We start from the raw sequence: 54,825 nt of genomic DNA on the forward strand, positions 1-54,825 counted from the left end.
GGAAGAGAGGTCTCGGGGGCGCGGAAATGTGTAAAAGAGACGGCCCGCCCCCCCCCCCCCGCACCTCCCCGCCCCACCCCCCTTTTGCGACCGCAGCGAGACCGAGCATTGTCTGTTCGCGGCCCGGCTCGCGTCCGAGCGGCCGCCGCGTCCGCGACGCAGTCGCCAGTGGCGCTCGCTCAGTCGCGAGCCATAAGGGGGCCGCGAACACGCAGTGCCGCAGGCACTGCAAATTAGACACAGCTCACCCCGTGAAAACGTTGCGGCGCTTGGTGAGCAGCTTGTAGAGCGTCTGCTGGATGGTCTCGCGCACCTGGTCGGTGATCTCGAACATGGTCATCGGGTCGTCGGCCGCCTCCGGCTCGTAGGCCGTGGTCGGGATGGGAGTGCCGAACTCGATGTACCACTTCGACGGCAGCGGCACCGCGCCGAGCACGCCGAGGTGCGGGAACAGCGGCGTCACCGGGAAGTAGGGCAGCCCGAGCAGCCGGGCCAGCGGCTTGACATCGGCCAGCTTCGGGTAGATCTCCTCGGAACCGACGATGGAGCACGGGATGATCGGCGCGCCGGTACGCACCGCCGCGGCGACGAAACCGCCGCGGCCGAAGCGCTGTAGCTTGTAGCGGTCGGTGTACTGCTTGCCGACGCCTTTGAAGCCTTCCGGGAACACGCCGGTCAGGTCGCCGGAGCGCAGCAGGCGCTCGGCGTCCTCGCGGCAGGCGAGCGTGTGCCCGGCCTTGCGGGCCAGGACGCCGAGGACCGGCAGCTCGAAGATCAGGTCGGCGGCGAGCAGGCGCAGCGCACGCTGCTTGGGGTGCCGGTCGTGCACGGCCAGCTGCAGCATCAGGCCGTCCAGCGGCACGGTGCCCGCGTGGTTGGCCACGATCAGCGCGCCACCGGCTTCCGGGATGTTCTCCATCCCGCTGACCTCCACCCGGAACCACAGCTCCGACAGCGGGCGCAGCGCGGGCAGGATGACCGACTCGAGCAGGTGCTCGTCGAGGCCGAACTCGTCGACCTGGTAATCGCCGGTGAGCCTGCGGCGCGCGAAATCGGCGGTCTTGCTGACCTGCCTGCCGAGTGCGCCGCGCACCATTTCCGACACCGACCGCGGCGCGGGCGGCGCCACCGCGGCGCGCCGCTCGATCAGCGACGTCACCGGGCTGGGAGCCGACAGCCGTCGCGGCCCTGGCCGCTGGCGCGCCTCTATCTGGAGGTCGTGGAGTTGGATGACCTTCGCTACGTCACTCATTGGTGTGCTCCCGTACCGGCCCCGAGCAGGCCGAGCAGTTTGTGTTCTGCGGCGTCGATCCATGCTGGATCGACCACGGGCCGCAACGCTGCGCCCCCGATGAAGTCGTCGAACGCCTGTACCGTCGTCCAGCGCGGCTCGAACCCGAGTTCGGTGCGCATCCGCGTGGTGTCCAGGCCACAACCGAAGTGGAAATAGTCGAGCTGTTCAGTGGTGAACTCCCGCATTACCGGGCCCATCAGCAGGCGCCCCGCGGTGCGGAACACCGTGAAGGGCACCGGCAACTCGATCCGGCCCGCCCGCCGAACCGCTTGCGACAGCGACAGCGCGCCGTCGCCCGCGATGTTGTACGTGCCGCTCGCCGCGGTGCGCGCCGCGAGAGTCAACGCGGCCACCGCGTCCTCCTCGTGCAACAGCTGCATCCTGGCGTCCCGGCCGAATACGGTGGGGGTCACCGGCGAACGCAGATATTGCACGCCGCGGGCGGCCAGCCGGGGGCCGACGATCGGGGCGAATCGCAGAATTGACGTGGCGATATCGGGGCGCCGCCGGGCCAGCCCGCGAACATAACCTTCGATATCGATAAGGTCGCGCGCGAACCCACCCCGTGGCGGTGTGCGCGCGCTCATTTCCTCGCTGAATTTCGCCGGGTCCTTCGCGCTGCACCCGTACACCGCCGACGAGGACCGCAACACCACCCGGCGCACGGATGACGCCTTCTGGCACACCGCGAACAGCTGCATCGCGCCGAGGACGTTCAGATCCTTCATTACCGCGCGACCGCCGCCCGCCGGTGGACGAGCCAGCACCGCGGTGTGCACCACGGTGTCCACTTCGCCACCATCGATCACCTTACGGATCAACGGGTTCCGAATGTCGGCGCGCACGAATTCGGCGCGGCCCATGCGCCGCTGCAACTCTCGACCGGGTGTCATCGTGTCGACGGCGAGAATGCGCTCGATGCGGGGATCCTGGGCGAGCCGTGCGACAACCGTGCCGCCGAAGAACCGGCTGGCCCCGGTGACCAGCACGACCTTCGGTGTGTGTCCTTCCCGACCCTCAGAACCCACCGGCACCCGCTTCCCATCGGCCAGCCGTCTTGTGTTTATTCCCGGTCCTAGCGTAGCGGGTGCCTACCCGCTCACCGAGAGTATTAACCAGGATCTAACGATGACTTCAGTCACGTGATACAAATGGCGATTCCAAAATTTCAACTTTCAAACGAAAGGCCCGTCACCTATTGGTGACGGGCCTTCGCAGCTACCGCGCAGCGACGCTTACTTGCCGAGTTTGCGCCGCTGAACACGCGTGCGGCGAAGCAGCTTGCGGTGCTTCTTCTTCGACATGCGCTTGCGGCGCTTCTTGATCACAGAACCCATAGGGTTGTCCTCGCGTTCTCTCTACTCGGCGCGCACGCTCGCCGTGCGCGATTGCCGGACGCCTGTCCGCCGAGGCCCCGGCCGACGAGCCGGGTCGCTCGGCAAGCTCACGCCCCGTGTCCGCGCCGCCGGAGACCACGAGGCAATCGACAGCGATGCCACCGGCGGGCGAACACGAACCGAAGAGCTATCGTACCGGCCCGCCCCCGTGGTCCCGAAACCGCCTCATCCAGCGTCGAAATAAGAGGTTTCCAGATAGTCGTGCACCGCCTTGGCGTGCACGCGGAACGATCGACCGACGCGCACGGCGGGCAACTCGCCCGAGTGCACCAGCCGGTACACCGTCATCTTGGACACCCGCATCAGATTCGCCACTTCGGCGACGGTGAGAAATTGAGTGCCGCCGCCGAGCACGGATTGCCCCTGCGACGCGGTCTCACGTTGTGCCCGGGAATTCCCCCGACCGCCTGAAGGACCGGAGCCGCCGGACGCTCCGGAACTTGCAGACATCTTATTTGAAGACATCATTGCACCATTGACCTCCGGCACGTCCGCGCCGCCGGCTTCCCCACCGGCGGAACAGACACGCACGTGCTCCTTGAAGCTTAGCGGGACCAGTGGTGTTACTGCGACGGGAGTGAGAAATCGGGTTTTCCGATCGGAAACAGACCGGTCATTCCGCTGACGCGCCCTGTTCGGCTGACCGTTGCTTGGCCGCGAACAGCGCCTCCAGGAAGGACGAGCGCAGTCCGCCGCGCTCCAACTCGCGCATCGCGGCCGCGGTGGTGCCCGCGGGCGAGGTGACCGCGGCGCGCAGTTCCGCGGCGGTCTGGCCGGATTCATCCAGCAGCGCGGCCGAGCCGACCATGGTCTGCACCACGAGCCGGGTGGCGACATCCCGGGTCAGTCCGAGCCCGACGCCCGCGTCCACCATGGCCTCGACGACCAGGAAGAAATACGCGGGCCCCGATCCGGACACGGCGGTGACCGCGTCCATCTGGCTCTCCGCGACGGTCACCACCTTGCCGACCGCGGCGAGCATCTCGGTCACCAGCTCCAGATGGCCCTCGCGCGCGTAGCGACCGGGGGCGATCACGCTCATGCCCTGACCCACCAGCATCGGTGTATTCGGCATCACCCGGACCACCGGGAATCCGGCGGGCAACTTGCCTTCCAACCGGGTGGTCGGCACACCGGCAGCCAACGAGACCAGCACCTGATCCCGGTCGCCCACTTCGGCCTTCCCCAGCGAGGCGAGCACCGCGTCCACGTCGCCCGGCTTCACCGCGATCACCAGCAGATCCGCGCCGACGGCCGCATCGGCCACGTCGTCGGTGACCCGGACGCCGAGACGATCGGCGATCAGATCGGCCCGTTCCCGATGCGTCTCCACGACGACCAGTTCCTTGGTCAGTCGCCCGGACTCCAGCAACCCGGCGACCAACGCCTCACCGATGCGGCCGCCGCCGATCACCGCAATTCTCGTCATGGGTGTCAAGGCTAGACGGCGAGCCCGCGCACTCAGCGCTGGGGAACGAGCGCCAGCTGCCGACTCTGCGCGACGACGGCCCCGGTCGAGTCGAGCACCAACTGGTCCTCGTCGAACATCCGCTCGCCGACCTCGTGCGTGGTCGCGATGATCCGCAGCCAGCCGGGCGCGGGCCTGCGACGCAGGTAGGTGGTCATCTGCACGGTGGGCGCCCAGCCGAAGTGACCGAGGTTCACCGGCACCGGCGGGCTCATGTCGGCGGTCATCATCGCGAAGAACATGGCGACGTCGGGATCCTGCTCGTCACCCGGCCGCGGACGCATCCACAACCGCAGGCGCGGTTCGCCCTGCTCGCCCTCCAGGAAGCGGGCCCACTCCCGGTCCAGGTAGATGTCGGCACCCTGGCCGACGTGCACCACCTCGCCCATCGGGGAGCCGGGCTCGTAGCCGATCGCGTCGGCAGGCGGCCGCACCGGCATGTCGGCGTGCTGCGGCGCGTAGATCGAGTCGGCGTCGTCCAATCGGCTGAAGGTCAGGGCCGTGCGCACCAGGACGCGGCCGTCCTGGATCAGCTCGGTGTCGGCCAGGCAGATCTGGCGGCCGATCTTGCGGATACGAACCTCGTACTCCACCTCGCCGGGGTTGGGCGCGCCGAGAAAGTCGGAGCTCGCGGCGATCGGAGCCATGCCGACCAGGGCCGGATCGGTGGCACGCAGCCAGTTGGTCGCCGCCGCCGCGCTGGCCGCGACCATCGTCCCGCCGTGCACCTTCGGTCCGATAGTCCAGATCTCGTCGATGACGCCGAGGTAGCGGGCGGTGTCCGAGGCGGAAGGCGCCAGTTCGGTCAGCGCGCACACCCGGCTGAACGGCGCGTCGGTCGTGGCAGCCGGGCCGAGATCGGCCGTCAGCTCCGTCGTCATCCTCACTCCTGTCGTCCTTCGATGCCGCCGAGCGGCGTTCGTACAGCGTACAACGCAGTGTCCGGACGGGAATTTCTCCGTGTCGGGGGTTGGGACGATCGTCACATCGGCGGCTCGGCCGAGGCTCGGTTGGCCCCGGTAGGCGCGGAGGCGGCGGACACGTCCAGGTGCCTGCGCGCGAACGCCAGCGTGCGGTGCAGCATGGCGGCCCGGTCCTGGGTGGTGCGGGCGTTCTGCGTGTTGATCTCCGCCACCACTTGGCCGGTGAAGCCGGTGCGGACCAGACTCGCGCAGAGCTCGACACACGGCTGGGTGCCCTCGCCGGGAACCAAGTGCTCGTCGTGGGCGGCGCCGCGGCCGTCGGCCAAGTGCAGGTGGGCCAGGCCGGGACCCATGCGGGCGGCCAGGGCCAGCGGATCGGTGCCCGCGGTCGCGGTGTGCGACAGGTCCAGGGTGTAGTGCCGGAAACCGGTGTCGGTCGGGTCGTAGGACGGGCTGAACGCGGTGAGCGCCGGACCGGGCCCGCCGCGCCGGGTCAACCGTTTTACCGCGCCTTCGCGCCTGCCGAACAGCGTGTCCGCCCGCATCGGGAACATGTTCTCCACCGCGACGATGACCGGGCTGTTCTCCTCCAGCTCGGCCACCTGCGCGGCGAACCCTGCCGCGTAGCGACGCTGCCAGCGGAACGGCGGGTGCACCACTACGGTGCGCGCGCCGAGCGCCTCCGCGGTGTACACACTGCGCTCGAGCTTCGCGATCGGATCCGAGCCCCACACCCGCTGCGAGATCAGCAGGCAGGGCGCGTGCAGCGCCAGCACCGGGACACCGTATCGGCGGGAGTAGGTCTGCACGGTGGCGATGCTCTGGCTGGCCGGTTCGGCCCAGACCATCAGTTCGACGCCGTCGTAGCCCAGTTCGGCCGCGTAGCGGAACGCGGCCTCGGCATTCTGCGGGTACACCGACGCCGTGGACAGGCCCACCTGGATCGGCGTGGGCCGAGGCGCGGCGCCGGGCTCATCCGACGAGCCCGCCCCGGTCCACGAGTCCGCCTCGGGCGCCTGCCGCGTCCCGTTCTCGCCCGCCTGCCCGATATTCCCCACGGCCGCTCCCTACTCAGTTCGTGCTGAGGAGAAAGGCTAGTGGCCCCAACGTGACGAAGATGCCCACGACGACGGCGATCACAGTGCTGAGGATGTCGTCGGTCCTGCGCAGAATCCGCACGAGAGCCACCAAGCCGAGAATCACGATCATCGCCAGGGCCAGTGCCACCCAGGGCAGCATCTCCCACATGCGCTCGAAACCCTTGAACAGCAGCATTCCCGCGACTGCCGCGCCGGTGCTCTGGCCGCCCAGGATCATCCACTGGCGCCGGTTGTCGTCGTACTCCGCCTTATCAGCCGCCCGCGATCGGCGCGGCGACGTGGCGCGTTCGCGGAGTGCCGTCCGTCCGCGGAGCGCCGTCCGAGGCCGCTCGGCGGCTTCGGCCTCGTCGTCCTCGGTGTCCAGGTCTATCGGCTCGTAGACATCGGTGGCGCCGTCCAGCTCCCCGACGTCGACGGCGGAGCGAGCGGCACCGCGCGCGCCGCGCCTGCCCCGGTCCGTTCCGGCGCGCTCTGCCCGCTCCATGCCGTCACGCAGCAGGTCACCCGCGACCGTCTGCCCGGAGACCAATTGCTGGTCCTGGCTGGCCAGCGACCACGCGGCGGCCGGGATGCCGCCGGACTCCGGCGCCGCGTCGCGGGCCGGGTCCTGAGCCTTGTGGCGGCGGGCGGACCAGGCCGGAACGCCGTTCTCTGCCACGGCGTTGCTCCGCGACCCTCTTCGGTGCGCCTCCGGCTGCGGGTCGGGGGGAAGCGGCCGCCCCGGCTTCGGTCGCGCGTCGGGCAGTGGCAGCGGCTCCGACTCGGGTGCGAAGCCGCCCGTGGCCGGGGACCAGGCCGCGGTGGCGGGCCCGAGTTCCTCGGCCGCCTCCGCCGCTCTGCGCCTGGCCGCGCGGCCGCCCTGGACACCGTTGTGCTCGGGAAACCCGTGCGACCGGCCGAAGCCGGGCTCGTCGAAGTCCGTGTGGCGGCTGCGGCCGAATTCGGCGGCCCCATGGTCGGGCAGCACGTCCCGGCCGGACGGCTCGGGCCGCATGTCGTGCCAGCCGCGTACCTCGGTGGCTTCCTCCTCCGGCTCCTCCCGTCTGCGCCTGCGCCCGGAGCGCGGCGGCGCCTCCGGCACGGCACCGCTGGACAGCGGGTCCGGCGTGTACGGACCGGGCGCGGCCGAAAACAGTTCGGACACCGGAGTATCCGACGAGAGTGGATCGAAAGGCGTGCTGTGCCGCGTGGCGGAGGGCATCTCGCGGCCGGGCATCACCCTGCTCGACCAACCGGGGCTCGGATAGTCCGCCCGGGACGGCTCGTCGGCCCGCGGCGCATCCGGCTGGGCATAGCCGGCCAGCGGGTCGTACATCGAAATCGGGCCCGAGATGGGCGAGTACGCCGACGGATCGGGCTCGGGTTCCGGGGCGTAGGAAACCGGCTCGGGCGCGGGCGGGTCGAACGAGGGCGGCGCGTACGCGGGCTCCTCCGCGACGGAATCGGGCGCGGCATGCGCGGAATGGCCGCCCCCCTCCCGGATGACCGGCAGGTCACCGGTCAGCTCGGCGACGGAGATGCCGCGGCCGTTACGGCGGCGCCTGCCTCCGCCGGACGACGCTCCCCCCTGCTGGCCGTTGCGTGCCAGCAGCTCCGCGACCGACAGCTGTTTGGAATCCTCACTCATGACGACACCGTCCCGATCGGGCCCGACAGCGGCGCACCACCGCCGGGCGCCGGCTTACCATCCGCGGCCGCCGGGCCCGCCGAGTAGATTGCTTCGGGTCCACCATTCATATCGGTATCCAGTTTGCGCAGGATGAGTCCTTCGCGCAGCGCCCACGGACAAATCTCCAACGTATCCAGCGACAGTGCCCGCATACTCGCCTCCGCGACCAGTGCGCCAGCCACCAATTGCTGTGACCGATCGGAACTTACGCCTTCCAATTCTGCACGGTCCGACGCCGTCATCCGCGAGATGAACGCAATCAGTTGGCGCAGACCTGAGCTGGTCAGTGTACGGCGCGCCCGTGGGCCCGCGGCGGAAGGAGCCGCCCCGGTCAGTCTGGCCAGTGATCGAAACGTCTTCGACGTGCCGACGGCGAGGTCGGGTTTACCCTGGTCGAGCAGCTTTTTCGCCGGAACCACCAGCTCGGCGTCGAGCCAGTCGCGCAGCACGGCCACCCGGCGCTTGCCCGGCGGATCCTCGCGCAGCCATTCCCTCGTCAAGCGGCCTGCGCCCAGTTGCAGCGACAACGCGACGTCCGGTTCCTCGTCGCCGCCGTTGGTCATCTCCAGCGACCCGCCACCGATGTCCAGATTCAGAATGCGTCCGGCGCTCCAGCCGTACCACCGGCGCACCGCGAGAAAAGTCAACCGCGCCTCGTCGACACCGGAGAGCACCTGCAGGTCGACGCCGGTCGACGCGCGCACCTCGGCGAGAACCTCGTCGGAGTTGGTCGCCTCGCGCAGCGCCGAGGTGGCGAACGGCATCAGCTCCACGCATCGGGACGTCTCGGCGATGCTGGCGAATTCGGCGACGGTGTCGATCAGCCGCCGCGCGCCCGCCTCGGTGATGCGGCCCGCTTCGTCGATGTTCTCCGACAGCCGCAAGGTTGCTTTCGTCGAGCTCATGGGCAGAGGGTGACCGCCACGATGCGCGTCCACCACCAGCAGGTGAACGGTATTGCTTCCGACGTCGAGTACCCCAAGCCGCACATGAACACGGTACTGGGTGCCGCGGCACTTCAGCCCAGGCGATCGAACTGTTAGCGTCCTAATTCGTGACGGTAGGCGCATCCGCGAGCAGCCCGACCCGGTCCCGACCAGCGAGGAAGATCGACCCGGCTCCCGAAGTCGATCTCGACTTTCCCCGGGAATGGATCGAGTTCGTCGATCCGGCAAACGACGAGCACCTGATCGTCGCCGATTTGACGTGGCTGCTGTCGAAGTGGACGTGCGTGTTCGGCACACCCGCCTGTCAGGGCATTCTGGCCGACCGGCCGGATGACGGTTGCTGCTCGCACGGCGCCTTCCTCTCCGATGAGGACGACCGCAAGCGACTGCAGCGCGCTGTGAAAATGCTCACACCGCAGGATTGGCAGCTGCGGGACGAGGCCACCAACGCCGAAGGCAAGGTCACCAAGAACGGCTATCTGGAGCTCGACGAACTGGACGACGAGCCCGCGCTGCGCACCCGCCGGTTCGACGGCGCGTGCATCTTCCTGAACCGTCCCGGCTTCGCGGGCGGCGTCGGCTGCGCACTGCACACCATGGCGCTGCGCCGCGGCATCGAACCGCTCGAGGTGAAGCCGGATGTGTGCTGGCAGCTGCCCATCCGGCGCACCCAGGACTGGGTGGACCGCCCGGACGGCGTGCAGATCCTGCGCACCGTGATCACCGAGTACGACCGCCGCGGCTGGGGTCCGGGCGGAGCCGACCTGGACTGGTACTGCTCCGGCTCCCCCGACGCCCACGTCGGCAGCAGGCCGGTCTGGCAGACCTACGCGCCGGAGCTGACCGAGCTGATCGGCGCGCCCGCCTACGAGGAGCTGGCCAGACACTGCAAGCGCCGGGAAGGCCTCGGCCTGATCGCCGTGCACCCGGCCACCGTGCATGCCGAGCGAATGTGCGATTCCACCCGTCCGCCCGCCTGATCGTTTGCTGACCGAGCGCCTGCTCGGTGCGCCGGTACGCGCGACGGATTCACTCCCTCGCCATGCGAGCTTCACCCGAATGGGGTTTGATGTGCCGCTATGTCGAAGAAAGTTCTCACCATGGCGACCATCGCGCTGGGCGCCGCCCTCTCGCTGACCGGAGTAGCCCACGCGGAGCCGAACGGCGACCCGCACAAGTTCTACGACTTCACCTCGGAGTTCGTGGCAGCCACCGATCCGGCCGCGGTCAACGCCAAGGCCGCGGGCAAGCTCCTGATCGCGAGCCCGTACGGCACCTCGCACACCATCGCCTGCCGCGGCACCAACACCGCCGACCTCTACGACTGCATGCAGGAAGACGATCTGGGCTGGATCACCCTGCGGAAGACAGAGACCCCGCTCGGCACCACTTGGATCTACTTCCCGTAACCGCCTCTCCGCGTCTTTAGGCCGTACTAGTCAGGTGGCGCGGGATTTGCGTTCAGGTCCTGCGTTGAGTGCCACTCGGGTTCTGGGCGTGCCCGACGAGTTACCCATGTGCTCACGAAATCAGTTGTTGCGTTTCGTGAGCACATGGGGCGTCGCCGATGGTGTGAGACCGGAAGGGCCTCGGCTTTGTGCTTACGCCTCCGTGCTTACGCCTCGAGTTTGTAGCCGAGGCCGCGGACGGTGACCAGGTGCTCCGGCTTGGCCGGGTCGGCCTCGATCTTCGAGCGCAACCGCTTGACGTGCACGTCCAGGGTCTTGGTGTCGCCGACATAGTCGGCGCCCCATACGCGGTCGATCAGCTGACCGCGGGTGAGCACCCGGCCGGAATTGCGCAGCAGGTATTCGAGCAGGTCGAATTCCTTCAGCGGCAATGTGACCGGCTTGCCGTTCACCATGACGGTGTGCCGGTCGACATCCATCCGGACCGGACCGGCCTCCAGCACGCCGCTCTCACTGGAACCGTCCAGCTCGTCACCCGCGCCGCGGCGCAGCACCGCGCGGATGCGCGCGATGAGTTCACGCGCGGAATACGGCTTGGTGACGTAGTCGTCGGCGCCGAGTTCCAGGCCGACCACCTTATCGATTTCGCTGTCGCGCGCGGTGACCATGATCACCGGGACGCCACTGCGGGTGCGCAGCTGCTTGCACACGTCCGTGCCGCTCATGCCGGGCAGCATGAGATCGAGCAGGACGATGTCCGCCCCGGACCGGTCGAATTCGGCGAGCGCGGATGGCCCGTCACCGACCACGGTGACCTCGAAACCCTCCTTGCGCAGCAGGAACGCGAGCGGATCGGCCAGCGACTCCTCATCCTCGACGATTAGAACACTCGTCATCTGCGTGCCTCCACACCATTCGGTCGGCCCGGACCCGAGGGACGCGGGCTTGTTTCTATCGTGCTCACCACAGTGCCGTCGTGATCATCGTCGGCGCCTGCTTCGTGGTGGGCGGGTATCCGCAAGGTGAACGTCGATCCGGTGCCCAACTTGCTCCACAGGGTGATTTCCCCGTTGTGGTTGGCGGCCACGTGTTTGACGATAGCCAGGCCGAGCCCGGTTCCGCCGGTGGCGCGGGAACGCGCCTTGTCGGACCGGAAGAATCGTTCGAACACCCGCTCTTGGTCTTCCTTGGCGATGCCGATGCCGCGGTCGGTGACCGCCATCGCGACGTGATCGCCGCGCAGCGAGCGGCTCACCGACACGTGCGAGCCGGGCGGCGAGTACGCGATGGCGTTCTCCACCAGATTGGACAGGGCGGTGACCAGCAGGGTTTCATCGCCGAGCACCTCGAGACCGCTCGGCCGGTCGGTGCTGACCGTGATGCCGGCGGCCTCGGCGGCGGTGCGCGAGCGGTCGACCGCCTGCATCACCACGGTGTCCACGTCCACCACTTCCAGCTCGGGCAGTTTCTCCGCGCCTTGGAGGCGCGAGAGCGCGATGAGTTCGGTCACCATCTTGCCGAGCCTGCGCGATTCGCCGAGCACGCGCTGACCGAAGTGGCGCACGGCCTCCGGGTCCTCCGCCGATTCCAGCAGGGCCTCGGCCAGCAGGCTCATCGCGCCGACCGGAGTCTTGAGCTCATGGCTGACGTTGGCGACGAAGTCGCGCCGGGTGGCCTCCATGCGTGCCTGCTCGGAATCGTCGTCGGCGAACAGCACGGTGAACGTGGTCTCTTCGCGCGACAGTTGCCTGGCGACGCCGCGCACGGCGATGCGCCCACGGCCGGGAACCGGGTTCTTGGCGGTCAGGTCGAACTCGGTGGACTCCCCGGTGGCGAGCACTTTCTCCACCGCGGCCCAGGCACGCTCGTCGAGCAGACGGTTGCGGACCAGGCCGAGTTCCTCCGCACGCGGGTTGACCAGCACTACGTCGCGGTATTCGTCGACTACGGCGATGCCGCTTTCGGAGGCGAGCACGATCAGGTCGAGGACCTGCGACATGGTGAGACCGGACTCGGCCTGCCTGCGGGCGGCCTGCCTGGCATTCACATACGGGATCAGTAGCCCGCCGACTGCCAGGCCGACGACAGCCGCGACGACTGCCAAGAGCACGGCCTGGGGAACACTCACACTTGAATCGTACGGTCGCCGACCGTTCGGCCAACTCCGGGTACATGATGTTTCGCGCAGGTCATAGCACCTTACAACCCCGTTAGCCGCGCGTTTACGCGCTGTTCTCCCCCGCCTCTCCGGGTCTTCAGGCCGTACTAGTCGGGTGACGGGGGACTTGCGTTCAGGTCCTGCCTTGGGTGCCGCTCGGGTCTTGGGCGTACCCGGGGAGTTACCCATGTGCTCACGAAATCAGTCGTCACGTTGCGTCGCAGTCAGTTGGAGGATCGCAGTCAGTCGCGGCGTCACCAAGTTCGGCACAATCAGTCGTCTTCGGTGGCTTCGGCCAGTGCCTCGTTCACCGCTCGGCCGTGTTTGTCCACCCAGTCGCCGAGGGCGTAGATCGGGGTCAGCAGGTCTTCGCCGGCCTCGGTCAGTTCGTATTCGACTCGCGGCGGGGCCTCGGCGTAGCGGTGGCGGCGCACCAGCGTCATCTGTTCCATGCGGCGCAGGGTCTGGGTCAGCATCTTCTGGCTGATCCCGCCGATGGCCGCGCGCAGGTCGCCGGGGCGCATCGGACCCTCGCGCAGCATGTACACGATCACCGGCAACCAGGAGTTGCCGAAGATGTCCACACCCATCCGGGCCGGGCAGTCGGATTCGAAATCGCCGTAGGGCGCGAATTCCACCCGCTCGGCGGTGATCGGTTCGGTCGGGGCTGCGCTCACCGCTCCAGCTTGCCACCGACGTTGCGCACCCTGAGGTGCCTATCGGAATTCGTAGCGTCGGTGCCGAACGCTTTTTCGAGTGAGGAGTTCCAGATGCGAATCGGAATCATCGGCGCGGGTGCGATGGCAAAGGCACTTGGCGGCGGTTGGGCCGAGGCCGGTCACCAAGTGCTCATCGGCGCCCGGTCCGCCGACGCCGCGGCGGAGCTCGCCGCCGTGCTCGGCGCCCAAGCCGGAACCATCGTCGAGGCCGCCGGGTTCGGCGATGTCGTCGTGCTGGCACTACCGGTCTCCGCTTTGACGGAAGTGCTGCACGCCACCCGGGAACTGCTTGTCGGCCGGACGGTGGTCGACTGCACCAACGCCTTCGCTCCGGACGCGGCGGCACCGGAGGGGTCGACCGCCTTCGTGCTCGCGGAAGACGCTGTGGCCGAACGGATCGCGGCGCAGGCGCCGGGAGCGCATGTGGTGAAGGCCTTCAACCTGTGTGCCGCGGAAGTGTGGCAGTCGCAGGAGCGGACGTTCGACGGGCGCCGCCTGGCCGTACCGATCTGCGGCGACGACGAGACCGCGGTGGGACTGGTCGCGACGCTTGCGGAAGACCTCGAGCTGCATGCGATCCCGGCGGGTGGGCTGCACCGCGCCAGGTATCTGGAGGCGATGTCGGTGTTCACCGTTGGCCTTTGGTTCGCCGGACACGATGCCCGCGCGATGTTCCCGCCGCTGGAGGCGGCGTTCGCCGTCGCCGACTGACCTGATCCGCTGCCACAGCGTGGTCGGCGGGCCTATCGGAGCGTGCACCCTCGCCCATACTCCGGGAGTGGAGATGCGCGACGGGTGCACGCCCAGCGACCGGATCTACCAGCCCGGATTTCCGCGGAGCGGGATGTTGACGAAGCTCGGCCGATCGGGATCCAGTTGCACATGCTGTGGCCGTAAGCCGGTGTCGATGAGCATCGGCAGGATCGGCAGGCCCTTGGGGAAGTTGCCCGCGTATACGTCGACCCGCAGGCGGTGGCCCGGCTGGAGGATCGCCTCGGTGGCGGGCAGCGCGATGTCCAGCGTGGTCGCCTCGCCGGGGATCGTCAGCTGCCGCTGGTCCAGGGAGGTGAACGGCCGCGGGTCGGTGTAGTCGCCGTTGGCCGACTTGGTGCTGTTCGCGTCGTCGATCGCGCGCAGCGAGGCCATGAGCTGCCCCGACGACAGCACGCTCGACTGGCCGTCCGGCGCCACGTCGTTCACCGTGACCACCCAGTAGCCGTCGGCGGCGTCCTGAACAGTATTCAGCCGCACCGCGATCCGGCCGGAGACCGAGGTCGGCTCGGCGACCGGGGCGCTGGTGAAGGTCAGCCCGTTCAGCTCCTGGATCCTGGAGTCCTTCGCGCAGCCGTCGATCACCGACAGCGCGCCCGCGCTGCCCTGCGCGGCGTCGTTGGAGCACATGCTGGTCAAGCCGGGCGCGACGGTCAGCCGCGCGGTCTCGCCGGTCGCCTCCGGGGTCAGCGAGCCGTCGTAGAGGCTGTTCGCCGTGCCGCTGGGCGCGGCGGACAAGTACATCCTGCGGTGCACTGCCTGCCCCGAAGCCGCTTCATCGGCCGGCGCGGCGAACGAGTCGGTGGTGATCCAGCCGCCGCCCTGCTGGCGCAACGTGACCGGACCGTACTGCTCGATGCCGTTGTCGACGTCCTTGAGCCACCGGTCGAACCACGCGCGTTGCAGCACGTCCAGCCGCGGCGGCAAGCCCGGCTTGCCGTACTCGTTGCCCGAGTTGATGTGGTAGGTGTTGCCCATCAGGAGCTGTTTCTGCCCGGGCGGCAGCGGAATCTCGTTGTAGATCTTGGCTTGCGAGTAGGTGAACAGGTCGTGCCAGCCGCCGGTGACGAAGGTCGGCGTCTGGATCCGGCTCGGGTCGCCCAGCCAGTCCTGGCGCGGCTGGGAGCCGTCGGTGAGCAGTTCCCTGGCGCGCGGGTCGAGATCCTCCATCCGCGCGGTGGTGTAGACGTTGAGCAGGACGTCCATGAAGGTCAACGGGTCTCGGGCGCGGTCGGCCAGCCAGGTGGTGTCGAGCTGCCCGGTGAGCACGGACGCGAGGTCGGGAATCAGCTTGAGTCCGTTGATCGCGGTGAGCCACAGCGGGATGAAGTTGAAGCCGAAGCCGCCGCCCGGCGCGAGCACATCGTTGACCAGGTCGCTGCCCGGCACGATCGGGAAGATCGCCTGGAGGGCCTGCGGGCGCTTCTCGGCGGCCTGCACCTGGTTGATCCCGGAGTAGGAGATGCCGTTCATGCCGATGCGCCCGTTGGACCACGGCTGCCGCGCCGCCCAGTCGATCACCTCGACGGTGTCCTGCTGCTCGCGCCCGCGCAGCATGTCCCAGACGCCCTGGGAGAAGCCGGTCCCGCGCACGTCGACGACCACCTGGGAGTAGCCGCTCTTGATCAGCTGGCGGTCGACGGTGAAGCTGCGCAGTTCGCCGCCGCCGAACGCCTTGGTGAGGTCGGTGACGCCGGACAGCGGGGTGCCGCTCATATCGATCTGCCGGAACAGCTGGATCAGCGCGTCGGACAGGCCGGGAATGGACTGTGCGTGATCGGCCAGGTTCGACACCAGCTTGGTGTAGGGCGTCAGGTTGACCACCGTCGGCGTCGGGGTGTCGATCGGGCGTCCGGCGGCGTCCGCGGGCCGGTAGACATTGCCCTTCAGGACCGTGCCGTCACTCATCGTGATGGGGACGTCCCACTGGATGTGGATGTTCGGGTACTGCTGCGAGGCGTCCTGGGTCGCCACCCAAGCGGCTCCCGCCAGGCCGCCGTCGGGTCCGGTCGGCGGCACGGCGGCGGCGCCACTGGTGAGGAAGGGGGCGAGCACGGCGACGGCGAGTGCCGCCACTGTGGCCCGCAACGCGTGCTTCATTGGACGTGATCCACCTCTCGGCTGGTCGAACGGACGAGAGTGTACCGACCTACTTGTCGGTAAGAACAGCGGGTAACACCAACTTTGTTCGGAATAACAATTCACATAACCCGCCACGATGCCGAAGATCCCGCCTTTTGCACTGGTCACACCGATCGCGGCCCGCACTCGTCGCCGGAATTGTGCCTCACCGCAGGAACCGTAGACGGCGCCGCCTCCGACTGGCGTTCACCCATCCGGCGTGTCGCATAACACACCTTTTCGGAGTGGTCGGCGAGGGAGCCGAAAAGACAACGCGCTGCCACCCGAATGGGTGGCAGCGCGTTGGGTTCGCGTTTCGGAGGTTACTTACCCCCCTGGCCCGCGACGGCGGCGGCGCCGGCGGCCGCGGCTTCCGGGTCCAGGTACTCGTGCGGACGCACCGGGCGCAAGTTCTCGTCGAGTTCGTAGCGCAGCGGGATGCCGGTGGGGATGTTCAGGCCCGCGATGTCCTCGTCGGAGATCCGGTCGAGGTGCTTGACCAGCGCGCGCAGCGAGTTGCCGTGCGCGGCGACCAGCACGGTCTTACCGGAGAGCAGGTCCTTGGAGATGGTCGACTCCCAGTACGGGACCATCCGGTTCACCACGTCGAGCAGGCACTCGGTCTTCGGGACATCGATGCCCGCGTAGCGCGGGTCACCTTCCTGGCTGTACTCGTTGGCCGGATCGATCGGCGGCGGCGGGGTGTCGTAGCTGCGGCGCCACAGCATGAACTGCTCGTCGCCGTACTTCTCCCGGACCTGCGCCTTGTTCTTGCCCTGCAGTTCGCCGTAGTGACGCTCATTGAGCCGCCAGTCGCGGACCACCGGAACCCAGTGCCGGTCGGCGGCGTCCAGCGCGATGTTCGCGGTGGAGATCGCGCGGCGCAGCAGCGAGGTGTAGACGACGTCGGGCAGGATGCCGTGCTCGGCCATCAGCTCCCCGGCCCGCTTGCCCTCGGCGATGCCCTTGTCGGTCAGGTGCACGTCCACCCAGCCGGTGAACAGGTTCAGGGCGTTCCATTCGCTTTCGCCGTGGCGCAGCAGCACGAGGGTGTACGTCATGCCGTCATCCTCCCATGCGCGCTCGGCCGGGTCGCATCGGTTCCCCGCCACCGGCCCGCCGGGACGGGCGGGAGAAGCGCGAAATCAGACCGTTTGGTCCGTGGCGAGCACGCCCGCACCCACCAGCGTGGCGCCATGGGTGATGCGGGACGGCTCCACGCGTAGTTTCCGCAGGAAGTTCAGCCGGGCGTGCTTCTCCACCGCGGCGCGCAGTGGATCCCACAGCGGCGCACCGGATTGCGCGAAGCCACCGCCGATCACCACCCGGTCGATGTCGAGCAGGGCGGCGGCGGAGGCGATGGCCGTGCCGAGCGCGGTACCCGCCCGGTGCAGCGCGGCGATGGCGATCCGGTCGCCCGCGTGCGCGTCCTCGGCCAACCGCGCCCCGGTGTCGCCCGGCCACCCCTGCGCGCGCGCCCATCGCACCGACGACATGCCGCTGGCGACCGCCTCGACGCACCCGACCCCGCCGCAGCCGCACGGCGTGTCCCAGCCCGGCACCACGATGTGCCCGACATGCCCGGCATTGCCGGTGCGCCCGAGCAGCACCTTGCCGCCCGCGATCAGCCCGCCGCCGATCCCCGACGACACGGTCATCGCCAGAGCATCGGGCACTCCGCGCAGCGCGCCGACGCGGTGCTCGGCCAACGCCAGGCAGGCGCCGTCCATGGCGAATCGAATCGCGGCCGAAGGGAACAGCTCCTGCACGGCGGCGACTATCCGAAACCCCGCTTTCCACTCGGGGATGTTCAACGGCCCGGTCACACCGGTTCGCACGTCTACCGGCCCGGCGGAACCGATCCCCACGGCGACGACCCGCTCCGCGCCCGCCACCTCGAGCAGCAGTCCGCGACAGGCCTCCCACACGCCCGTCGGCGGCACGTCAACCCGCCGCACGTCGCGCACCTCGCAGCCGGGGTGTACCACCCCGGCCGCGAATTTCGTCGCGCCGATATCCAGAGCGAGAACCGCCAACGCCGTGCCCCTTCGCCGATCCGAGCCACCAGAGATTGTCACCCAGGGCACGGGCCGGCGCGCCGGTTCCGGTGACCGACGTGCTCATGACCGCGCCTCGCTGGCGCGGCTCCGTCATGACCACGAACGTGGCTGTGCTGATTGTTCGCTCGCTACGCTCACTCAGGGCTTGTCGGCGGAGTCCACCAGATGCTCGAAGGCGCGCAGATTCTGCAACGACTCGCCCCGGGAGACGCGCCACTTCCATTCCCGCCGAATGGATTCGGCGAAACCGAGTTCCAGCAGCACGTTGAAATCGGCGTCCACGGCCTCGACGATCTGGCCGAATACCCGATCCAGCTCGTCGGGGGTGACGGCGTGCGCGGCCATCCGGCCGACCAGGTAGATGTCGCCGATCCGGTCCAGCGTGTAGGCGACGGCGTAGAGCCTGCGGTTGCGGCGCAGCAGGAATTTGTAGACGCCCTCGAAGTTCTCGTCCGGCTTGCGGCAGACGAACGATTCGATGCGGATCCCGTGCTTGCCCACCGTGAGCATCACCGTGGTCTTCAGCTTGCGCTCGCCGGGCAAGACGACGACGAAGGTCTCGTCGCCGGGGCGGGTGTACTCGATCTCCCTTTCGCGCAGCGTCTCATCGATGAGCCGCGCGGTCGCCTGTACCTCGTTCACCGGCGTACTCCCATCCGGCGCCGCCACAGCGCCCGCGTCCTGGCCTGGCTGCTCTCCCCGAGGAGAGCGGCCGTCCGTTCGCCGGCCAGGCTAGTGCGTTCGCCGGAGACGCGGTCGTAGGCGTCGTCGCGCAACACGCTGTGCGCAAGGCCACGACCGCCGAGCACCGCGCGGTCGTCGCGGAAACCGGCCAGCGCGGCGGCGTAGCTGGCGAGCAAACCGTCGGCGGTGTGCGCCCAGGAGAAGTTCGCGGCGTGCGCGACGGCTCGCTCACTCATCCGGTGCAGCCGATCCGGGTCGTCCAGCAGATGGCGCAGCGCGTTCGCCCAGTCCGAGGTGCGGTGCCCCGGGACGAGCAGGCCGGAGACGTCGTGCCGCACGGCCGTGCCGAGACCGCCGACGTCGGCTGCGAGCACCGGGGTGCCGCTGGCCTGCGCCTCGATCGCGACCAAACCGAAGGACTCGTTGTAGCTGGGCACCGCGACCAAGTCGGCGGCGCGGTAGACCAGCACCAGGCGATCCGGCGGCTGCGGCGGCAGGAAGCTGACCCGCTCGGCGATACCCAGTTCGGCGGCCAGCTCGATCAGCGCGTCGGGTCGCTCGAGGCCGCTGCCGGACGGCCCGCCGACGATGAGCACGCGCAGCGCCCGCTCCGGATCACCGCGCAGCACCTCGGCCGCGGCACGTACCAACACGTCGGGCGCCTTCAGCGGCTGGATCCGACCGACGAACGCGACGATCTGCTCGTCGGCGGCCAACCCGAGCGCTGCGCGCGCTTCGGTCCGGTCGCCGGGGCGGTAGCAGGTCAGATCCGCTCCGGGAGGTACGACATCGATCCGCTCGGCGTCGGCGCCGTAGAGCTCGACCAGCTGGCGGGCCTCCTCGGCGGTGTTGGCGACCAGCCGATCGGACTCCGCGATCACCTGCTTCTCGCCGATCTCGCGGGTCGCCGGTTCGGGGCAGTCGCCTTCGGCCAGTGCGGCGTTCTTCACCGCCGCGAGCGTGTGCGCGGTGTGCACCAGCGGCACCCGCCAGCGGTCCCTGGCCAGCCAGCCGACCTGACCGGACAACCAGTAGTGCGAGTGCACCAGGTCGTAGTAACCGGGCAAATGCCTGGCCTCCTGGCGCAGCACCTCCGCCGTGAACGGGCACAGCTGCGTGGGCAGATCGTGCTTGTCCAGCCCTTCGAACGGTCCGGCCACCACGTTGCGCACCAGCACGCCGGGCGCGGCCTCCTGGACGGGTGGAACGTTCGAGGCGGTGGCACGGGTGAAGATCTCCACCTCGGTGCCGCGTCGGGCCAGCTCAACGGCTGTTTGCAGGACATAGACGTTCATACCGCCCGCGTCGCCGGTCCCTGGCTGGGCGAGTGGTGAGGTGTGCACCGATAGCACGGCGATACGGTTCGGCCGTAGGTCCAGGCGCTGACTCACACTCTCCATAGTGCACGCCGCCGCGCCGGTCTCAGACGCCCTGACCGGACCGAGTGAGAGCTATCACACAGCAGATGCCCTGGATCACAGGTCAGCGGCGAACGCGCTCACCTCGGCGACGAACCGGGAGCGATCCTCGATGAACAGGCCGTGCTGGGCGCCTTCCCAGAACGACGCGCGCGCGTTCGCGACGGTGTCGACGATGTAGCGGCCGTTCTCGATCGGGACGATCCGATCGGAGGTCCCGTGCATGACGAGCACCGGAATATCCAGCGCACGTAGCGTTTCGGTGTTGTCGACGGTGCGGTAGAACAGCGCCTTGCGCACCGCGGGTGCAGTGGCGAGACTGGCCCCGAACAGGCGCTGGGCATCCGGCCCTTTGTCCGCTCCCGGCCCGGTATTGGCATTGCCGAACGCACCGAAGGCCCGCACCGCACGGCCCGCGCTCTCCTCGAAGACGCCCGGAATCGCCTCCCGCATGAGGTCCCCGGTCGCCGCACCTGGCACACCTGGGCCGATGTTCGCCATCGAGCCGCTGTAGACCACGCCTGCGACGGCATCCGTACCATAGGCGGTCAAGTAATCCGACAGCACGATCCCGCCGTAGGACCAGCCGAGCAACACCGCGCCCGACGCGATGCCCTCGGCGGCCAGCACCGCCGCGACGTCGGCGGCCCAGTTCTTCGGATCGTCGTAGCCCGCGGCGGGCGCGTCGGAGTAGCCGTGGCCGCGCAGGTCGACGGCGACCACCCGGAAGTGCGCGGCGAGGTCGTCAGCGGCCGCGCCCCAGCAGCGCAGATTCGCCGACCAGCCGTGCAGCAGCACCAGCGGGCGGGCGGCGTCCGGCCCGCTCACCCGGTAGACGATGGTCGTTCCGTCCGCGCTCACCACATCCCGAATAGGCATGGAACTCAGGCTAACCGTGATCCCGGCGACAGCTCGGCCCTGGCAAACATCGCGCATTTAGGATCACGGGCATGAGTACTCGCACCGCCGTAGTGACCGGAGCCAGCTCGGGAATCGGGGAAGCCACCGCCAGGAAGCTGGCCGAGCAGGGCTACCACGTCTACGTCGGCGCTCGCAGGCTCGACCGGCTGCGCCGCCTCGCCGACGAGATCGGCGGCACCGCACTGGAACTCGACGTCACCTCGGAGGAGTCGGTGCGGTCGTTCACCGACGCGGTCGAGCGCGTCGACGTGCTGATCAACAACGCCGGCGGCGCGAAGGGCCTGGCTTCGGTCGCCGAGGCCGACCTGGACGACTGGCGCTGGATGTGGGAGACCAACGTGCTCGGCACGCTGCGCGTCACGAAGGCCCTGCTGCCCAAGCTGATCGACTCCGGTGACGGATTGATCGTCACCGTCACGTCGGTGGCCGCGTTCACCGCCTACGACAACGGCTCCGGCTACACCTCGGCCAAGCACGCGCAGGCCGTACTGCACCGCACCTTGCGCGGCGAGCTGCTCGGACAGCCGGTGCGACTGACCGAAATCGCCCCTGGCGCAGTGGAAACCGAGTTCTCGCTGGTGCGCTTCGACGGCGACGCCGACCGCGCCGCGAAGGTGTACGAAGGCATCGAGCCGCTGGTCGCCCAGGACATCGCGGAGATCATCGGCTTCGTGGCGTCGCGGCCCCCGCACGTGAACCTGGACCAGATCATCGTGAAGCCGCGCGACCAGGCCGACCCGGGCCGATTCGCCCGTCGCCGTTAGGGGCGCCCGTCCCGACGCGAGCCGTTAGCATCCCAGGGACCGAACGCAGGACATCGGATGGGAGTGGTTCGGCGCATGTTCAAAGGCTTCAAAGAGTTCCTGATGCGCGGGAACGTCATCGACCTCGCGGTCGCCGTCGTCATGGGCACCGCGTTCACCGCCGTGGTGACCTCGGTGACGAAAGGGATCATCAATCCTTTGCTCGCCGTCTTCGGCAGCACCAATGAGCTGGGCCTCGGCGTGCAGCTGATTCCCTCCAAACCCGCCACCTTCATCGCCGCCGGGCCGATCATCACGGCGGTGATCGATTTCGTGATGGTCGCGGCCGTGCTGTATTTCGTGCTCATCCTGCCGATGAAGACGATCAAGAACCGCTTCGGCACCACCAAGGCGGCCGAGCCCACCGAAATCGAGCTGCTGATCGAGATCCGCGATCTGCTCGCCGAACGGCACGAGTCGGTCCGCGCCGAACGCGCCGCCGACCGCGACATCGAAGAAGAGCAGGAGCCCAGCCCGGTCGGTGTCACCAAAGACCGCGGCTGACCTGGCCGTGTGCTGCGGCTACGACCGTATGAGCGCGCACGCGGCCCATGGAAGCGCAGCCGATCAATGCCACGTTTGCTCCCCGACGCAACAGCATCGGCCCACCTCCCGGTTTCGAGCGCAGCGAGATCGAGCATTGCCCGTTCGCGCCCGCGCGGCCAAAAACACAGCTCAGCGGCCGCCGGCCGGCTGCGGCGGCACCGGCGTCGCCGACACCACCGCCGACGGTGCGCCCTGCAACGCCGACATGCTCTTCCAGGCACTCCAGTCGATGGTCCAGTCGTAGAGGTCGCCGTCGGCGGCGGAGAGCGGTATCGATGTCCCGGTCACCTCGACCGGATCGCCGTAGAGCGCGGTGGGAAAGTAGGCCTGCGCGTCGGCGGGCGAGAGATTGATACAGCCGTTGGTGACGTTCGCCGCACCCTGTGCCGAGAGCGATTCCGGATTGGCGTGGATGAATTCGCCGTTGTTGGAGATTCGGACCGCCCAGCGTTCACGGACATTGGTGTAATACGGCGGATTCGACATCATGAAGTCTTCGTATTTCTCGGTGACCACGTGAACGCCGGACCGGGTGACGTTGCGTGGCTCGTTGCCCTCGCCGTAGCTGACCGCGAAATCGAACATGGTTTGTCCGTCGCGGACCACCTGCATGCGGTGGCTCGGCGCATTCGCCTTGACGATCTGGCTGCGGCCGATGCGGAAGTCCGAGGTCAGATCGGAATAGCCGTAATTGCCGCCACCCAGGTCGAGTCCGTAGAGCCGCGCCGAGACGTGCACGGTGGTGCCGGGCGTCCAGTAGTTCTTCGGACGCCAGTGCACCCGCGAACCGCCGTCGTCCGGAAACCATGCCCACGCGCCCTCGGTGGGTGGGTCGGTGGCGACCGTGAGCGCCTTCTCCACCGCGGCCTTGTTCAGCACGGCGGACTTGAACTGCAGGACGATCGGTGCGGCGATACCGACCTCCTGGTTGTCGCCGATATTGACGGTCGCGGGGACCATGCTCTTCGGCGCGAGCGTGCGGAACGAGCCCTCGATCGGGATCGCCTTGCCATCGGTCCCCACCGCGGTGCCCGACCAGGTGTAGGTGGCGTCGTAGCCGAGCGGCTCGGTGATGCGGTAACCGCGCTTGTCCGGGGCGAGTTCGCCGCGGACCTGCTTGCCCGCGGCGTTGGTCAGCGCGATCTGGTCGATCGTGCCGTCGCTGATCGTCACCGAGACCGGCGCGGTCGGGTTGACGTTCGCGGCGTCGTCGGCGGGAATCAACGTCGCCTTGGCGATCGGACCGGCGTCGCGGCCGCCCGTTGCGCCGCGGTCGATCGTGCATCCGGCCACCAAGGCGACGAGTACCAGCAGCACGGCCGACACCGCGGCCCCTGAGCGGCGCATTATCGGTCGGTTGCTCACCTCATCGAATTTACGCGGACGCTCCCCCGCCTCTCCGCGTCTTTAGGCCGTACTAGTCGGGAGACACGGGATTTCCATTCAGGTCCTGCGTTGGGTGCTCCTCGAGTCTGGGCGTACCCGACGAGTTACCCATGTGCTCACGAAATCAGTCGTCGCGTCGGGTCGCGTCACATTCGGTCGATTCTCGGGACAAGGACGATCAGAGTGTGATGCCGACGGTGACGGGTTCCGGTTCCAAACGGATCCCGAAGCGGTCGGCTACGCCGTCGCGCACCGTTCTGGCCAGCGCCACCAGATCGGCCGCGCTGGCGCTGCCGCGATTGGTCAGCGCGAGTGTGTGTTTCGTCGACAGCCGGGCCGGCGCCTCGGCACCGGGGAATCCTTTCGAGAAACCCGCCCGCTCGATCAGCCAGCCCGCGGAGAACTTGACTCCGCCCGCCGCCGGGTAGGTCGGCACCGTCACATCGCCCACCTGGGCGGCGATCGCGGCCCGCACCTGTGCCACCCGGTCCGGGACGACCACCGGGTTGGTGAAGAACGATCCCGCGCTCCAGGTGTCGTGGTCGGCCGGGTCGAGCACCATGCCTTTGCCCGCGCGCAGCCGCAGCACCGCGTCCCTGACCTGCGCCGCGGGCCGGGACTCCCCCACCTCCGCGCCCAACGCGGTGGCCAGCTCGCCGTAGCGCAGCGCAGCGCTGGAACCGTCGGGGCGCAACGCGAAATCGACCGCGAGCACCACGGCGTCGTCGCGGTGCTTCAACACGCTGGTGCGATAGCCGAAGCCGAGTTCGTCGGGCGCCACCCAGCGGATCTCGCCGCTGGCGCGGTCCAGTAGACGCACTCGGCGCAGCAGGTCGGCCACCTCGGCGCCGTACGCGCCGACGTTCTGCACCGGCGTCGCACCCGCCGAACCGGGAATGCCGGACAGACATTCCAGCCCGCCGAATCCGGCGGCGACTGTGGCATGCACCACGTCATCCCAGTTTGCTCCGGCCTCCGCGATCACGCCGTCGGCACCGATCTCGACGCCTGTGGTGGCGACCCGGACCACCACGCCGTCGAAACCGTCATCGCCGACGAGCAGATTGGAGCCGCCCGCCAGCAGCAGCACCGGGACGCCCGCGGCGTCCAGCGCGCGCACCGTCGCGACCAGCGCTTCGGTGGTCGCGCACTCGGCGGCCAGGGCGGGTCCGCCCACCCGCAGCGTGGTCAGCTCCGCCAGCCGCACGTCCTCGCGCAGCCGCGCACCGGTGTCGGCGAGGAGGTCCGACAGCACCAAACGTGAAGTTCGCACGCCACACGGTAGCGTGGCGTGCACTACGCGAGCAGGTCCGATGGCACCACTCGTGTAGTTCGCGCGCCACACGGTAGCGTGTGGACTCATGGCTACACCGCTGGCGTACACGGCCCGCTACTCGCATTCCCCCGCCGCCGTGCGCGCGGCCTTCGCGAACGAGTTGTACTGGAAGGACCGCGTCACCGAGGTCGGCGGCACCAACGCCCGCCTGGAGTCGGTCACCACCAGCCGCGACCAGGTGCGCGTCGAGCTGGTGCAGGCCATCGCCGCCGAAAAGCTTCCGCCCGCGATCACCGCGGTACGCCCCGGTGACCTGGTCATTCCCCGCGTCGAGAACTGGAGCGGCGACACGGCCACCTTCGAAGCGCGCGTCGACGGCGCGCCCGCCCACGTGCGCGGCACCATCACGCTGTCCGCCGACGGCTCCGGCGCCACCGTCGCGGTCGAGGGCACCATCGAGGTGAAGATCCCGCTGTTCGGCGGCAAGATCGAGAAGGCGATCGACGAGCACCTCACCGAGCTGCTGAAGAACGAGGCCGAGTTCACCGAGACCTGGATCGCGTCGCACTGAGCCGCACCGGAAACCTCCGATGCCCGCGTTTGGTGTGACCTCCGCACACCACCCGCCCGCCGAAGTACCTGTTACCGGACCCAGTAACCTCTGAGCCCATGGCACGCCGACTGGACTACTCCGCCCGCTATCCGCTGCATACCACAAAAGAGCTGTACGCGGCGCTGTCGAACCGTGACTACTGGGAAGCACGGGTAGAAGAGATGCGGAAGTACACCCCCGGCAACGAGGTGGTCAAGCTGGAGGCGGGCGACGGCGGCATCGACGTCGAACTGCACCACATCCTGCCCCGCGAGATGCTGCCGGAGCTCGCGCAGACGGTGCTGCGCAAGGACATGGTGATCACCCGCAAGGAGAGCTACAGCGCCTACGCGCCGGACGAGATCACGGGCAAGTACTCGGCGTCGATTCCGGCCGGACCGGGCAGCCTCGGCGGCACCATCCGCCTCTTCCCCACCGAAACCGGATGCACCATGCGCTTCTCCTCGGAGGCGAAGGTCTTCATCCCCATGGTCGGACCGCGCCTGGAGCAGCTGATGCTGGTCAACTTGGTCGACCTGTTCCGCGGCGAGGCCGAGTTCACGGTTCAGTGGCTGGAAGAACACCACCCCACCCGCTGACCAAACCGGTCGGCACCATCACCCGTGGCACCACCGCCGTCAACCGACTCCGCCGCAGCGATCGCCGACTGATCAACGACGAGTTCGTCGCCGCCCGGCTGCGCGAGACGGCCGATCCGCTCGTGGTCGACCTCGGGTACGGCGCCAGCCCGTGGACCACGTTCGAGCTGGCCGCGCGGCTGCGCACAGTGCGCGCCGACGTGCGGGTGGTGGGGCTGGAGATCGATCCGCAGCGTGTGGTGCCCGGCCGCGACGGCGTGACCTTCGCCCGCGGCGGATTCGAACTCGCCGGGCTGCGACCGGTTCTGGTGCGCGCGTTCAACGTGTTGCGGCAGTATCCGGAATCGGCCGTGCCCGAGGCGTGGTCGACCATCCGGTCCGGGCTGGCGCCGGACGGTCTGCTGGTCGATGGCACCTGTGACGAAGTGGGCAGGCGCTGCGCATGGGTCCTGCTCGACCGCGATGGCCCGCGCTCACTCACGCTGGCCTGGGATCCGTTCACCGTGGAGCGGCCCTCCGATCTCGCCGAACGGCTGCCGAAGGCGTTGATCCACCGCAACATCCCCGGGGAGCCGATCCACGCGCTGCTCGCCGCCGCGGACCGCGCGTGGGCCCGCGCCGCGCCACTGGCTCCCTATGGTCCCCGGGTCCGCTGGCGCGCCGCCGCGCGGTCGCTGCGCGAGGAAGGTTTCCCGATCCGCCACTACCGTCGCCGCCTGCGCGACAACGTGCTGTCGGTGCCGTGGTCGGCCGTGGCGCCGGTCGGCTTCTGACAGCCGTTACGCGACGGCGAGCGCGCGATACACCCTTCTGGCCGCGCGGGGCGTCAGCCGCGCACCCGCGTCGGTGATCTCCTCGCCCGCACAGCGGTCGATCGCGACCGCGTCCGCGACCACCTCGTTCAAGGCGATCTGCCCGATCCCGGCCTCGGCCAGGTCGAGCACCGTGCGCACCGGTGTCGTCACCAGGAACGGACCGGCCGATTCCACGTCGGCACCGGTCAGCGAGCGCCGCAGGACCACCAACCGCGGCGGCGCAGGCCGGTTGCCCGCGCGCACCGACAGGTGCAGGAACCGGGGACGCAGCCTGCCGAGGCCGTGCAACTCGGCCGCGCTGTGATGGGAGACCACCGCGGCTCCGTCGAACCAGGCCGACCACATCGCGTATTCGTCGAGCGGACCCTCCGGCCATCCGGCCAAGCGCAGCAGGCCGTCCGCCCCGGCCCTGGTAACCGAACCGTCGCCGAGCCCATCCCGCACCCGCGCCGCACACCCGGTGCGCAGCACCTGCCGGATGGTGAAGAAACCGGCGTGCCGACCGGCCCATCGGCGCAGAACACGCCATCCTTGTTCCGCGGATCCGATCGCGCGGCTTGCCGCATCGCCAGCCATGCGCACCAGGCTACGCTCGGTGTTTGTGCTGCATGTCACATTCGAACCCCTCAATGCCTCCACAGAAACGGCACAGAAAGGTCGGGAAGAATCGCCACCATGAGTACGAACACGCCGTCCACCTCGACGATCAACCGGCGGACTCTGCTGATCGCCCTGACCGTGGTAGCGATTCTGCTCGCGACGGTCCTGGTCGGCGGGGAAGCATATGCCAGGCACTCGGTGTCGAGCTGTATCAGCACGCAATTCGAGAAGGAGATGGGGTCGAAGATCGACGTGAGCTTCGGCCCCAAGCCGATGCTGATCACCTGGATCGACGGCAAGGTGCCCACGGTGAAGGTGAACAGCGACGACACCAAATTCGGCCCCGCCGTCGGGATGGTGGTTCACGCCGTGTTCCGCGACGTCGACGTCGCCGATCACAGCGGGAACACGATCGGCAGCTCCTCCGCCGACGTCACCTGGAGCAACGAGGGCATCAAGGAGACGCTCGGCGGTCTGGTCACCGGAGTGAGCTCGTCCGAGAGTTCGGGCATGCTCACCCTGGCCGTGCTCGGCGGCTTGGCCGAACTTCAGCTGAAGCCGCAGATCCAGAACGGGACCGTCGAGGTGGAGACGATGTCGGCGCAGCTGCTCGGCATCGGAGTGCCCTCCGATCTGGCGCAGAGCATCGTCGATATCTTCACCCAGAGCCTGCAGAGCTACCCGTTCGGCATGTCGGCGACGGACCTGAAGGTCACCGATTCCGGTGTGGTCGTCAAGCTGGCCGGTGGACGCGCCCAGTTGGAGTCCGCGGGCGACAGTTCCGGGTCTCGCTGCTGAATTCCTAGTGCCGCAAAGTCTTCGGGCCGATCACCGGGCGCACCGCAGGGTGGGCCGAATACCGCCGCCACGAAACAGCTTTCGGTTGACAGTCAGGCCGGAAAGCCGTCGAGCACGTCGCGGGATTTCGACAGACCGAGCCTGGTCGCGCCCGCGGCGATCATCTCGGCCGCGGCCGCGGCGGTGCGGATTCCGCCGCTGGCCTTGACGCCTAGCCGCCCGCCCACCGTCTCCGCCATCAGCCGCACCGCGTGGGCGCTGGCGCCACCGGCGGGGTGAAATCCCGTCGAAGTCTTCACGAAATCGGCTCCTGCGCGCTCGGCGACCCGGCACACCTCCACGATCGCCTGATCCGACAGGGCGGCGGATTCGATGATCACTTTCAGCAGCGCCCGATCGCCGACTGCCTCGCGCACCGTGACGATGTCGGCGAGCACCGCCGTATAGTCCCCGGTACGCGCCGCGCCGACGTCGATCACCATGTCGACCTCGGCCGCTCCCTGGTCCACCGCGAGCCGCGCCTCGGCGCCCTTCACCAGCGAATGATGTTTCCCCGAGGGGAATCCGGCGACCGTCGCGACCACGAGCCCGGCCGCGCGCAGCGGCAGCATGGACGGCGACACACAGATCGCGAGCACGCCCAACCCACGCGCCTCCTCGACCAGCGCGGCGACTTCGGCGGGCGTCGCCTCCGGGGCCAGCAGCGTATGGTCGATCATGGCGGCCACTTCGGACCTGGTCAGCGACGCGGAATCTGCCATGGGGTGAGAGTCTGGCACACCGAACGCCAGACCTGTTCCGTGGGCGAATTCCGTTGCGTACCTGGCGGCGATTCACGCACACTCGTAGCTGATGGCGCATCGGAGAGCGTGCCGCCACGGTCGACTGACTAACGTGTGCGGATGGGCCCTACTTCGTTCGGGAGGAGACGACCGTGCTGATCCGTCGCGAACGCGCGGACGACGCCGCTGCGATCGCGGCGGTGCATCGCAGCGCATTCGCGCCGCGCTACGCCACCGCCATTGATCCCGATGGCACCGACACGCGCGGTGACCATGGCAGCGCGGATCCGCCCGAGGTCGGCCTCGTCGCCCGGCTGCGCAGCGACGAGGGCTGGATCCCGACGCTCTCGCTGGTGGCGATCGAGCACGACAGCGTGATCGGCCACTTGTGCCTGACCAGGGCCACGGTCGGCCCGTTCCCCGTGCTGGCGCTCGGCCCGATCGGCGTGCTCGCCGACCATCAAGGAGCGGGCGTCGGCTCGGCACTCATGCACGCGGCTCTCGGCGCCGCCGACGCCCTCGACGAACCGCTGGTCGGCCTGCTCGGCAGCCTGGAGTTCTACCCCCGCTTCGGCTTCGTCCCCGCCGCCCGCCTCGGCATCACCCCCGACGAGCCCGCCTGGGTCAGCCATTTCCAGGTCCGCTCCCTGACGGCCTACGACTCGCAAATCGCCGGCGAATTCCATTACGCCGAACCGTTTTACGACCTCTGACCCACTCCGCTAGGCCCACGGATCGATGACGGGCACGCCGGCAGCCTGGAATGGTGCGGTGTCTCGGGTGGCCACGGCCATGTTCGCGGCGCTCGCTGTCGCCGCGATGTAGCCGTCGGCGGCGCCGATCTCGGCTCCGGCGAGGCGAGCGCTGGTCATCAGTTCGGCGTAGGCGGCGGAGGCGGTCAGGTCGAAGGCGAGCACGCGAGAGCGCTCGCGGTATTCCTGAAGCCGCGGCAAATTCCCCGCAGCGCACCTGGGAGGATGTAGCCATGAGTTCCGCTCCACCCGTCCAGGTCGACCGCCGCTATGTATTGACGTTGGGGTGCCTGGACCGACCCGGCATCATCGCGCGGATCACCTCGTTCATCGCCGAGTTCGGCGGTTCGATCGTGGAGGCGGGCTACCACTCCGACCTCGACACCGGGTGGTTCTTCACGCGTCAGGCGATCAAGGCCGAGACGGTGCCGTTCTCGATCGCGGAACTGCGTGACCGGTTCGCCGGGGTGGCGGCCGACTTGGGTCCGGAAACCGAATGGCAACTGATGGATTCCCGCGAGCGCCGCCGCGCGGTCCTGCTGGTCAGCAAGGACGGTCACTGCCTGCACGACCTGCTCGGGCGCGCCGCCAGCGGCGAGCTGCCCGCCACCATCGAGGCGGTGATCGGCAATCATCCGGATCTGGCGGCGATGACCGAGGCGCACGGCGTGAAGTTCCATCACGTGCCGTTCCCCAAGGACCCGGCCGAGCGCGGCCCCGCGTTCGAGGAGGTCCGCGCCCTGGTGGACGCGCACGACCCGCACGCGGTGGTGCTCGCGCGGTTCATGCAGGTGCTGCCCGCCGAGCTGTGCGAGCACTGGGCGGGCAAGGCGATCAACATCCACCACAGCTTCTTGCCCTCGTTCGTCGGCGCTCGCCCCTATCACCAGGCGTTCGCCCGCGGCGTGAAGCTGATCGGGGCCACCTGCCACTACGTGACCGCGGAACTGGACGCCGGTCCGATCATCGAGCAGGACGTCATCCGCATCGACCACGCCGACGAGGTGCGCGACATGGTCCGCCAGGGCCGCGACATCGAGCGGGTGGTGCTGGCGCGCGGCCTGCGCTGGCATCTGGAAGGACGCGTCCTGGTGCACGGCCGCCGCACGGTCGTCTTTTCCTGACCGCTGGCGCAACCACCCCGGGAATTTCAGCCCACGAGGTCGGCGCGGCGGCGCGGGCGCACCGCGGCGAGCACGCGCGCGAGTTCCTCGTTGAACCGCTCGTAGGCTTCGACGTTCCCCAGATGGCCGGTGGGCAACACGCCGTAGCGCATCAAACTGCCGGTCTGCCGGAGCATCTCGACGATCCGCTCGGAGTGGACCGGCGGGGTCATGTCGTCGAATTGGCCCGCCAGAACCGTGGTGGGCACCACCAGATTGCGTGCCGACTCCCCGACATCCATCGTGGCGAGCAGGACACCGAACCTGGAGCGCACCCACGCCGGACACGAGCGGACGATGGCCATACTGAACGCCAGCACGTCGCCTTTCGCCGCGGTGCTGAGGATCTGCCGTGCGAACAGCCAGCGCACCGGCGCGATGGGCGGGAAGACGAGCGGAGTGCCGAGTCCGAGCCGGCCGAACAGGAACGGCAGCGGCACCTTCAGTTGCAGCAGCCGCAGCGGCCGGTTCAGCAGCGGCACCAGGGTGGTCTCCAGGATCAGCCGGTCGGCCGCGGTATTGAGCAGTAGCGCCGCCAGCGCCTGCTTCGCGACCCGCTGGGGGTACCGGCCGGCCCAGGCCTGCATGGTCATGCCGCCGAGGCTGTGGCCGACCAGCACGGCCCGCTGTCCGGGCGCGAGCGCGGCGTCGAGCACCGCGGCCAGATCGTCGGCCAGCAGGTCCATATTCAGCTTGCTGGACCCGTACTCGCTCTCGCCGTGGCCGCGCTGGTCGTAGGCGATCACGCGGTACTCGCCGGCGAAGGCGTTGATCTGCGGGTTCCAGTACTCCAGGCAGCAAGTCCAGCCGTGGATCAGCACGATGACCGGCCGATCGGACGGGCCGTAGGCATGCACCCGCAGCAGTGCGCCGTCCCGGGTCTGTACGGGGATCACCTCGGGGGCGATCGTCGGGGGATTGAACGCCGCGGTCTGGTACGTACGGGAACGCAACTCGGCGCTGTGCGCGTCGCGCAAGCCCCGGAGCAGGGCCCGGAAGCTCGTCAACGCGGTCGGCAGCATGGCACGCATCGGACACTCCTTTGTGTTACTGATAGATACAGTAACCCCGATTCGCGCTGCTTGCTAGTGCAAGCACCCGTACCAGTCCGCCGAACTACTCCCTCACCAGCGCGGACCCCGCTGAACTTCGTCCACCTTCGGCCGCACGTCGGCGAGGTAGACGCCGGTGGCGATGATCGCCGCGAACGAAAGCAGGCCGAGCCCCGCGGGCGAGAGGAGCAGCACGAGCACGGCCACCCCGAGAATCGCCAGCCAGATCGGCTTGGTCAGTTTGTCCACCGCGGTGAACGCGTCCGGACGCTGACGCACGGCGTGGATCAGCGCGAAAATCGTCGCACCGAGCGCCGCCAGCCACAGCACCAGCAGGATCATCCCGGTCAATCCGTGCACCATATTCACGCCAACCATGATAGGCGTACCTCCACCTTCGCTCCGGCCATGCGCGGACAGAGGACGAACTGCGTCCGACAGCGTCCTTTATGCGTACTCCACCTTCGCTCCGGCCATGCGCGGGCCGAGGACGAACTGCGTCCGACAGCGTCCTTTATGCGTACTCCACCTCCGCTCGAGCTTGGCAAGGACTGCTCCATCAACAGCGACGCCCCCGTACACCAACGGTGCGCGGGGGCGTCGAACGGGTTATCCGCCGGGCGTTCAGGCCTTCTTCGGGGCGGCCTTCTTGGCGGCGGGAGCCTTCTTCGCGGCGGGGGTGGTGGCCTTCTTGGCCGGGGCCTTCTTCGGCGCGCCGTTCGTGACGGGAGCCGGGGTCTCCTCGGTGGTCACGTCGACGACTTCGGCCTCGACGACCGGATCCGCCTCGGCGTCGTCCTCGGCCTTGGCCGGACGGCCGAGCAGCCCGTTGACGCGGTCGAGCACGTCCTCGGCGCGGCTCACCGCGTCGCCGTAGAGGGTCTCGACCTTGCCGATCCGCTCCTCGACGCGTTCGTTGGCGCGCAGCCGCTCGATGGTCTCCTCACCGCGGACGGCAAGGTCGGCGTAGGCGTCGAGCACCTGGCGGTAGTACTTCTCGGCCCGCGCGCGCAGCTCCTCGGCGGTGAACTTCTCGCGCAGCTCGGCGAGGTCGTCCGGCAGCTCCGAAGGCAGCCCGGACAGCCGCTCGCGCAGCGACTCGAACTGGGCCTGCACGTCGGCGGGCACGTTCGCGAAGCGCTCGCGCGCATCCTCCACCCGCGACTGGACGTCGGCGCCGGCCGCGCGCTCGCGAACCTGCGCGACGACGTCGTTGACGGCGGCGTACAGCGCGTCACCCGCGCCGACGGTGGCGAGTAGGGGCTTGGTCACGGTGGCGTTCTTCTCGGTCATGATGTTTCGTTCTCCTGGCGTGGCGGAGTGTCGGTTGTCGTGCGCGGAACGTCGCTGTCCCAAACGTCCCCCCCTGCCTCGTTTCCTCCGTTTTCCCGGCGAAACGATTCATAGATGTCCAGCAGCACCTGCTTTTGCCGCTCACTGATCGACGTGTCGGCAAGCAGGGCATCCCGGACCGGACTGTGCGGCCGCTGCTCGAGATAGCCAGCCCGTACGTACAAGACCTCCGAGGAGACCCGCAGTGCCTTGGCGATCTGCGTGAGCACTTCGGCGGACGGATTGCGCAGTCCGCGCTCGATCTGACTGAGATACGGATTGCTCACCCCCGCCAGCTGGGCGAGCTGGCGTAGCGAGACTTGCGCGGCTTCTCGCTGCGCCCTGATGAAGCCTCCGATGTCGTGCGCCGCGCTGGCGACGCGACCACCTCGTTCGCCGACACCGGACGAGTGCTCGTCCGATCTGTCGGTGTACTCGGCGGAAACCTCGGGCTGGTCTGCCATCACTCACCTTCTGGCGGTTGTACGGGTTCGATTCTAGGTCAGGGTGCTAGCTATTGCAAGCAGTGTGCTAGCAGAGTGTCGGCAAACGATCCGCGCACCGCGGATCAGCCGCCGAACATCAGATGGGAGATCGTGTAGATCGCCAGTCCGGCAAGCGAACCGACCACGGTGCCATTGATGCGGATGAACTGCAGATCCCGGCCGACCTGCAATTCGATCTTCTTGCTCGCTTCGTCGGCGTCCCACCTGGCAACCGTGTCGGTGACCAGCGTGCTGATCTCATCCGCATAGTTCCCCACCAGGTAGCGGGCGCCCCGGTCGATCCAGCCGTCCACCTTCGCGCGCATCTCGGCATCGTCGCGCAAGCGCTCACCGAGCTGCTGGACATTTTCCGCGACCTTGCGCCGGAGTGTGCTGCTCGGGTCGTCGGCCGATTCCAGGATCAGCCGCTTGGCCGCCCGCCACGTGGCCTCGGCCATTCCGGTGATCTCCTCGCGACCCATGATCTGCGCCTTGACGCGCTCCGCCTTCTTGATCATGGCGTCGTCGTATTGCAGGTCTTCGGCGAATTCCTCCAGGAAGCGGTTCGCCGCCAGCCGGACCTCGTGCTCGGGATTGGAACGGATCTTCCAGGTGAACTCGACCAGCTCGCGGTAGATCCGCTCGGAAAGCAGGATGTTGACGAATTTCGGCGCCCACTGCGGCGCGTCCCGCAGCACGATGCGGTCGATCGTCTCCTGCGAGCCGAGCGCCCACTGGTGCGCGCGCTCGGCGAGCAGATCCAGCAGCGCCTGCTGCCGGTTGTCGGCGAGCAGTTCCGCGAGCACCCGCCCGATCGGCGGGCCCCACAGCGGCTCGGCGATCCGCTTGACGATGGTGTTGTCGATCACCTGCTGCACGTCTTCGTCACGCAGGACTCCGACGACGGCGCGCAGAATGGTCGAGCTCTCCTGGGCCACCCGGGCGGCGTGGCCGGGATCGGCCATCCAGCGCCCCACCCGCCAGGAGACCTGCGCGGAGTTCAGTTTCGCCGAAACAACTTCCGGCGCAAGGAAGTTCGTGCCGACGAAGGTGCCGAGACTGGCGCCGAGCTGGTCCTTCTTGCGCCGGATGATGGCGGTGTGCGGAATGGGCAGGCCGAGCGGGTGCCGGAACAGCGCGGTCACCGCGAACCAGTCCGCCAGCGCGCCGACCATGCCCGCCTCCGAGGCCGCCCGCACGTAGCCGACCCAGTCGCCACCCGCGCCGCGCGATTCGATCCAGCGGCAGAACAGGTAGATCGCGGTGGCCAGCGCCAGCATGCCGGTGGCGAGCGCCTTCATCCGCCATAGGTCGCGACGCTTGGCCGCCTCGTCGAGCACGGCGGCGAAGCCGAGGGACGCGGCGGCAGGCGCGGCAGGGGCGTCCAGCACCGCGGTGTTGCCGGGAGCTTTCTCCATGCCTCCCATTCTGCTGTGCCGCGGGATCTGGGCGAGCCGGCGAGTGGATCTCGACACGCCAGGCGCGCCCGACGCTGTGGTTCCCGCCGCATCCGGGCCCAAACTCGCATATCACGGGTATCCGGGACCTAAGCTGGTAGCCACCGAAGCAATTACGAACGAGGGAGCCCACGCTGTCCACCGAAGACCTTGTCGACATCGGCGAGCGACCGACGGCGGTGCGCGGCGGCGCGATGGACGGCCGCAAGCGCCGGTGGCGGCAGCACAAGATCGATCGCCGCGAGGAACTCGTCGACGGCACCCTCGCCGCCGTCCGCGCGCGCGGCAGCAACGCGGGCATGGACGAGATCGCCGCGGAGATCGGCGTTTCCAAGACCGTGCTGTACCGCTACTTCTCCGACAAGAACGACCTGGTCCACGCGACCATGCAGCGCTACATCGAGACCACCCTGATGCCGCGGGTGTACGGCGCGATCAGCCTCGACGCCGACGAATACCAGCTGGTCCGCTCGGCGCTGGCCGAGTACGTCGGCACCGTCGACGAGGACCCGGAGGTCTATCGCTTCATCATGGGCAACGGCGCGGCCGACCAGTCCTCGCTGGCGGAGTTCGAGAAACTCTTCGCCGAGGTGGTCTGCACCGTCATCACCGAGCGCGCCCTGGAGCGTGGCGTCCGGACCGAAGGCGCGGCGCTGGCGTCGTATGTGCTGGTCGGCGGCATCCAGCTGGCGACGCACTGGTGGTCGACGAACAAGTCGCTGTCCCGCGAGGACGTCATCGATTACCTCACCATGCTGGCCTGGAGCGCCATCGAGGGTATGGCCCGCGCCGGCGGTTCGCCCGCGGTGTTCAACGCGCAGCCGCACGTGCTGCCCACGGCCGAGACGCCCGCGGCGGAGTGATCCGGCCGATCGGTCAAGGGTGCTAGCTGGGGCGCTAGCAAAAGTTCATCAGCCCTCTCGACTTTGCCGAAACGTTGGCTAGTCTGAAGCCGAGCGGTGCGCCGAGTGCGCTGCGTCACCGCAAGCGCCGTACTCGACGGCGGTCCGCGCGGGACGTAAGCCGGTCACGCGAGCTACCGCCCGCGCGTCCGTCGCTCCGACCGCGGCACCAACGGAGGTACCTCGATGGCGAAGCAAGTACCGACCTCTCGGCTTGCTCGTGGCACCAAGCTGGGCGCGGTGGCGGCGAGTTCGGTGCTTCGCACACAGCGGACGCGGCTGACCATGCGGGGCAGGTCCGAGGCCGTCCGGGCGAAAATGGCCGAGGAATCCATGATTCGCACCACCGAGCAGGTGGTCATGGTGCTGGGCACCATGAAGGGCGTGGCGATGAAGCTCGGGCAGATGATGTCGGTGCTCGACCTGGATCTGGTGCCCGAGAACCACCGGGAACGCTTTCAGAAACGCCTGGCCGTGCTGCGCAACGCGGCGCCAACGGTCTCGTTCGCGGCCATGCGCGCGGTGATCGAAGAGGATTTCGGCAAGCCGCTCGACGCGGTGTTCGCCGAGTTCGACGCCGAGCCGGTGGCCGCGGCCTCGATCGGCCAGGTGTATCGGGCGCGCCTGCACGACGGCCGCCAAATCGCGGTGAAGGTGCAGTATCCGGGCATCGACACGGCGGTGCGTGCGGACCTGAAGAACCTCGCGATGTTCCGGCGCGTGCTGCAATCCGCGATGCCGTGGGTGACGCCCGCGGTGCTGGACGAGCTGCGGCTGAACATGGAGGCCGAACTCGACTACCGTGCCGAGGCCGCGACCCAGCTGCAGATCGCCGAGCTCTACACCGGGCATCCGTTCATCATCGTGCCGCGGTCGCTGCCGGAGTTCAGCACCACTCGGGTGCTGGTCACCGAGTATGTGGAGGGCAAAGGCTTCGAGGAGATCCGGCAACTGCCCGAGGCCGACCGCAATCGGATCGGCGAGATCATCTACCGGTTCTACGTCGGTTCGCTGTTCACCTTCAACGAATTCTGCGGCGACCCGCACCCGGGCAACGTGCTGTTGGCCGACGACGGCCGGGTCGGCTTCCTGGACTTCGGGTTGTTCAACCGGATGGATGCCGAGCATGTGCAGTTCGAGCTGATCTGCCTGCGCGCCGCCGCCGAAGACCGCGCCGAAGACCTGCGGCAGTTGATGATCCAGCGCGGCGTGATCGATTCGCCGCAGGAGATCGGCGCCGATGAGTGCCTGGAATACGTGCTTGCCGCCTCGGAATGGTGTCTGGTCGACGAGGAACTGACCATCACTCCCGAGCTGGCCAGCGGCGCCTTCCTGCTCGCGGTCGACCCGAGGGCCAGCGAGTTCACCGGGATGAAGCAGCAGAATCTGCCGCCGGAGCACCTGTTCTCGCGCCGCGCCGACTTCCTCACTTTCGGCATGCTCGGTCAGCTCGGCTGCACCGCGAACTGGCACCGGGTGGCCCGCGAATGGCTGTACGGCGAACCACCGGTCACCGAGCTCGGCCGCGCGCACCATGCCTGGCTCGCCGACCATCCGCCCGCCGCGCCGAAGCGGCCGCGGGCGCGGAAGAAGACCACGCAGTAGCCGCCGCCCCGGCGACCCGATCCAGAACGGAAGACCATGGCAGACACACGGGAATTCGACCTAGTCCTCTTCGGCGCGACAGGCTTCGTCGGCAAGCTGACCGCGGAGTACCTCGCCGGCGCCGCACCGGAATCCGCGCGCGTCGCGCTCGCCGGGCGGTCGCTGGACAAGCTGACCGCCGTGCGCGAGGGACTCGGGCCGAAAGCCGCCGATTGGGGTCTGGTGGTCGCCGATTCGACCGACCAGACCGCGCTGGACGAGCTGGCCGCGCGAACCAAGGTGGTCGTCACCACCGTCGGTCCGTACCTGCGCTACGGGATGCCGCTGGTGGCGGCGTGCGCCAAGGCCGGAACCCACTACGCCGACCTCACCGGTGAGCCGCTGTTCATTCGCGACGCCATCGACGCCTACCACGACCAGGCCGCCGCGACCGGCGCGAAGATCGTGAATTCCTGCGGCTACGACTCGATTCCGTCCGACATCAACGTGTACCAGCTCTACCGCCGCTCGGTCGAGGACAACACCGGCGAGCTGGTCGACACCACGACCGTCGCCTGGCTCAAGGGCGGCGCCAGCGGCGGCACCATCGATTCCGGGCGCGCCATGATGGAGGCCATCGCCGCCGACCCGGCCAAGGGCAAGGTGCTGTCTCACCCGTATTCGCTGAGCCCGGACAAGTCGCGGGATCCCGACGTCGGCCGCCAATCCGACCAGGCGCTGTCCCGGGCGAGCGCGATCGACCCGAGCCTGGACGGCTGGGTGAGCACGTTCGTCATGGCCGCGCACAACACGAAGGTCGTGCGCCGCACCAACGGACTGCTCGGCTGGGTGTACGGCAAGAATTTCCGCTACCGCGAGGTGATGAACGCGGGCAAGTCACGGATGGCGCCGCTCGTCGCCGCGGGTATGGCGGGCGGCATCGTGGCCGGGATGACCGTGGGCGCGCTGCTGTCGCGATCCTCCGCGGGGCGCAAAGTGCTCGACCGGGTGCTGCCCAAGCCGGGTACCGGACCGAGCGAAGAAGCCCGTACCAGCGGCTGGTTCACCATGAAGACGTTTGCGCACACCACGTCCGGCACCAAATACGTGGCGACCTTCTCCGGCACCGGCGACCCCGGATACCAGGCCACCGCGGTGCTGCTCGGCGAGAGCGGCCTGTGCCTGGCGTTCGACACCGACAAGCAACCCGACCTCGCGGGCATTCTCACACCCGCCGCCGCGATGGGCGACGCGCTCACCGATCGGCTGCGTGCGGCGGGCATGACGATCACAGTCGACCGCGCCTGAGGCACGCTTCCGGTGAATCTCGCTCGCAAGACCATGAACGCCCCGGTCCTGGCCGCGGTGTACGAACGGGCCTGGCGGCCGACGGTGTTCTATCTCGCCAGCGGTCGCACGACCGCGGTGGACCGGCGGGACGCGGTCGCCACCCTGCGCCTGCGCGGCGCACAGAAGGTGCTCGACATTGCCTGTGGGCCGGGCAATTTCACCAAGTACCTGAGCGAAGCGCTGTCCGGTGACGGCTACGCGGTCGGCGTGGACTATTCCGCGCCGATGCTGGCGCGCGCCGTCACCGACAACGCCGGACCCCGCGTGGGCTATCTGCGCGGTGACGCGCGCACCCTCCCGTTCGCCGACGAAACATTCGACGCCGTCTGTTGTTTCGGCGCGCTCTACCTCATTCCGGACCCGCTCACCGCCACCCGCGAAATGATCCGAGTCCTCGCGCCCGGCGGACGGATCGCCATCACCACCAGCCACCGCGGCGACAATCCCATCGGCGATATGAGCCGCGTGGTCGGCAGTTGGAGCGGTCTGCGCGTCTTCGACACCAAGACCTTTCCCACCCTCTTCGCCGAAAACGGCCTCGTGGAGATCGACCAGCGCATCCACCGCATGCTGCAATACGTCAGCGCGACGAAGCCCGCATAGTCTCGGCCGTTGCAAACGCCTTCGGGGTCAGGGTGCGGGCGGGGCGGTACCGAGATGGATCATGCGGTCGAGGATGGCGGGGGCGAGCGCCAGTTCGAATTCGGTTCCGCTGCTTTCGAAGACGAAGGCGAGGTAGTTGTCGCGGTGGAGCGGAGCCAGCCGGACCGAGCAGTGCTCCCCCACGATCACCCAGCCGCCGATGGTCAACTGATCGGACATCGCAACTCCCACCCTTCGACGCTTCCGATAACTGGACTATGCCAGTTGCGGACGAGGAGTGTCAACGGCGGAAATCGGCCGCTGAGCTGGTGGAATACTCCTGCTGGATGACCCAGTTGCCGGGCGGGTGGACGGCCGTGCGGAGCTCGAGGGCCCTGCCGTCGGCGTCGCGACAGGTGCGGTGGACGACCAGCACCGCGGCCGGGGACGGCAGCGCCAGATGACGGCGCTCGTCGGCAGTGGCCAGGCGGGCGCCGATGCGCTCGCGCACGACCGCGGTACCGCGTCCGATGGCGGATTCCAGGTAGCGCAGGGCTCCGCCGGGCAGTCGTTCGAGGGTGAGCAAGCGAGTAGCGGAATCGGCGAACTCGCCGGGATACCAGGAGGTGATCAGCGTTGTGGAACCAGATCGGCTGATGCTCAATACTTTTCGCACCACAGCACGGGTACCGGACGGGCCGATCGCCTCCGCGACCTCCCGCGGCGCCGCGACCACCGCTGCTTCCAGCACCGTCACGGAGTCGTCCTCGGCGAACGGCGGTCCGTATCGTGGCACGTTCTCGCGCATCAGGGTGGACCGATCGGTCACGTAGGTGCCCGCCCCGCGGCGAGAGCGGACGATTCCCTGCTGGCGCAACGTGTTCAGCGCCTTCGCCGCGGTGGGCCGGGCGACCTTCCATTGGGCGGCGAGTTCCCGCTCGGAGGGCACCTCGGCGCCCGGAGCCAGCTCACCGCGCTCGATGAGCTCGCGCAGATATGCCGAGATCTGAAGGTATTTCGGGAGTACGTCATCGATTTCGGCCATCATTCGCCTCCCCTGCCCCGCGGACCATTGGCCAGTTTAACAACGGGTGCGTCCGATATCCGGGAGCGCGCACCGAGGCGATCCGCGCCACGACACCGGCCGGTAAAGTGCGAATCCAGTACAGCGCGGTACGGACAGGACCGAGCGGAAGGGGGCTTCCTGATGGCAGTACCCGATACCGGCCAGGGGACGGCGCGAAAGCTGTACGCGGCGGCCATCGGCGAGGGCGGGGGCGAACCATTCGAGCTGGACACCGCGGTCGCCGAGAATCTCGCCGCCGCATGCGACAAGCTGGTCGACGATCTGCGTCGCGCCATGGACGACGGGCAACTCGTCACGGACGTGACGGGCTTCCCTGACCTGCCGACCGGACACGCCCTCACCCGCGGCTTCGCCGACAAAGGCAGGCAGTACCTGGACACCCTTGCGGCGTTCCAGGAAACGGCGCTGCTGTTCAAAGCCGCGTATTTGGCGGCGGCCAACCGGCTGGCCGACGCCGAGGCGGCGAATCAGGCCGCGCTGCGTTTGATCACCGAGTACCTGGAGCCCCGGTGAACACGCGCCGGTGCACCGGGACCGACTGAGGGGGACGATCATGGCAGACTCCGCGGCACGCGCGGCCGCCGACGGCATCCGGCAGCAACTGTCCGAATTCTCCGGCGGCGCAACGGATCCCGTCTACGCGCCGGACCGGGAACTGTTCGGCGCCTATACCCATCAGCAGATCTGGGATCGGGTGCACGAAGCGCTCGACCCGGCGGCGCTCGGCCGGACGGCCGCGGCATGGCAGGCCAACGCCACGGCGGTTGCCGAGGCCTTCCAAGCCTTTTCCGATGCCACCAACCGTGAGTTCGCGCATTGGACCGGCCGCGCCGCCGACGCGGCGGTGACCGCGACCAGGCAATTCGTCCGCGCGGGCGGCGAGGCGCACGATGTGTGCCGGGCAGTCGCGCGGCTGATGGAGTTGAATAGCGATGCCGCGCAGACGGTCCGGGGTGCGATAACGCCGCCCCAGCGGTACGAGCCGCTGGCCGACCCGGCCGCCGAAGCGGTTTACGGTGGAAAACGTAGGATGGAACACGATAGTGCGGCGGCAGACATCGAGGCGGATGTCCGGGACACGATGACCTACGTCTACACCCCCACCATGCCCGCCAGCGGCGACCGCGTTCCCCAGTTCCCTCGGCCACAGGAGCCTTCGGCGGCAAGCAATCCCACCCCCGCTGATCCCAGCACCGTCCGCGGAGGCGGCGCGCGGTGAAATGGGTGCTCACCCCGGACGAATTCACGCATGTCTGGACGAACGAAACAAGCCTGGACCGTAGGCCCTACCCGGTCAACATGGTCCCCGCGGCCACCGTGCATACCGAATCCGAGTATCGCGCACTGCGCTTGCCGCAGCGTTTCGCCCGCCAGGCCGACCCCGACCTGGCCGCCGCGCTGATGTTGTGTGCGCGCAACGACGCGACCACCATCACCGTCTCCGGCGAACGCGGCGCCCTCCCGCGCGACGGGAACGCCGCGCAGGTCGAACGGATTCTCGCCTTCGCCGCGGTGGTGCACAACCACGCGGGCATCCTGGTGGCAACGCCGGACAAGGTGACCGTGCTGATGTGCCATGCCCGCGCCGTTGGCGAACGCCTGGTGCAGATCATCGGCTCCGCGCGGGCGGGCAGGCTCGCCCCGATGCGCGAGCCGCAGGACGCGGTGCTGAGCCCTGATCGTACTGAGCCATTCGTCACCAACGGTCATCGCGGCGCGGCGCGATTCCGCCAGACGCTGCGCAAACCGGTCGACGGACGCGGCTTCATCACCGTGACGGTGCAGCCGGACAACCCCATGTCCCCGCCCACCCGCCACCGCACCTGGCTGGACTTCACCGGCGACGGCCGCTACCTGCTCACCACCGCGCACGACCTCATCCTCACGCCGGTGTCGGATGAGGAGTTCGCCGCTCAATTGCTGCGCTTGGCGCACGTCTGACCGGCGGACAGCCGGACGCTGTCGTGTTGCCGTGGAGGCTCGGCGACGGCCGAACTCCGGCGCTCGCTTCTGGCTTGATCGGCTGCGACGGCGTGGTTAGCTGTAGGTCATGGCCAAGCAGTGGACGGTGGCGGCTACCGAGGCCCTGAAAGCCGATGGATTGCGGATCGCCGAGCTCGACACGTCAGCGCGGCCGGGATTCACCGGCGACAAGAAGGCGGGCCTCGAGTTGCTCGCGGAACGAAGCGGGGTGCTCTCGGATCTCCAGGAGAAGCTGTACGCGAACGGCCGCTCCGGAGACAAACGCAGCGTGCTGCTGGTGTTGCAGGGGATGGACACCGCGGGCAAGGGCGGCATCGTCCGGCACGTCATCGGCTCGGTCGACCCCCAGGGCGTCGACCACACCGCGTTCGGCGTGCCGACTCGGGACGAGCTGCGCCATCACTATCTGTGGCGTATCCGCAAGGCGCTGCCACGCGGCGGCCAGCTCGGCGTATTCGATCGCTCGCACTACGAGGACGTGCTGGTGGTGCGGGTGCACAACGTGGTGCCGCCCACGGAATGGGAACCGCGCTACGACGAGATCAACACTTTCGAGCGTGAACTGGTGGAGGAGGGCACCACGCTGGTGAAGGTCGCCATGTTCGTCTCGCTCGACGAACAGAAGAAGCGACTCGCCGAGCGCTTGGAGCGCCCGGACAAATACTGGAAGTTCAATCCCGCCGACATCGACGAGCGTGCGCACTGGCCCGCCTACGAACAGGCGTACCAGGCGATGCTTGACCGCACGTCCACCGAGTACGCGCCGTGGTACGTGCTGCCCGCCGATCGCAAATGGTTCTCCCGCCTCGCGGTCACCGAGCTGCTGATCGACGCGCTGGAGCGGCTGGAACTGGACTGGCCCGCACCGCAATTCGACGTCGAGGAGCAGAAACGGCGGCTCGCGCGGGCGTAGTGCCCACTCAGGAGACCAGTGGGCGTACCTGCTCGGCCACGAAGCGCAGGAACGCGGCGGGATCCGGATCGTCGGCGGTGGTCTGCAAGACGACGGTGTCCGCACCCGCCTGGGCCAGACGGATGACGGCTTCGGCGACAGCGTGCGCGTCACCTGCGACGCCCGCACCGGGGGCGTGAGCTGGAGTGCGTTCGGCGGCCAGGCGGGCCTCGGCGTCCGGGCCGGTGACCGCGAGCAGATTCGCCACGACGTGGTGGCGGTCGGTCCGCCCCGCGGCGGCACGACCCTCATCGATCAGCTTGCGGGCAACGCGGACGCCGTCGGCGTCGGTGATCGAATCGAGCAGCGTGCCGTCCGCGTGCTCGCCACACAGCCGGATCGAGCGCGGACCACGAGCGCCCGCATAGACCTTCGGCGGCGCCGCGGGTGGCCAGTCCAGTGCCACATTGTCGAGGTGCACATAGCGACCGGACGTGGTGACCCGCTCACCGGCGAGCAGCGCACGCAGCGCGCCGAGATGCTCGCTGAGCAAGGTCACCGGCGACTCGACGCGCGCGCCGACCTGCTCCATCCAGGTCTGCACACCATGTCCGATACCGAGGATCAGCCGGTCGGGGAAGAGTCGGTAGAGCGTCGCGGCCTCCATGGCGGTGAGTGCGACGTTGCGCAACGGCACCGGCAGCAGCCCGATGCCGACCCGCACCCGCTCGGTCCACGCGAGCGCCGCCGCGGCAGTGGCGATTCCGCTCTCCAGGAAGCAGTCCTCCCACAGCCACAGCTCCTCCAGCCCAGTCGCCTCGGCGACACGGACCGCCTCGCGGAGCGACTCGGGCGGATTTTGCGGACAGAACACAGCACCGAGAACAGTCACCCCGACATTCCTACCCGCCGCGGCCGATCGGCGCAGGCATATGTCGCGACCGGTTGAGTCAGTGTGGTTTCCGAAGTCGTTGGCTCGTTGTCGGATTCGCCGCTCGGTGTGAACGCAGGCTGCGGCACACCGGTCGCCATCGCACCTTCGTCGCTCGCCTTGTCCGACATCGCGGCACTACCCTCGCCTTGAGGGACTGCCTCTACACCGTTGATTGGGTCGTCACTGTTAATGACGCATCGCAGCTAGCTCCGGTTCCCCGGATCACGCAGAAAATCCAACCGCAGCTGCAACCGCTGCCGCGCCCGGGCACACCGGCTCTTGATCGTCCCCTCCGCCACACCGAGCAGTGCGGCCGCTTCGGCCACGCTATACCCCTCCACATCCACCGCGACCAACGCGGTGCGCTGCTCCGGCGGCAGCGCGAACAGCGCGCGATCGATCACCATCGACATCTCCAGCTCCGCCATCTCATCGCGTTCGTCCTTCGGTTCGGGCATGGTCTCAGGTGAGAGCGAGATTGCGCGCCTGGTCTTGTTGCGCCGGATCCGATCCAAGCAGGCGTTCACCACGATCGCGTGCAGCCAGCTGCGGACCTCCGCCTCGCCGCGGAACGACGCCGCCGTGCGATGCGCCGACAACAACGCGTCCTGCAGCGAATCCGCCGCGTCCTCCCGGGTATAGGAGGTGCGCAACGCCGTCTGCCACAAATGATCGTTATGCCTGCGCAGCAACTCCGCGAACGCGTGCCGCTGCCCACGGACGTGCGCCCGCAACAACTCCACATCAGAACAATCCTCCGGGACGAACGAGCGCTCACGACACACCACCGGACGCGACGTCCCCCCGGGCAACTTGTCCTCTACCTGCGCGCCGAGCCCGAGAACAGCGGACGACTCCTGCGGCTCCTGGGTTTGGGCGACCATCGCGATGTTCACACCTTCCGCGCCCGGCCGGATGGCGATGGCACAGCCGATGCCACGGCTTGCCCTGCCCAAAGGACGGTTTCGATGTACAACGCCCCCTCGGTCGGGCCCTCGGAATCTGCCCGCACATTCCAAAGATCCTGTTTCCTCATCCTGGCAGCTCAATTCCAGACATACTTTCGCATCTCCAAACTAATGGCCGCCCGAATCGTTCTCGACAGGAAAGAGGGCATAACCAAATACATTTCAGCGACAAGTCAAATGCGTTGCCGCTGCATTATTTTCGCACCTCGTCACCGCATCGCCAACGTATAGACTTGCGTATTAGACCTCAATCGGGGCCGTTCCCATGCACTCCCCTCCGGCGCAGGCGGCGAATCTAAGCGCGTTCTACCTCCGTATTCATCGTCTCGCGCACCTGCGCGTAACTAGCTTCGTATGCAGCATTCGGGCCATAGCATCGGGCTGTCAACGAGGAGGCTGTAAACAAACTGTGGACAACGACCGCTGTCGATCCCGGCGAATGCCAGTTAGCCTCACTCAACAAGATCGCCCATTCCAGGCAGGGGACCACCACCTATGCACAACCCCCTACATACGCGCGCGTCCGCTCGAGGCGATGCAACCGAGGATCTGCTCAGGGGAAGGACCGCTGTCGTCACTGGAGCCAGCCGTGGCATCGGCCGGGCGATCGCGATCAGATTCGCGGCGGAGGGCGCGAACGTCGCGATGATCGCCCGAACCCAGGAGCCGCACCCCCAACTACCCGGCACGATCCACACCGCCGCCGCTGAAGCGGAGGCCGCAGGCGGCGACGTGCTGCCCTTGGTGGCGGATGTGCGCGATGACAAGGCGCTGACCGATGCGGTCGATCAGATCGTCGAGCGGTTCGGCGGCATCGACATCCTGGTCAACAACGCCGGATCGGTCGATCTCACCGGCGCCGAGCAGATCGGCATGCGACGCTACGACCACATGCAGGCCGTCAACCTCCGCGCCCCGTTCCTGCTATCCAAGCTGGCACTCCCGCACCTGCGCGCCTCGGCTCGAGACGGGCGCAACCCACACATCCTCACGCTCTCCCCACCGCTCAACATCCATATCGGCAACGGCCTTGCCTACGCCGTGTCCAAGTATGGCGTCAGCCTCGTCACCATCGGCTTGGCGCACGAGTTCCGCCCGTACGGTATCGCTGTGAACTCCCTATGGCCCCGGACGAAGATCGACACCGCGGCGGTCCCTGACCTGCTCGGCGGCGCAGAAGCCGTCACCACGTCCCGCAGCCCTTTCATCTGCGCCGATGCCGCCCTGTTGGTGGTGACCAGCCCGGCGGCGACCTACACCGGTCAGCATCTCTTGGACGAGGATGTCCTCATCGCCAATGGCGTCGCCGACCTGGACCGATACCGCGTCGTACCGGGCACCGGCGCGAGCGCCGACGACATCTTCATCGACGCGTAGACCACCACGGGAGGAAACTGAAACTCTCATGCGCACTCGCGATTCGCTCCTAACAGATACTCGCGACATCAACCTTTCAGCCACGCCCCCGGAGCGCCGGGCTGGGTGGTGGATTGACAATCCCAGGTCACACCAACGTCGTATACGCCAGTCATGTTGAGATAGCCTACGTGGCAAACGAAAGCAGGAAGCCTGACAACCGGCTGCTCGGCGAGCTGATGACCGCGGAGCGTGAGGCAGCCGAACTGAGCAGAACCCGCGTCGCCGAAGCCTGTCACGTCTCGCGGCAACTGGTGCATTACTGGGAGACCGGCGTGCGAATCCCCGACGGCGAGGCACTGAGACTGTGGTTCGAAGTGGTCGGCGTGCCGAACTGGAAGCGCCAAAGGTTCATTGCGGTCATCCAGCGGGTTCGGTCCTTGTCCCACAGGGCACCACTCGAAACCCTCGACTGGTCGAGCGTGCCGCCAGTCTGGACCACAGAGGATCAGACCGGCCTCGACCGCATCATCGACCCGGCTTGCTGCCACGACCGCATAACGTTCGACCTATACGGCTGCAACAGACCTTTTCTCGATCGCTTTCCAGGACTCGCGCCGGCCCCACCCGATGCCGAGCAACCAGCCAGTCTCATCGTCTGGATGTTCACCAATCCCTCTGCCCGCAAGGTCATTGCGAACTGGAACCTGCGCGCCCGGCTGATGGCGGCAGCGTTCGGAACCCTTGCGCCCGGCGCTGTGCCTCAGCGCCGGATCGATGAGATCGTGCAAGCTTGCCAGGCAGAGCCAGCATTCATGGAGATGTATCGCAGCACTCCGACCGATGACGAAGTGACCAATCAGCGCGTCGTGCTGTGGGACCCGTACCGCGAGGAGTTCGTGACGCACCTGATGCGCGCATCCATCTTCAAATATCCACCCCGGCCTTGGGATCAGCTGGTTCTGCAGGCACCGGCATGAGGCGCCAGCACACAATTTGTAGCGCCTGCGGTCATCAAGCTCGCCGAGTAGCCGGTTGTCAGGCTTCTCGGAGATGGATTCGGTGTGGAACCGCGCGGGTGAACTGGAATACCGGGGCCGCAGCGAGCTTCCTCCATCGTGGTCTACGCGTCGATGAAGAGATCGTTGGCGAGCGCGCCGGTGCCCGGTGCGACGCGGTATCGGTCCAGGTCGGTGACGCCATGGGAAGCGAGGACTTCCTCGTCCAAGAGCAATTGACCGGTGTAGGTCGCGGCGGGGCTGGTCACCATCAGGAGCGCGGCGTCAGCACAGATGCTGGCGGTTCGGGACGCCGCGACGGCTTCCGCGCCGCCGAGCAGATTGCGTACCGCCGCGGTGTCGATCTTCGTCCGGGGCCACAGGGAGTTCACAGCGATACCGTAGGGCCGGAATTCGTGCGCCAAGCCGATAGTGGCAAGGCTGACGCCATATTTGGAGATAGTGTAAGCGACGCCGTTGCCGATGTGCTCGGGGTTCATGTTGAGCGGTGGGGAGAGCGTGAGGATGTGTGGGTTGCGCCCGTCTCGAGCCGAGGCGCGCAGGTGCGGGAGTGCCAGCTTGGATAGCAGGAACGGGGCGCGGAGGTTGACGGCCTGCATGTGGTCGTAGCGTCGCATGCCGATCTGCTCGGCGCCGGTGAGATCGACCGATCCGGCGTTGTTGACCAGGATGTCGATGCCGCCGAACCGCTCGACGATCTGATCGACCGCATCGGTCAGCGCCTTGTCATCGCGCACATCCGCCACCAAGGGCAGCACGTCGCCGCCTGCGGCCTCCGCTTCAGCGGCGGCGGTGTGGATCGTGCCGGGTAGTTGGGGGTGCGGCTCCTGGGTTCGGGCGATCATCGCGACGTTCGCGCCCTCCGCCGCGAATCTGATCGCGATCGCCCGGCCGATGCCACGGCTGGCTCCAGTGACGACAGCGGTCCTTCCCCTGAGCAGATCCTCGGTTGCATCGCCTCGAGCGGACGTATGTAGGGGGCTGTTCACTGCGGGTGGTCCTCTGCCTGAGAATGGGCGATCTTGTTGAGTGAGGCTAGCTGGCATTCACCGGGATCGGGAGCCATAGTTGTCCACAAGTTGTATGACAGCCGCGAGCCGCTGCGCGCGGGCACCGCAGCGGTTGCAAAGCGATTGGAATTTCTGCGTGATCCAGGGAACCGCGGCTAGCCCGGATACGTCATTAACAGTGACGGGCCAGAAGACGATGGACAGGCAATACCCACCGGGTGAGTGCGGGGATTGCCCGTGACGGCAGAGGCGAGCAAGCGGAGGTGTGATGGCAACCAGGGAGCCGCGGCCTGCGTTCACGGCCGAGTTGCTCGCCGACCTGCACGCCGACAACCTCACCCCCGCACAACGTGCGCAGTTGTTGCCACAGGTCGCCCGCGATGCTCGAGCATTGCATTTCCTGCGGTCCCTGGACGCGATCAGCGCAGAACTGCGCGCTCTGGGCCGCGACGAGCGCATCATCCACCCCATGCCCGCCGACGTCACCGCCCGGCTCGCCCAGTTCCTCGACGAGCTCGACCCACCCGAAAGCACCACCCAGAACGCCTGCGCACAGGACTCGACCACGCCGCCCACCGCATCGACCGGCGAATCCGACCCCCGACCAACCGATTCCGGAACCGCGCCGCCTGCACCGATCACGCTCGCCGAACACCGCCACCGCCGCGGCCGGGCGCGCCGGATGACCGCGGCAGCCGCAGCTATCCTCGCCGTCACCACCATCGGCGGGGCTGCCTCCATGCTGCGTGGCAGCGACAATCCCGCACCCACCGCCGCACCTGCCACCGGAACCGACCAGCCCAGCGACGATCTCCCCGCCAGCGTCGCGCTCTCCGCCCTCGGCCGCCACACTGTCACCGGCACGCTCGCCAACCCAGCCGCCCTGGACCGCTGCGTGCAAGCCAACGGCCTGGACCGCACCATCCTCGGCTCCACCGACATCACCTTCCGCGGCCACAACGCCGTCCTCATCCTGCTCACCGGCCCCCACCCACCGAACGTCACCGCTCTGGTCGTCGGAACCGGCTGCGGCACAGGCGATCCGCAGCGCAAGTCGATACAGGACATTGGCTGATACCGCGTAATTGGAAAACTGCTGACACGATGCCACCAATGGGAAGCTTCTGGCGACCCCAACGGGCAACACCAGCCGCGGCCGAAACCGCATGACGACAAGACAATCGCAGTGATTCGCCTGTAATTGTTCATGGAGTGGACTCTCCGCCCGGTCGGCTCAGGGCAGGTGGTGGGCGAAACGGGAGCCGCGTCGATGTAGCGGCCAGCTGGCGACCTGCCCGGTGTGCACGAATTCGCCCCAATACCGGCGGGCCCGGACGCCGAGTGCGTCGATCTCCGCCGGAGTGAGAGGCGCGAGCATTGGTGAGGTGGCCCAGGACGAGCCGCTGCCGTACAGCAGCGGCAGGTCGATGCAGTGGCAGGCGCCGTACGGGTTGGCCGGATGCAGTTGTCCTACGCGATAGCAGTAGACGGTGGCGCCGGCGTCGGTCAGCTCGTCGGCGAAGCGGAACAGGCCGTCCTCGAATGCCTTTCGTCCGATCAGCCGCTCCACCGCGCGGGTCGTCCGTTCGCCGACCAGCGGCAGTCGCTGGACCTTGCCGAACACCGGATGCGGGCCGCCGTAGAACGCCCGCGCCTCCTCGGCCGTGCAGCCGAGTACCACCCGTAGGTCGGCGGCCGCGCCGTGCACGGCCTGCCGCCAGGTGTGCTCGCCGGGCAGCGGGTCCGCGTCGGCCACCGGGAGAAAGGGCGGCGCCGAGTTCAACGCACCCGGGCCCGCTATCCGGCGGACCGTACGCCCCTGTGCAGCAAGGAGTTCGGGCACCGGAGCGGTGAACGGGTCGGCGTCGAGTTCGGCGAGGAACATCGCCCCCACGCGTTCGGCGTGCCGGTGGCTCTGGAATCCGATGCCGAACGGTGCGCTCTGCACGATGGCCTGAGCGAACAAAGGCCTCGCTTCCGCGATGCCCAGCAGCGCGACGACCGACTGCGCGCCCGCCGACTGCCCCGAGACGGTGATGCGCTCTGGATCGCCGCCGAACTCGGCGATGTGCTCACGCACCCACCGCAGAGCCGCTATCTGGTCACGCAAACCGAGATTGCCCGCCGAAACTCCCGGCGCCCGCAGGTATCCGAGTGCGCCGAGCCGGTAGCTCACCGACACCACGACGATGCGGGTCTCGCGCACGAGTTGGTCGGCGTCGTACAGATTCCACTGTCCGCTGCCAGCGAGATACGCGCCGCCGTGGAACCACACCAGCACTGGACGACCGCCGGGTTCGACGCCCTCCGGAGTCGTGACGGTCAGCGCCGAACAATCCTCCGATTGATCCAGCGGGGCCGCCCGTCCGATCACGCGTTCGAGCCGCCCCGGCAGCTGCGGTGCAATCGCGTACCGCCGGGTCGCGTCGTACACCCCGTCGTGTGGTGCGACCGGCTCCGGCGCACCGAATCGCTCTGCCCGCGCGTAGGGGATCCCACGAAACACCGCTACCCCGCCGAGGGCTTCGCCCCGCCAGCGCCCCGAGGGCGCGACCACGTTGTCCATGCCTCTCTCTCACCTTCTATCGCAAGTCGACTTGCGATAGCACCACGCTAAGCACCGGAACCACACAACGCAAGACGACTTGCGATAATTGGCGGCATGGGCGAACCTCCGGCACAGATCCGCGGTGCGCGGCTGCGCAAAGCCGTGCTCGACGCGACGCTTGCCCGCATCGAGTCGGTCGGCATCGGCAACGTGCGGGTCGCCGACGTGGCCGCGGACGCTGGCGTGCACGAGACGTCGATCTACCGGCGGTGGAAAACGCTGCCCAGGCTGCTGCTGGACGCGCTGCTGTGCCGGGTGGCGGAGGAGATCCCCTTGCCGGACACCGGGTCGCTGCGCGGCGATCTGGAGCGGTTCATGACCGATCTCATCCGTTTCGCGGAAACGCCGTCGGGCATGGCCCTGATCCGGGGCACCGTGATCGGCCACGCCGACCCGGAGGTCGACACCGCGCGGCGCGAATTCTGGCTGCGGCGGTTGTCGGCGTCGGAGGAGATCGTCCGGCGTGGCATCGCTCGCGGAGAGGTCGCGTCGACGGTCGACCCGCGGCTGACCATGCTCACTCTGGGCGGTCTGGTGCATCTGCACGTCACACAACTCGGCGAGACGCTGCCTCCCGAACTGGCGCGCGAGGCCGTCGATCTCGTCCTGGGCGGAATCACACCACGCTGAACGCAGCGCCGCACGGGCCACCCCGGAAACGCCCACCGAAGCCTGAGCTTGATTTTCAACCTTTGCCGCGAAGCCGTGGCCTGGCGGGCTCGGCGGCTCTTCGGTTGCCAGCGGTTGTGATGTGCACGTCGTAGCGGGCGCTGGTTACGGTGTACGGCCGGCGCGTTCTCCACACGGCCCCACCAGAATTGGTGGCACAGCAACAGGGTTGGTGGCAAAGCGAGCGGGTAACTTCCTGCTCGATCGATATCGCGTACGTCGATCGAGAAGTATGAAAGGTAGTTTGGAATGAAACGCTTTGGGATGATTGCCGTCACCATCGGTGCAGCGCTGTTTGCTACCGGGCTCGGCACGGCTACCGCGTCCGCGGGGACGATTCCGCTCGAGCAGCCGACCGAAACCACCGACACCCGATCACCAGCCCAGCCGGTCGTCGGTGCGCTGGAATCGCTGAGCTCGTCCGCGGGACGCACCTTCGGCTGCATCATCAATCCACACGCCACCCCCTGCTGGATGCGCTGAGCGCCTCCGCAGGAGCGCGTTCGGCCGCGTGATCAATCGGGGCGATCGTCTCTGTGGAGGGACGAAGCAGCGGCGTAATGGTGCCACCTGTCGCCGATAGATCTGGTTCCGAAAATGCCCCGGCCAGGCCGGAATTCGCCGGTACGACCGGGGCATTCGGCATCCTGTGGTCAGGATCTCACTCGCCGCCCGACACCTGGCCACCGTCCGCGTTGCCAACCACTGCCAATGGCTACGAAGCGAACCGTGTGCTGACGTGGTGGATGCCCGGTTGCCCGCGGTGAGGCCGCGTCGACGGTGGGGCCCCGGCTGACCATGCTCACCCCCGGCGGACCGGTCCATCACACAACTCGGCCAGGCGCTGCCCCGACCTGGCGCGCGAAGCCGTCGATCTCGTCCGGGACGGAGTCGCACCACGCTGAACGCAGCGCCGCACGGGCCGTATTTCGGAATCTCTCAGGCAAGCGGACGATGATGGCGGCTGTAGCCCGGCCACCAGCAGACGTGGTCGGCGCAACTACCATCGTGGCGGCAGGAACCGTCCGGCGAGCGAAAGGCGTGGTGAGCGCACGGTGAGCAAAAACCAGGGTGGGAAGTCGAACCCGCTGCTGGCGGCGGAACGCGCCGACCGCAACCGTCAGATCTTGATTCAGGTGGTCGTCGGGGCCGTGCTGGTCGGGCTGATCGCGGCCATCGGCATCGGTATCGCGGTCAAGCAGGCCCGTAAGAACGATCCCGGCCCTGCCCCGTCCATCGCCGCCACCGGGAACCTGAACACCGGCGGCGTCCCCGGTTCGATCACCGACAACGGAGCCGTCCGGCTCGGCAAGCCGGACGCGAAGGTGACCGTGCGCGTCGTGGCGGACCTGCAGTGCCCCGCGTGCAAGGCCTTCGAGTCGGCCAACGGCCAGGTCCTGCAAGACGCCGTGAACAACGGCACAGCGGTGGTCGAGTACAACGTCATCGCGTTCCTGGACAAGGCGTCCACCACGCGGTACTCGACGCGCGCGGCGAACGCCTCCTACTGCGTCGCCCAGGCCGACCCGACGAAGTACCAGGACTGGCTGAAGACGATGTTCGCCCAGCAGCCGCCGGAGGGCGGCGCGGGCCTCACCGACGACCAGCTGATCCAGATCGCCAAGACCGCGGGCTACACCGACGACGCGGTTGCCCAGTGCATCACCGACCACACCTACGACAAGTACATTCAGGCCCGCACCAAGGACGTGCTGGAAAGCGGCATCCAGTCGACCCCGTCGGTCTTCGTCAACGGCAAGCAGATCCAGACCGCCCAGGAGCTCATGGCCCCTGGCGGCCTCGCGCCTGTGATCGCCGCCGCGGCCCAGTGATCACCGCGGGGCCGCGGGCCGCGTGGGTCCTGCTGATCGGCGGACTCGCAGGCTGGTTGGCTTCGGTGGCGCTGACCGTGGAACGGTTCAAGCTGTTGACCGATCCCGGCTACACCCCAACGTGCAGCATCAACCCGATTCTGTCCTGCGGGTCGGTCATGGTGACCGACCAAGCCGCGGCGTTCGGGTTCCCGAACCCGCTGATCGGCGTCGTCGCTTTCTCCGTCGTGGTCACCCTCGGCGTGCTGTCGGTGGCCGGGCTCGGGTTCCCGCGCTGGATCTGGGGCGGATTGTGGCTCGGCACCGTGTTCGGCGTCGGCTTCGTCTGCTGGCTGATCTTCGAAAGCCTCTACCGGATCAACGCGCTGTGCCCCTACTGCATGGTGGTCTGGGCCATCATCACGCCGCTGCTCGCGGTGAGCATCGACCAGTTGTGGGGTCGCTCTGGCGGCCCGCTGGGCATACTCGCCGAGTGGCGCTGGACCCTGGTCGTGGTGTTCTTCGCGGTGGTGCTGCTGCTGATGTTCCTGCGTTTCCAGGACTACTGGCTGT

Annotated in this window: 60 protein-coding genes (1 of these 60 only partly in view); 26 read left to right on the forward strand and 34 right to left on the reverse strand. The window is 68.2% G+C overall.

Annotated elements, in window-relative coordinates; all coding sequences use genetic code 11:
- Positions 1-244: 244 nt before the first annotated feature.
- The 9 genes from ACWPXK_RS32155 to ACWPXK_RS32195 form a co-directional block, all read right to left on the reverse strand.
- Positions 245-1,252: a lysophospholipid acyltransferase family protein gene (locus ACWPXK_RS32155; RefSeq protein WP_454199928.1), complete on the reverse strand. Its 1,008-nt coding sequence runs from the start codon at positions 1,250-1,252 to the stop codon at positions 245-247.
- Positions 1,249-2,322 carry an NAD-dependent epimerase/dehydratase family protein gene (locus ACWPXK_RS32160; RefSeq protein WP_454199929.1) on the reverse strand — a complete coding sequence of 358 codons (1,074 nt, stop codon included), beginning with the start codon at positions 2,320-2,322 and terminating at the stop codon, positions 1,249-1,251. The genes ACWPXK_RS32155 and ACWPXK_RS32160 overlap by 4 nt, the downstream gene beginning before the upstream one ends.
- A 207-nt stretch (positions 2,323-2,529) precedes the next feature.
- Positions 2,530-2,631, reverse strand: coding sequence for a 30S ribosomal protein bS22 (locus tag ACWPXK_RS32165; RefSeq protein WP_003402602.1), 102 nt, complete (start codon positions 2,629-2,631; stop codon positions 2,530-2,532).
- Positions 2,632-2,856: 225 nt separating this feature from the next.
- On the reverse strand, positions 2,857-3,141 hold the full coding sequence (locus ACWPXK_RS32170; RefSeq protein ID WP_454199930.1) for a helix-turn-helix domain-containing protein: 285 nt from the start codon (positions 3,139-3,141) through the stop codon (positions 2,857-2,859).
- Between the two features lie 163 nt (positions 3,142-3,304).
- A complete protein-coding gene (gene proC / locus ACWPXK_RS32175) occupies positions 3,305-4,120 on the reverse strand; it encodes a pyrroline-5-carboxylate reductase (protein ID WP_454199931.1) in 816 nt (271 codons plus the stop codon).
- Between the two features lie 32 nt (positions 4,121-4,152).
- Complete coding sequence (locus ACWPXK_RS32180) at positions 4,153-5,040, reverse strand: thioesterase family protein (protein ID WP_454199932.1); 888 nt, start codon at positions 5,038-5,040, stop codon at positions 4,153-4,155.
- A 101-nt stretch (positions 5,041-5,141) separates the two neighbouring features.
- Positions 5,142-6,020 carry a sugar phosphate isomerase/epimerase family protein gene (locus ACWPXK_RS32185; RefSeq protein ID WP_454200017.1) on the reverse strand — a complete coding sequence of 293 codons (879 nt, stop codon included), beginning with the start codon at positions 6,018-6,020 and terminating at the stop codon, positions 5,142-5,144.
- Positions 6,021-6,153: 133 nt separating this feature from the next.
- A complete protein-coding gene (locus ACWPXK_RS32190; RefSeq protein ID WP_454199933.1) occupies positions 6,154-7,809 on the reverse strand; it encodes a hypothetical protein in 1,656 nt (551 codons plus the stop codon).
- The gene (locus ACWPXK_RS32195) at positions 7,806-8,840 is read right to left on the reverse strand and encodes a Ppx/GppA phosphatase family protein (RefSeq protein ID WP_454199934.1); all 1,035 of its coding nucleotides are present in this window, start codon (positions 8,838-8,840) and stop codon (positions 7,806-7,808) included. The genes ACWPXK_RS32190 and ACWPXK_RS32195 overlap by 4 nt, the downstream gene beginning before the upstream one ends.
- A gap of 65 nt (positions 8,841-8,905) precedes the next feature.
- On the opposite strand from ACWPXK_RS32195, the gene ACWPXK_RS32200 reads away from it, so the two are divergent.
- Together ACWPXK_RS32200 and ACWPXK_RS32205 are read left to right on the forward strand one after the other, a co-directional pair.
- A complete protein-coding gene (locus tag ACWPXK_RS32200) occupies positions 8,906-9,778 on the forward strand; it encodes a hypothetical protein (RefSeq protein ID WP_454199935.1) in 873 nt (290 codons plus the stop codon).
- Between the two features lie 99 nt (positions 9,779-9,877).
- Positions 9,878-10,207, forward strand: coding sequence for a hypothetical protein (locus ACWPXK_RS32205; RefSeq protein WP_454199936.1), 330 nt, complete (start codon positions 9,878-9,880; stop codon positions 10,205-10,207).
- Positions 10,208-10,413: 206 nt separating this feature from the next.
- Here the strand turns inward: ACWPXK_RS32205 and ACWPXK_RS32210 are convergent, their stop codons facing one another.
- The 3 genes from ACWPXK_RS32210 to ACWPXK_RS32220 all read right to left on the reverse strand — a co-directional run bounded on the left by ACWPXK_RS32210 (position 10,414) and on the right by ACWPXK_RS32220 (position 13,042).
- Positions 10,414-11,103: a response regulator transcription factor gene (locus tag ACWPXK_RS32210; protein WP_040783943.1), complete on the reverse strand. Its 690-nt coding sequence runs from the start codon at positions 11,101-11,103 to the stop codon at positions 10,414-10,416.
- Positions 11,100-12,335: a sensor histidine kinase gene (locus ACWPXK_RS32215; protein ID WP_454199937.1), complete on the reverse strand. Its 1,236-nt coding sequence runs from the start codon at positions 12,333-12,335 to the stop codon at positions 11,100-11,102. The genes ACWPXK_RS32210 and ACWPXK_RS32215 overlap by 4 nt, the downstream gene beginning before the upstream one ends.
- 302 nt (positions 12,336-12,637) lie before the next feature.
- Positions 12,638-13,042, reverse strand: a complete 405-nt coding sequence (locus ACWPXK_RS32220) for a winged helix-turn-helix transcriptional regulator (protein ID WP_454199938.1) — start codon at positions 13,040-13,042, stop codon at positions 12,638-12,640.
- A gap of 93 nt (positions 13,043-13,135) precedes the next feature.
- On the opposite strand from ACWPXK_RS32220, the gene ACWPXK_RS32225 reads away from it, so the two are divergent.
- A complete protein-coding gene (locus tag ACWPXK_RS32225; protein ID WP_454199939.1) occupies positions 13,136-13,795 on the forward strand; it encodes an NADPH-dependent F420 reductase in 660 nt (219 codons plus the stop codon).
- A 105-nt stretch (positions 13,796-13,900) separates the two neighbouring features.
- On the opposite strand, the gene ACWPXK_RS32230 is transcribed toward ACWPXK_RS32225, so the two are convergent.
- The 6 genes from ACWPXK_RS32230 to ACWPXK_RS32255 form a co-directional block, all read right to left on the reverse strand.
- Positions 13,901-15,955: a CocE/NonD family hydrolase gene (locus ACWPXK_RS32230; RefSeq protein WP_454199940.1), complete on the reverse strand. Its 2,055-nt coding sequence runs from the start codon at positions 15,953-15,955 to the stop codon at positions 13,901-13,903.
- 344 nt (positions 15,956-16,299) lie between these two features.
- The gene (locus ACWPXK_RS32235) at positions 16,300-17,037 is read right to left on the reverse strand and encodes a phosphoglyceromutase (RefSeq protein ID WP_364330174.1); all 738 of its coding nucleotides are present in this window, start codon (positions 17,035-17,037) and stop codon (positions 16,300-16,302) included.
- Positions 17,038-17,121: 84 nt separating this feature from the next.
- Positions 17,122-18,012 carry an ROK family protein gene (locus ACWPXK_RS32240; RefSeq protein ID WP_454199941.1) on the reverse strand — a complete coding sequence of 297 codons (891 nt, stop codon included), beginning with the start codon at positions 18,010-18,012 and terminating at the stop codon, positions 17,122-17,124.
- Positions 18,013-18,174: 162 nt separating this feature from the next.
- Positions 18,175-18,678 (reverse strand): YbjN domain-containing protein, encoded by a 504-nt coding sequence (locus tag ACWPXK_RS32245; protein WP_454199942.1) that lies wholly within the window; start codon positions 18,676-18,678, stop codon positions 18,175-18,177.
- A complete protein-coding gene (gene mshA / locus ACWPXK_RS32250) occupies positions 18,675-20,120 on the reverse strand; it encodes a D-inositol-3-phosphate glycosyltransferase (protein ID WP_454199943.1) in 1,446 nt (481 codons plus the stop codon). Before mshA ends, ACWPXK_RS32245 begins: the two co-directional genes overlap by 4 nt.
- 75 nt (positions 20,121-20,195) lie before the next feature.
- Complete coding sequence (locus ACWPXK_RS32255; protein WP_454199944.1) at positions 20,196-21,017, reverse strand: alpha/beta fold hydrolase; 822 nt, start codon at positions 21,015-21,017, stop codon at positions 20,196-20,198.
- A 71-nt stretch (positions 21,018-21,088) separates the two neighbouring features.
- On the opposite strand from ACWPXK_RS32255, the gene ACWPXK_RS32260 reads away from it, so the two are divergent.
- Positions 21,089-21,823 (forward strand): SDR family NAD(P)-dependent oxidoreductase, encoded by a 735-nt coding sequence (locus ACWPXK_RS32260; protein WP_454199945.1) that lies wholly within the window; start codon positions 21,089-21,091, stop codon positions 21,821-21,823.
- Positions 21,824-21,898: 75 nt separating this feature from the next.
- On the forward strand, positions 21,899-22,366 hold the full coding sequence (gene mscL / locus ACWPXK_RS32265) for a large conductance mechanosensitive channel protein MscL (RefSeq protein ID WP_454200018.1): 468 nt from the start codon (positions 21,899-21,901) through the stop codon (positions 22,364-22,366).
- A 171-nt stretch (positions 22,367-22,537) separates the two neighbouring features.
- On the opposite strand, the gene ACWPXK_RS32270 is transcribed toward mscL, so the two are convergent.
- On the reverse strand, positions 22,538-23,755 hold the full coding sequence (locus ACWPXK_RS32270) for a L,D-transpeptidase (protein WP_454200019.1): 1,218 nt from the start codon (positions 23,753-23,755) through the stop codon (positions 22,538-22,540).
- A gap of 217 nt (positions 23,756-23,972) precedes the next feature.
- Entirely contained in the window at positions 23,973-25,013 is a 1,041-nt protein-coding gene (locus ACWPXK_RS32275) for a UDP-N-acetylmuramate dehydrogenase (RefSeq protein WP_454200020.1), read from the reverse strand.
- A 142-nt stretch (positions 25,014-25,155) separates the two neighbouring features.
- Here ACWPXK_RS32275 and ACWPXK_RS32280 point away from each other — a divergent pair, with 142 nt between their 5' ends.
- The 3 genes from ACWPXK_RS32280 to ACWPXK_RS32290 all read left to right on the forward strand — a co-directional run bounded on the left by ACWPXK_RS32280 (position 25,156) and on the right by ACWPXK_RS32290 (position 27,034).
- The gene (locus ACWPXK_RS32280; RefSeq protein ID WP_454199946.1) at positions 25,156-25,641 is read left to right on the forward strand and encodes a DUF2505 domain-containing protein; all 486 of its coding nucleotides are present in this window, start codon (positions 25,156-25,158) and stop codon (positions 25,639-25,641) included.
- Positions 25,642-25,739: 98 nt separating this feature from the next.
- Positions 25,740-26,261, forward strand: a complete 522-nt coding sequence (locus ACWPXK_RS32285) for a DUF2505 domain-containing protein (protein ID WP_454199947.1) — start codon at positions 25,740-25,742, stop codon at positions 26,259-26,261.
- Positions 26,231-27,034, forward strand: a complete 804-nt coding sequence (locus ACWPXK_RS32290) for a class I SAM-dependent methyltransferase (RefSeq protein WP_454199948.1) — start codon at positions 26,231-26,233, stop codon at positions 27,032-27,034. The genes ACWPXK_RS32285 and ACWPXK_RS32290 overlap by 31 nt, the downstream gene beginning before the upstream one ends.
- Positions 27,035-27,040: 6 nt before the next feature.
- Here ACWPXK_RS32290 and ACWPXK_RS32295 read toward each other — a convergent pair whose 3' ends face one another.
- Entirely contained in the window at positions 27,041-27,652 is a 612-nt protein-coding gene (locus tag ACWPXK_RS32295) for a hypothetical protein (protein WP_454199949.1), read from the reverse strand.
- Positions 27,653-27,751: 99 nt separating this feature from the next.
- Here ACWPXK_RS32295 and ACWPXK_RS32300 point away from each other — a divergent pair, with 99 nt between their 5' ends.
- Positions 27,752-28,474: an LmeA family phospholipid-binding protein gene (locus ACWPXK_RS32300; protein WP_454199950.1), complete on the forward strand. Its 723-nt coding sequence runs from the start codon at positions 27,752-27,754 to the stop codon at positions 28,472-28,474.
- A 92-nt stretch (positions 28,475-28,566) separates the two neighbouring features.
- On the opposite strand, the gene deoC is transcribed toward ACWPXK_RS32300, so the two are convergent.
- Positions 28,567-29,235 (reverse strand): deoxyribose-phosphate aldolase, encoded by a 669-nt coding sequence (deoC, locus tag ACWPXK_RS32305; RefSeq protein WP_454199951.1) that lies wholly within the window; start codon positions 29,233-29,235, stop codon positions 28,567-28,569.
- Between the two features lie 173 nt (positions 29,236-29,408).
- Between deoC and ACWPXK_RS32310 the strand changes: the two genes are divergently transcribed.
- On the forward strand, positions 29,409-29,969 hold the full coding sequence (locus ACWPXK_RS32310; RefSeq protein WP_454199952.1) for a GNAT family N-acetyltransferase: 561 nt from the start codon (positions 29,409-29,411) through the stop codon (positions 29,967-29,969).
- A gap of 9 nt (positions 29,970-29,978) precedes the next feature.
- Here ACWPXK_RS32310 and ACWPXK_RS32315 read toward each other — a convergent pair whose 3' ends face one another.
- The gene (locus tag ACWPXK_RS32315; RefSeq protein ID WP_454199953.1) at positions 29,979-30,209 is read right to left on the reverse strand and encodes a PIN domain-containing protein; all 231 of its coding nucleotides are present in this window, start codon (positions 30,207-30,209) and stop codon (positions 29,979-29,981) included.
- 32 nt (positions 30,210-30,241) lie between these two features.
- Between ACWPXK_RS32315 and purU the strand changes: the two genes are divergently transcribed.
- Positions 30,242-31,132: a formyltetrahydrofolate deformylase gene (gene purU / locus ACWPXK_RS32320; protein WP_454199954.1), complete on the forward strand. Its 891-nt coding sequence runs from the start codon at positions 30,242-30,244 to the stop codon at positions 31,130-31,132.
- A gap of 26 nt (positions 31,133-31,158) precedes the next feature.
- Here purU and ACWPXK_RS32325 read toward each other — a convergent pair whose 3' ends face one another.
- From ACWPXK_RS32325 to ACWPXK_RS32345, 5 genes are all read right to left on the reverse strand, one after another.
- Positions 31,159-32,202 carry an alpha/beta fold hydrolase gene (locus ACWPXK_RS32325; protein ID WP_454199955.1) on the reverse strand — a complete coding sequence of 348 codons (1,044 nt, stop codon included), beginning with the start codon at positions 32,200-32,202 and terminating at the stop codon, positions 31,159-31,161.
- 93 nt (positions 32,203-32,295) lie between these two features.
- A complete protein-coding gene (locus ACWPXK_RS32330; RefSeq protein WP_040783979.1) occupies positions 32,296-32,586 on the reverse strand; it encodes a DUF2516 family protein in 291 nt (96 codons plus the stop codon).
- 261 nt (positions 32,587-32,847) lie between these two features.
- Positions 32,848-33,516 (reverse strand): heparin-binding hemagglutinin, encoded by a 669-nt coding sequence (locus tag ACWPXK_RS32335; RefSeq protein WP_454199956.1) that lies wholly within the window; start codon positions 33,514-33,516, stop codon positions 32,848-32,850.
- Positions 33,513-34,019, reverse strand: coding sequence for a helix-turn-helix domain-containing protein (locus tag ACWPXK_RS32340; RefSeq protein WP_067463501.1), 507 nt, complete (start codon positions 34,017-34,019; stop codon positions 33,513-33,515). The genes ACWPXK_RS32335 and ACWPXK_RS32340 overlap by 4 nt, the downstream gene beginning before the upstream one ends.
- A 104-nt stretch (positions 34,020-34,123) precedes the next feature.
- On the reverse strand, positions 34,124-35,458 hold the full coding sequence (locus ACWPXK_RS32345) for a DUF445 domain-containing protein (protein ID WP_454199957.1): 1,335 nt from the start codon (positions 35,456-35,458) through the stop codon (positions 34,124-34,126).
- Between the two features lie 233 nt (positions 35,459-35,691).
- On the opposite strand from ACWPXK_RS32345, the gene ACWPXK_RS32350 reads away from it, so the two are divergent.
- The 4 genes from ACWPXK_RS32350 (at position 35,692) to ACWPXK_RS32365 (ending at position 39,936) form a co-directional block, all read left to right on the forward strand.
- Entirely contained in the window at positions 35,692-36,360 is a 669-nt protein-coding gene (locus tag ACWPXK_RS32350; RefSeq protein WP_454199958.1) for a TetR/AcrR family transcriptional regulator, read from the forward strand.
- A 225-nt stretch (positions 36,361-36,585) separates the two neighbouring features.
- The gene (locus ACWPXK_RS32355) at positions 36,586-38,004 is read left to right on the forward strand and encodes an ABC1 kinase family protein (RefSeq protein WP_454199959.1); all 1,419 of its coding nucleotides are present in this window, start codon (positions 36,586-36,588) and stop codon (positions 38,002-38,004) included.
- Positions 38,005-38,040: 36 nt separating this feature from the next.
- On the forward strand, positions 38,041-39,291 hold the full coding sequence (locus tag ACWPXK_RS32360; RefSeq protein ID WP_454199960.1) for a saccharopine dehydrogenase family protein: 1,251 nt from the start codon (positions 38,041-38,043) through the stop codon (positions 39,289-39,291).
- 12 nt (positions 39,292-39,303) lie between these two features.
- A complete protein-coding gene (locus ACWPXK_RS32365; protein ID WP_454199961.1) occupies positions 39,304-39,936 on the forward strand; it encodes a class I SAM-dependent methyltransferase in 633 nt (210 codons plus the stop codon).
- 27 nt (positions 39,937-39,963) lie between these two features.
- Here ACWPXK_RS32365 and ACWPXK_RS32370 read toward each other — a convergent pair whose 3' ends face one another.
- Both ACWPXK_RS32370 and ACWPXK_RS32375 read right to left on the reverse strand, forming a co-directional pair.
- On the reverse strand, positions 39,964-40,155 hold the full coding sequence (locus tag ACWPXK_RS32370) for a hypothetical protein (RefSeq protein ID WP_454199962.1): 192 nt from the start codon (positions 40,153-40,155) through the stop codon (positions 39,964-39,966).
- A 61-nt stretch (positions 40,156-40,216) separates the two neighbouring features.
- Positions 40,217-40,960 (reverse strand): GntR family transcriptional regulator, encoded by a 744-nt coding sequence (locus tag ACWPXK_RS32375; protein WP_454199963.1) that lies wholly within the window; start codon positions 40,958-40,960, stop codon positions 40,217-40,219.
- Positions 40,961-41,122: 162 nt separating this feature from the next.
- On the opposite strand from ACWPXK_RS32375, the gene ACWPXK_RS32380 reads away from it, so the two are divergent.
- The 4 genes from ACWPXK_RS32380 to ACWPXK_RS32395 all read left to right on the forward strand — a co-directional run bounded on the left by ACWPXK_RS32380 (position 41,123) and on the right by ACWPXK_RS32395 (position 43,898).
- A complete protein-coding gene (locus ACWPXK_RS32380) occupies positions 41,123-41,515 on the forward strand; it encodes a hypothetical protein (RefSeq protein ID WP_364330098.1) in 393 nt (130 codons plus the stop codon).
- A 40-nt stretch (positions 41,516-41,555) separates the two neighbouring features.
- On the forward strand, positions 41,556-42,221 hold the full coding sequence (locus tag ACWPXK_RS32385) for a hypothetical protein (protein WP_454199964.1): 666 nt from the start codon (positions 41,556-41,558) through the stop codon (positions 42,219-42,221).
- Complete coding sequence (locus tag ACWPXK_RS32390; protein WP_454199965.1) at positions 42,218-42,943, forward strand: ESX secretion-associated protein EspG; 726 nt, start codon at positions 42,218-42,220, stop codon at positions 42,941-42,943. The genes ACWPXK_RS32385 and ACWPXK_RS32390 overlap by 4 nt, the downstream gene beginning before the upstream one ends.
- Positions 42,944-43,052: 109 nt before the next feature.
- A complete protein-coding gene (locus ACWPXK_RS32395) occupies positions 43,053-43,898 on the forward strand; it encodes a PPK2 family polyphosphate kinase (protein ID WP_454199966.1) in 846 nt (281 codons plus the stop codon).
- 7 nt (positions 43,899-43,905) lie between these two features.
- On the opposite strand, the gene ACWPXK_RS32400 is transcribed toward ACWPXK_RS32395, so the two are convergent.
- Both ACWPXK_RS32400 and sigM read right to left on the reverse strand, forming a co-directional pair.
- Positions 43,906-44,769, reverse strand: coding sequence for an LLM class flavin-dependent oxidoreductase (locus tag ACWPXK_RS32400; RefSeq protein WP_454199967.1), 864 nt, complete (start codon positions 44,767-44,769; stop codon positions 43,906-43,908).
- A gap of 245 nt (positions 44,770-45,014) precedes the next feature.
- Complete coding sequence (gene sigM, locus ACWPXK_RS32405) at positions 45,015-45,695, reverse strand: RNA polymerase sigma factor SigM (RefSeq protein WP_454199968.1); 681 nt, start codon at positions 45,693-45,695, stop codon at positions 45,015-45,017.
- A gap of 579 nt (positions 45,696-46,274) precedes the next feature.
- Here sigM and ACWPXK_RS32410 point away from each other — a divergent pair.
- Both ACWPXK_RS32410 and ACWPXK_RS32415 read left to right on the forward strand, forming a co-directional pair.
- Positions 46,275-47,156 carry an SDR family oxidoreductase gene (locus tag ACWPXK_RS32410; RefSeq protein WP_454199969.1) on the forward strand — a complete coding sequence of 294 codons (882 nt, stop codon included), beginning with the start codon at positions 46,275-46,277 and terminating at the stop codon, positions 47,154-47,156.
- Positions 47,157-47,326: 170 nt separating this feature from the next.
- A complete protein-coding gene (locus ACWPXK_RS32415; RefSeq protein ID WP_454199970.1) occupies positions 47,327-48,115 on the forward strand; it encodes an MmyB family transcriptional regulator in 789 nt (262 codons plus the stop codon).
- Between the two features lie 143 nt (positions 48,116-48,258).
- Here the strand turns inward: ACWPXK_RS32415 and ACWPXK_RS32420 are convergent, their stop codons facing one another.
- Positions 48,259-49,200 carry an SDR family oxidoreductase gene (locus ACWPXK_RS32420; protein WP_454199971.1) on the reverse strand — a complete coding sequence of 314 codons (942 nt, stop codon included), beginning with the start codon at positions 49,198-49,200 and terminating at the stop codon, positions 48,259-48,261.
- A gap of 232 nt (positions 49,201-49,432) precedes the next feature.
- Here ACWPXK_RS32420 and ACWPXK_RS32425 point away from each other — a divergent pair, with 232 nt between their 5' ends.
- Entirely contained in the window at positions 49,433-50,239 is an 807-nt protein-coding gene (locus ACWPXK_RS32425; RefSeq protein ID WP_454199972.1) for a hypothetical protein, read from the forward strand.
- A gap of 159 nt (positions 50,240-50,398) precedes the next feature.
- Here ACWPXK_RS32425 and ACWPXK_RS32430 read toward each other — a convergent pair whose 3' ends face one another.
- Positions 50,399-51,730 carry a carboxylesterase family protein gene (locus ACWPXK_RS32430; protein WP_454199973.1) on the reverse strand — a complete coding sequence of 444 codons (1,332 nt, stop codon included), beginning with the start codon at positions 51,728-51,730 and terminating at the stop codon, positions 50,399-50,401.
- Positions 51,731-51,826: 96 nt separating this feature from the next.
- On the opposite strand from ACWPXK_RS32430, the gene ACWPXK_RS32435 reads away from it, so the two are divergent.
- The 4 genes from ACWPXK_RS32435 to ACWPXK_RS32450 all read left to right on the forward strand — a co-directional run.
- Entirely contained in the window at positions 51,827-52,402 is a 576-nt protein-coding gene (locus ACWPXK_RS32435; protein WP_454199974.1) for a TetR-like C-terminal domain-containing protein, read from the forward strand.
- Between the two features lie 288 nt (positions 52,403-52,690).
- A complete protein-coding gene (locus tag ACWPXK_RS32440) occupies positions 52,691-52,924 on the forward strand; it encodes a hypothetical protein (protein WP_454199975.1) in 234 nt (77 codons plus the stop codon).
- Between the two features lie 572 nt (positions 52,925-53,496).
- Positions 53,497-54,273 (forward strand): DsbA family protein, encoded by a 777-nt coding sequence (locus ACWPXK_RS32445; RefSeq protein ID WP_454199976.1) that lies wholly within the window; start codon positions 53,497-53,499, stop codon positions 54,271-54,273.
- Positions 54,273-54,825 carry the 5' portion of a vitamin K epoxide reductase family protein gene (locus ACWPXK_RS32450; protein WP_454200021.1) on the forward strand. The gene runs 11 nt beyond the window's last position, so the window shows 553 of its 564 coding nt (coding positions 1-553); the start codon lies at positions 54,273-54,275; its stop codon lies off the right edge, out of view. Before ACWPXK_RS32445 ends, ACWPXK_RS32450 begins: the two co-directional genes overlap by 1 nt.

It is taken from the genome of Nocardia sp. Marseille-Q1738 (genome assembly GCF_965283145.1).

Coding starts and splice junctions, on each gene's coding strand:
- ACWPXK_RS32155 (WP_454199928.1), bottom strand. CDS start 1,252: ATGAGTGACGTAGCGAAGGTCATCCAACTCCACGACCTCCAGATAGAG.
- ACWPXK_RS32165 (WP_003402602.1), bottom strand. CDS start 2,631: ATGGGTTCTGTGATCAAGAAGCGCCGCAAGCGCATGTCGAAGAAGAAG.
- ACWPXK_RS32170 (WP_454199930.1), bottom strand. CDS start 3,141: ATGTCTGCAAGTTCCGGAGCGTCCGGCGGCTCCGGTCCTTCAGGCGGT.
- proC (WP_454199931.1), bottom strand. CDS start 4,120: ATGACGAGAATTGCGGTGATCGGCGGCGGCCGCATCGGTGAGGCGTTG.
- ACWPXK_RS32180 (WP_454199932.1), bottom strand. CDS start 5,040: ATGACGACGGAGCTGACGGCCGATCTCGGCCCGGCTGCCACGACCGAC.
- ACWPXK_RS32190 (WP_454199933.1), bottom strand. CDS start 7,809: ATGAGTGAGGATTCCAAACAGCTGTCGGTCGCGGAGCTGCTGGCACGC.
- ACWPXK_RS32205 (WP_454199936.1), top strand. CDS start 9,878: ATGTCGAAGAAAGTTCTCACCATGGCGACCATCGCGCTGGGCGCCGCC.
- ACWPXK_RS32210 (WP_040783943.1), bottom strand. CDS start 11,103: ATGACGAGTGTTCTAATCGTCGAGGATGAGGAGTCGCTGGCCGATCCG.
- ACWPXK_RS32225 (WP_454199939.1), top strand. CDS start 13,136: ATGCGAATCGGAATCATCGGCGCGGGTGCGATGGCAAAGGCACTTGGC.
- ACWPXK_RS32230 (WP_454199940.1), bottom strand. CDS start 15,955: ATGAAGCACGCGTTGCGGGCCACAGTGGCGGCACTCGCCGTCGCCGTG.
- ACWPXK_RS32235 (WP_364330174.1), bottom strand. CDS start 17,037: ATGACGTACACCCTCGTGCTGCTGCGCCACGGCGAAAGCGAATGGAAC.
- mshA (WP_454199943.1), bottom strand. CDS start 20,120: ATGGAGAGTGTGAGTCAGCGCCTGGACCTACGGCCGAACCGTATCGCC.
- ACWPXK_RS32255 (WP_454199944.1), bottom strand. CDS start 21,017: ATGCCTATTCGGGATGTGGTGAGCGCGGACGGAACGACCATCGTCTAC.
- ACWPXK_RS32260 (WP_454199945.1), top strand. CDS start 21,089: ATGAGTACTCGCACCGCCGTAGTGACCGGAGCCAGCTCGGGAATCGGG.
- mscL (WP_454200018.1), top strand. CDS start 21,899: ATGTTCAAAGGCTTCAAAGAGTTCCTGATGCGCGGGAACGTCATCGAC.
- ACWPXK_RS32270 (WP_454200019.1), bottom strand. CDS start 23,755: ATGCGCCGCTCAGGGGCCGCGGTGTCGGCCGTGCTGCTGGTACTCGTC.
- ACWPXK_RS32280 (WP_454199946.1), top strand. CDS start 25,156: ATGGCTACACCGCTGGCGTACACGGCCCGCTACTCGCATTCCCCCGCC.
- ACWPXK_RS32285 (WP_454199947.1), top strand. CDS start 25,740: ATGGCACGCCGACTGGACTACTCCGCCCGCTATCCGCTGCATACCACA.
- ACWPXK_RS32295 (WP_454199949.1), bottom strand. CDS start 27,652: ATGGCTGGCGATGCGGCAAGCCGCGCGATCGGATCCGCGGAACAAGGA.
- ACWPXK_RS32300 (WP_454199950.1), top strand. CDS start 27,752: ATGAGTACGAACACGCCGTCCACCTCGACGATCAACCGGCGGACTCTG.
- deoC (WP_454199951.1), bottom strand. CDS start 29,235: ATGGCAGATTCCGCGTCGCTGACCAGGTCCGAAGTGGCCGCCATGATC.
- purU (WP_454199954.1), top strand. CDS start 30,242: ATGAGTTCCGCTCCACCCGTCCAGGTCGACCGCCGCTATGTATTGACG.
- ACWPXK_RS32325 (WP_454199955.1), bottom strand. CDS start 32,202: ATGCGTGCCATGCTGCCGACCGCGTTGACGAGCTTCCGGGCCCTGCTC.
- ACWPXK_RS32330 (WP_040783979.1), bottom strand. CDS start 32,586: ATGGTGCACGGATTGACCGGGATGATCCTGCTGGTGCTGTGGCTGGCG.
- ACWPXK_RS32335 (WP_454199956.1), bottom strand. CDS start 33,516: ATGACCGAGAAGAACGCCACCGTGACCAAGCCCCTACTCGCCACCGTC.
- ACWPXK_RS32340 (WP_067463501.1), bottom strand. CDS start 34,019: ATGGCAGACCAGCCCGAGGTTTCCGCCGAGTACACCGACAGATCGGAC.
- ACWPXK_RS32345 (WP_454199957.1), bottom strand. CDS start 35,458: ATGGAGAAAGCTCCCGGCAACACCGCGGTGCTGGACGCCCCTGCCGCG.
- ACWPXK_RS32350 (WP_454199958.1), top strand. CDS start 35,692: ATGGACGGCCGCAAGCGCCGGTGGCGGCAGCACAAGATCGATCGCCGC.
- ACWPXK_RS32355 (WP_454199959.1), top strand. CDS start 36,586: ATGGCGAAGCAAGTACCGACCTCTCGGCTTGCTCGTGGCACCAAGCTG.
- ACWPXK_RS32360 (WP_454199960.1), top strand. CDS start 38,041: ATGGCAGACACACGGGAATTCGACCTAGTCCTCTTCGGCGCGACAGGC.
- ACWPXK_RS32370 (WP_454199962.1), bottom strand. CDS start 40,155: ATGTCCGATCAGTTGACCATCGGCGGCTGGGTGATCGTGGGGGAGCAC.
- ACWPXK_RS32375 (WP_454199963.1), bottom strand. CDS start 40,960: ATGGCCGAAATCGATGACGTACTCCCGAAATACCTTCAGATCTCGGCA.
- ACWPXK_RS32380 (WP_364330098.1), top strand. CDS start 41,123: ATGGCAGTACCCGATACCGGCCAGGGGACGGCGCGAAAGCTGTACGCG.
- ACWPXK_RS32385 (WP_454199964.1), top strand. CDS start 41,556: ATGGCAGACTCCGCGGCACGCGCGGCCGCCGACGGCATCCGGCAGCAA.
- ACWPXK_RS32395 (WP_454199966.1), top strand. CDS start 43,053: ATGGCCAAGCAGTGGACGGTGGCGGCTACCGAGGCCCTGAAAGCCGAT.
- sigM (WP_454199968.1), bottom strand. CDS start 45,695: ATGGTCGCCCAAACCCAGGAGCCGCAGGAGTCGTCCGCTGTTCTCGGG.
- ACWPXK_RS32410 (WP_454199969.1), top strand. CDS start 46,275: ATGCACAACCCCCTACATACGCGCGCGTCCGCTCGAGGCGATGCAACC.
- ACWPXK_RS32420 (WP_454199971.1), bottom strand. CDS start 49,200: ATGCCAGCTAGCCTCACTCAACAAGATCGCCCATTCTCAGGCAGAGGA.
- ACWPXK_RS32425 (WP_454199972.1), top strand. CDS start 49,433: ATGGCAACCAGGGAGCCGCGGCCTGCGTTCACGGCCGAGTTGCTCGCC.
- ACWPXK_RS32430 (WP_454199973.1), bottom strand. CDS start 51,730: ATGGACAACGTGGTCGCGCCCTCGGGGCGCTGGCGGGGCGAAGCCCTC.
- ACWPXK_RS32435 (WP_454199974.1), top strand. CDS start 51,827: ATGGGCGAACCTCCGGCACAGATCCGCGGTGCGCGGCTGCGCAAAGCC.
- ACWPXK_RS32440 (WP_454199975.1), top strand. CDS start 52,691: ATGAAACGCTTTGGGATGATTGCCGTCACCATCGGTGCAGCGCTGTTT.